Origin of the sequence: Streptomyces sp. NPDC048825 (assembly GCF_043198355.1) — a bacterium.
GTDB lineage: Bacteria > Actinomycetota > Actinomycetes > Streptomycetales > Streptomycetaceae > Streptomyces > Streptomyces xiangluensis.
In genome coordinates this window covers 115,014-170,143 of sequence record NZ_JBICUR010000002.1, presented here as the reverse complement: position 1 = coordinate 170,143, position 55,130 = coordinate 115,014, and the positions used below count along the sequence as shown (strand labels likewise).

The following is a 55,130-nucleotide window of genomic DNA, read 5'->3' as shown; positions in this document are numbered from 1 at the left end:
CTCTCCGGAGAGATTTGCCAGTTGACGTATCCGGGCGGGGTCCACCTCGGCGAGGGGCGTACGGACCAGGGTGTCGAGGTTCGACAGCTTGCGGGTCCACCAGAGCATGCGCCCGTTGCTCGATCCGCTGACCAGCAGTGAGCCGTCCAGGCTGACGGCCAGGGCTTCGACGATGCCCGTGTGGCCGTGGAGTTCCCCGGCCGGTGTGCCGGAGGGCAGGTGCCAGAGCCGTACGACGCTGTCCTGACCGGCACTTGCGAGCAGCTTGCCGTCCGGTGTCATGGCCAGCGCCCGGATGAGTTCCGTGTGCCCCCTGAGCACGCCCGCGGGCTTCCCCGAGGGCAGATGCCACAGCCTGACGGTGCCGTCGTAACCGCCGCTGGCCAGCAGCGAGCCGTCCGGGGTGACGGCCAGGGAGCCGACATGGTCGGTATGACCCTCGAGGGTGCGGACGTGAGCACCGTCCGGCAATTGCCACAGCCGCACATTCCCTTTCTGGCCCCCGCTGATGAGCAGCTTCCCGTCCGGAGTGATGGCCAGGCAGGGGATCCAGAGCGCGTCCGCGCGCAGGGTAGTGGTCGGGGTCAGCCGGCCCGAGTTCAGGCGCCACAGCTGTACGTTCGGGCCGTAGCCGCTGCTGGCCAGGAGGGTGGCGTCCGGGGAGAGGGCGAGGGCGAGGAGATTGCTGCCGAGCACCTTGTTGCGCTTGGCCATGGTGTGGGAGTACTCCCCGGCCGGATAGCCATAGGGCATTCTCCAGAGCCTGATACCTCCGCCCTGATCGCCCGTGACCAGCAGCTTTCCATCAGGAGTGGTCGCCATCGTCAGTACGCGGTTCGAGTCCGTCGCGAGCACGCCCAAGTGCGCTCCCGTGGGAACCTCCCACCGCTGTGAGTACCCCCTGCTCCCGCCGCTGACGACCAGTTTCCCGTCACGGGTCACGGTCAGGCACTGGATGTCGTGGGCCGTCTCGATGACCTGTGCCCGTCGCTTGCCGAACGGGCTCGTGACAGGGAGTTCCACGGCCCTGGCGCGCCTCGCCAGCCGCAGCAGTTCGGCGAAGCCGTCGCCGCCGCCGTCGGTCGGCTGCCAGACGCCCTCCACCATTGGGATGACCGGTGCCGCCCGCGACACCGGGGCGTCGAGCGCCAGCCGCCACAGCTCCTCCCACCGCTGGGCGCCCATCAGCGTCTGGACCGCCGCATCCCACTCGACCTCGGACAGCGGCCCGGTGCGGCGCGCGGCCCCTTCGGCGACCACCCGTACCCACTCCAGCCGCCCGCCGGCACGCGCCTTCTTGGCCAACTGGCGGCGCAGCGCCTCCCCGGCCCCGGCATGGACGCCCCGCAGCAGGCTCCCGTCGTAGTCGAGTTCGGCGTACCTGTCGAACTCCCCGGCCAGGAACAGCACCAGGGCATGCCGCCCGGGATCCGAGGGACTCCGGCCCGCCTTCGCGAGCAGTTCGGCGAGGCGGCTGTCGCCGGTCGAGACGAGGGCGTCCGCGACGGCGTCTATCGCGTCCGGCTCCGATACGGCCATCACGGCAGCGCGCGCGATCTCGGCCACGACCGGATCGTCGCCGTGCACGAACACTTCGGCGAGCACGGCCACGGCTGCGGCCGTACCGAGCGCGGCCAACTCCTCAGCCGCCTTCTTCCGTCGCCGCGCCCCGAACCATTTGGATCCATCCCTGACCCCGGCAGCCAGCCGTTCCATCCGCGGCTCACTCATACAGCCTCATGTGTCTCGCAGACCAACGTGTCCGGCGAGCATTGTGGTCCGATTCGGCCGGGAGGGGTCCCGAAGCGGCAGAACCTGTCTGCTCGTCAGGACCGTTGCCTGCGACGGCCCATACATCGGCCCGTTCGTCCCGTCACTTCACAGAACTCACACAACACAAGACCGCAACTTTAAGTTTCAAGTCATAAGCTCGCCAACAGTCGAGCGGCCGAAACGCGGCGGCATGCGTCGCGGCCCTCGTTACCCCCCACAAGGCACAGGAGATTCGGCGTGCGTGACCGCGACATAGTGGTGATCGGCGGCGGCTATGCGGGCGTCCGCCTGGCTAAACGGCTGGACGGGCAGGCGCGCGTCACGCTGGTGGACCGCAAAGAGGTCTTCTTCCACCGCGTCGCCTCGCTGCGCGCCGGCGTGGATCCGGAGTGGACGGGGGCGCCCTTCATTCCGTACGACCGGCTGCTCACCAACGGCCGCGTGGCCGTGGGCAAGGTGGTCCGCATCGACACCACCGAACGGCAGGTGGCGCTCGCCACCGGTGAACGGCTGCCGTACGACGTGGTGGTGATCGCCACCGGCGCCGACTACCCCGAACCGGCCCGTTTCACCGGCACCACCCCCGAAGAGGCGGCCAAGTCGTTCGCCGAACACCAGCAGAACATCGCCACCGCCGAGCATGCCCTCGTCGTCGGCGGCGGGCCCTCCGGCGTCGAACTCGCCGCCGAGATACGGCTGGCCCGGCCGGACGCCCGGGTCACGCTCGCCCACTCCGGTCCGGCGCTCCTCCACTCCACCGGCAGCGCGCGGGCCGGGCGCAAGGCGCGCACCTGGCTGGAGTCCCACGATGTGGAGGTACGGCTCGACTCCTTCATGTCCCCCGGCAACGACTTCGGCACCTACCGCGACGCCCGCGGCAACATCATCTACGCCGACCTCTCCTTCTGGACCACGGGCACCACCCCCAACACGCTCTGGCTGCGGCTGGCCGGGCACGGCGACTGGCTGAACGCGGCCGGACAGGTCAAGGTCGACAAGTCGCTCCGCGTCGAGGGGTGGAAGAACGTGTTCGCGGTCGGTGACGTGAACAACATCAGCGAGCTCAAGCTCACCCCCGCCGCGCTCGCCCAGGCGGACCTCGCCGCCCACAACATCCGTACGTACCTGCAGAGTTCGGGCAAGCACCGCAAGGAGCCCCGCTTCTACCGGCCGATCCACCGCACGCCGCTCATCGTGCCCTTCGGCCCGGCCGACGGGGTGACCATGCTGCCCGTACCGGGCGGCGAGACGGCGGTCCTCGGCGGCCGGACCAGCACCCTGGCCAAGGCGAAGAACCTCATGACTCCGTACATGCGACGGCAGTTGGGGTACACCGCGGCCTGAGCACCGCCCGCGTCGTCAGGGGGTGCACGCCGCCGCGATCGACACGCTGTTCTCGTACAGGTGGTGCCGGGTGATCCGTCCGCCCTCGACGGTGAGGCGCAGCGCGAAGGGGCCCGCGAAGGACTTGCCCGTCGCGCGGACGGTTCCCGAGAGGTGACCCATCAGGACGGCGTCGGTGCCGTCGACGAGGAGGGTGTCGACGGACGCGCGGGCGTCCTCGGGAACGGTGTGCTCGGTCACCTCCGTGAACTGGGCGGCGCATTCGGCGGCGGTGGAGCGGGGCTTGATCCAGGGGACCACGGGATTCTCGGCGAGCAGCCAGTCGACTTCGTCGGCGAAGAGCGCGGTGAGCCCCTCGGTGTCCCCGGCGAGGCGGAGGGCGAGGAACTTCTGGACGGTGGCTCGGGTGGCGTCAGCGGTGGTGGTGTGCGTGGTGGCAGTCGTCATGGGGCCCAGCCTGCCGGGGCGCCGACGGAGCGTCGATTACGCCGGAGGTAAGGGCGGACCGGGGCGGTGAGTTCGGCGAGTTGGACCACCAGATGGGCTCAAGAGCCAAGACGTACGCGGCCGACAAGCGGCAAGTGGTCGCTCCCGGTCGAGTCCAGGGCCGACACCTCGGTCACATCGACCCCCTTGCCGAGCACGTGGTCGATCCGCGCCACCGGCAGGGACGCCGGCCAGCTGAACGCGAACCCTGAGGCGGGAGCGGACAGTTGGGAGGTGAGCGGATCGAGCCCCCGGTCCTGCACGGTGCCGTTGAGGTCGCCCACGACCAGGAGCCGCTCGGCCGGGTCGTCCGCGATCCGTGCCCCGAGCAGCGCCGCGCTCTCGTCGCGGGCCGCCGACGCCAGGCCGGTCGCGCCGAGCCGGATCGACGGCAGATGGGCCACGTACACCGCGACCTCTCCCTCGGGCGCGGCGACCGTGGCCCGCAGTCCGCGCTGCCAGCTGTCCGGGAAGCCCGCGGGCCGGATGTCCACGGCTCGCACGTCCGAGAGGGGGTACGCGGACCAGAGCGCGACCGTGCCGTGGACCGCCCGGTGGGGGAGGGAGCCGCCCAGGACGTCCTCGTACGCGCCGCGCGCCGCGGGCGTCAGCTCCTGCACGGCCACGAGGTCGCCGCGCGCGCCGAGCAGCGCCCGTGCGGTGCCGGAGGGGTCGGAATTGTCGTCGGCCACGTTGTGCTGAACGACGGTCAGGCCGTGCGAGTCCGGCGACGAGCCGAACCACAGCCCGGCGAACAGCCAGAGCCAGGCGAGCGTGGGCACCAGACAGGCGAGCAGCCCCACCACCGACCGCTTCAGCAGCGCGAGGCAGCCCAGCAGGAGCACGGCCACACCCAGCCACGGAAGAAACGTCTCCAGGAGGCTCCCGAGACGCCCGACCCGGTTGGGCACGGCGGAGTGCAGGCCCAGCAGCCCGGCGACACCGACGGCACACACGACGAGCCCGTACTCCCACCGCCGCACGCTTCGTAGCTGTCCTCGTATGGCCCGCACCACTTGTGCGACCACATGCCCTCCTTGCCGCCAGACGTTTGAATTTGAACAACAGGTGTAGCCTCGCATGCATGGGGACCACGAACACGAAATGGCTCAACGCCGAGGAGATGCGTGCCTGGACGGCGTTCCTCGCCACCAACGCGCTGCTGTACCGACGCCTGGACCAGCAGCTCAAGGAGGACGCCGGACTGACGCATCTGCAGTACGAGATCCTCGTCCGGCTCAGCCTGTCGCCGGACCGCGAGATGCGCATGGCCGAACTGGCCGAGGCGCTCTACAACACCAAGAGCGGCCTGACCTACCAGATCACCCAGATGGAGAAGGCCGGCCTGGTGCGGCGCCGTTCCTGCCCCAACGACGCCCGCGCCGTCTTCGCCGTCCTCACCGACGCCGGACGGGCGAAGCTGGAGAGCGCGGCCCCCGGTCATGTAGCCGCCGTACGCGAACTGCTCATCGACGTCCTCACCCCCGAGCAGCTCACCGCCCTCGCGGACGGGCTGGGCGAAGCGAGCCGTCGTATGCACGACCGCCAGGCGGCAGACGCCGGTACGCGCTAGCCAGGCAGCCCGATGCTCGCTCTTGAGCAACTCAGAAGCAGGGCCGCAAACTCGCTTTGGCCTCAGGCGTCTTCGCCCGGCGCCTCGTCGCGCTGTTGCTGAGTCCGCCGTTTGGCGACACCGATCGCCACCCCGAATCCCAGACCGAGCGCGAGTCCGAGACCCACGTTGTCCGCGAGCATCCCGAGGGGGATGCCGAAGGCCATACCGAGGGACATCCACAGCCCGAGCGCGTTGTCGGCGGACGAGCCGCTGGGCTCGTCCGCTTCTCCCCGTTTCGTCATGTGAATCATTTTGCAGACGAGGTCAAGACCCCCCGCCGAGTCCGCAACGTGTGGACGCGTCAACGTGTGGACGCGTCGCCGCCACCGGTCGTCGCGCGCTACTGCGAGGCCGGGGACCGGCCCTCGCAGAGTGCCGTCTGGACGGCGGCCTTCATGTCGTCGCTCTGTGCGTCCGAAGCACCCGGGCCAAGATTCACCATGACCGTCACCTGCCTGCCGTCGGCCGTGGCTCCGGCCGCCGTCTCGTATCCGAGGAAGTCGCCGGTGTGCCCCCAGTAGAGGCCGCCGCAGGGCAGCGGCCTGCTCTCCAGGCCGAGGCCGTACGCCCGGCCGTCCGGGTTGCCGGTCGGGCGGGTCCGCATCAACTCCCGCTGTTGCGCGGGGCGCAGCAGCTTGCCGCGTACGAGTGCGTCCAGGAAGCGGTTGACGTCGCTGCCGCTGGAGATCATCTCGCCGGCCGCGCCCGCGACCGTGGGGTTGACCGCCGTGATGTCCCTGAGCGGCGCGTCCTCGCCCGGCCGGACGTACCCACGCGGGTGCGGTCCGGGGATTGCCGAGGCGTCACCCGGTACGTACGTCCCGTGCAGGCCGAGCGGCGCGATGATGCGCCGGCGGATCTCCTCGCCGTACGTGTGGCCGGTCACGCTCTCGATGATCATGCCGGCCAGCAGGTAGCCCGTGCTGGAGTAGCGCCAGCTGGTGCCCGGCTTGAAGTTCGGGGGATGGGCGAGCGCGATGTTCACGAGGTCACGGGTGTCATGGTGGGCCAGCGGGTCCTTGAGGATCTCCTGCGGAGGGAGGTGGTCCAGGATGTCGGGTACGCCGCTGGTGTGCTGGAGGAGCTGACGGACCGTGATCAGCCGCCCATCGTTGCCGTGTCCGCGGACAACGCCGGGCAGGTAGCGCTCCACCGGCGCGTCGAGGGCGACGCGATGCTCTCCCACCAGCTGGAGCATGACCGTCGCCACGAACGTTTTGGTCATGCTGCCGATCCGGAACCTGCTGTCACGCCGCACCGGAGCGTGGCTCTTCACGTCAGCGACACCGCTGGTCAGCACCGTGCTGCCGCGCCGGTCCCGCACTTCGACGAGCGCTCCGGGCCCGCCGTCGACCGTGGTCAGCCGGTGCAGGAGTTCGCGCAGGCGCGCGTGCTCGGCAGTGTTGGTGGATTTGGCGGCGGTCACCGTGGCGGCGGCGTTCTGCCGCGGTGCGTCGTCGTCCGTCGGTGCGCCCACCGCGACACCGACCGCCACGGCCAGTGTGAGTAAGCCACCCGTCGCGCGCTTGTGCTTGATCACGTGTGCTCCTCCTGGGACAGCCTGTGCCTTTGCCGTCCCATGATGTCCGCAGAGTGCGAGCCTGCGCGATGGGGTGACCATCCGGAGTGGAAGTGGGGTTAACCGTTCCTCGCGGGCCAGCAGCTAAGACCCCCGGCCGCGAACGCAAGAAAGAGCGACGAGGCGGTGAAAGGAAGGGCGGCGCGGCCCCAAGTTCCCTGCTCCCCTTGCCAGTTCACCGCGCCACGGTCGACAGGACATCGTGGCCCAGTCGCTGGATGACATCCGTGGCGAGCCGGTGCCGCACCAGTTTGCCGTCCCGGGTGGAGCGCACCAGGCCCGCGTCGCGCAAGGTCCGCAGGGCGCGGGAGACCTGTGGTTCGCTGGAGCCGAGCCGGGCGGCGAGCTCCGAGGTGGTGATGGGCTCGCCCAGCAGATGGCGGCACAGCTCCATCCTGGCGGGCGAGGTCAGCGCCATCAGGCGGTGGTGCAGATCCCGCAGGGTCAGCTGTCCGGCCGGGGTGGTGCCGCGCGCCGCGTACTGCACCACCACGCAGGAGGGGTGCTCGTTCTTGACGGTCAGGTGCGGCCACACCCGGGCGGACGGGACGAGGACGAGGGGGCGCGGGGCCACCTTCACTTCGTCGATCTGCAGCTTGTCCAGCCGGACCCGTTCCCCCGGCCCGACGCGGGCCGCGGTCGGCAGCAGCTCGGTGAGCACATCCGCGGGCGAGCGAAGCGAGATGGGGGTCCCCGGGGCGGAAGTCCCCCTGGGGGCACCCCCGGCCGGAGGCTGGGGGACTTCGGCCGGGGGTGCACCCAGGGGGAGGACCGCCAGCCGGCGGCGTACCTCTCGCGCGTGGTCCTCCAGGGCCGGCCGCAGGGTGCTCCAGTCCTCGGCGAAGAACGCGGTGTCGGCGGCCTGTAGCACCGCCAGCAGCCGGTCCCGCAGCTCCAGCGGTGCCGCCACCAGCTGTCGCGCCAGCTCGCCGCGGGCGTAGGAGCGGCGCAGGCAGCGGCGTACGAAGTCCTCCGCGGCGGCGGCGCCGGCGCGCAGCTCGCGGGCCGGTGGCACGGGCAGCGCGTTCGTGCCGAGGACTCCGGGCGCCACCAGCTCCAGGAAGTCCTCGGCGGGCAGCGCCGCGATCGCCGACAGCTCCTCGTCCAGGTTCGCCGCGATGGGCAACGTACGGGGAAAGAACAGGCGGCAGCGGTATCGGGCCCACAGCGGAGCGAACACGGACAACTCGTCGTGCAGCTCCGGTCCCGCCGCGGCGGCGCGGGCCGCCCAGCCGGCGGCCTCCGGGTGGTGCTCGGGTTCGGCGAGCACGTGCAGGCTCGCCATCAGTTCCGACAGCGCGGAGGGCCCGACCGCGAGGTCCGCGGGGCCGAGCCCTCCGAGGTCGAGGACGATGCTCACGCCGTCAGCGTACGGCGGGAGGTCACCGCACCGGCGCGCCTGGGCCGAGCGGGATGCCCAGCAGGTACCAGGCGAAGAACAGCAGCACCCAGACCACCAGCATGATCATGGCGAGGGGCAGGGTGAAGGAGACCAGGGTGCCGATGCCGGCCTTGCGGCGCAGCGTCTGGAGGTAGCCCACACAGAGCATGAACGAGGTGCTCATCGGGGTGATGGAGTTCGTGCAGGAGTCGGCGATGCGGTAGAGCGCCATGGTGGTGGCCGGGCTGGTGCCGAGCAGCATCAGCATCGGTACGAGTGCGGGGGCGACCAGGGCCCACAGGGCGGAGCCGGAGGTGATGAGGAGGTTCATCAGCGCGACCGCGACGATCAGCAGGGAGAACAGCGCCAGCGTGGGCGCGCCCAGCTCCCTGAGGAAGTCCGCACCTTCGACCGCGACGACCGTGGCGATGTTGGTCCACTTGAACAGGGCGAGGAACTGCGACACGGCGAAGAAGAGCACCAGCAGCGGTGCGATGGAGCGCACTCCGTCCGCCATGAACTCCGGTATCGCGCGGCTCCCGCTGATCCGCCCGGTGAGCCGTCCGTACACGGCGCCGATGAGCAGGAAGAAGACGGTGAGGAAGATGGCGATGGCGTTCATGAAGGTGGACTCGACGATCGCGCCGCCCTCGCCGCGGAGCGGTGACGAGGCGGGCAGCATCGCGAGCACGATCAGCGTGGCGTAGGCGAGCACGGCAACGCCGGTCAGCTTCAGGGCCCGCCGCTCGGTGCCGTCGTCGACCCCGGCGGCGACCACCTGCTGTGCCGCGGCGGCTTCGAGGTCCGCGTCGGGGATCAGGTGGTGCTCGCGCTTGGTGAGGATCTTGTCCACGACCAGGGCGATGGTGCCGGCCAGCACGAACGCCGAGACGGTGGTGAAGTACATGTTGTCCGTCGCGCGCACCACCACGTCCTTGTCGACGAGCTGCGCGGCCTCGGTGGCCACGGAGGCGAACAGCGCGTCACCGGGGGCGATCAGCGGGTTGGCGTCGCCCGCGGCGTTGATGGACACGAACGCGACGATCATGCCGAGCATGGGGGAGCGGCCCACGGCGCGGAAGGCCACCGCCCCGAGCGGGATGAGGACCACGTACGCGGAGTCGGACAGGAACTTCCCCAGTACGCCGCCCAGGGCCACGCCCAGGACGACCGTGCGCGGGGACAGGCCCGAGAGCATGCGGCGGGCCAGTGCTTCGAAGAGCCCCGAACGCTCGGCGACCGCGACCCCCAGCATCACCATCAGCACGGTGCCGAGCGGGCCGAAGGTGACGAAGGATTCCTCGGCGCCGGTGATCAGGTCCCGTACGGCGTCCGCCGACACGGCGCTGCGTACGCCGACCATGTCACCCGAGGAGGGGTCCTCGACCCGCAGCCCGGAGGCGTTCAGCGCCCAGCTGGCGAGGGCGACGCCTCCGCACAGGATCCAGAACAGCCAGAACGGATGCGGCAGTGCGTTTCCCGCGCGCTCGACCAGGTCGAGGACCCGGGAGCCACGGCCCCCCTCGTCGGGCTCGGTGGCCTGCACCTCCTCGGGGCGGGTGTCAGGTGTGCTCATGGCGGCCTCCTGTGAGGACTGGGAGAGAACGGGGGAGACGGGGGGTGGCGGGACGGGGAAACGAGGGCATGGCGTAGCCGCGCCGCGAGAGTTGCGAAACGGGACCCAGAGCCGCGCACGATCACGATCACGATCCGTCGCGATGGCGATGGCGATGGGACGCGGGGGTTCCCGGGTTGCGCTGACAGTAGGACCCGCATCCGGTCCCGTCACCGTCCGGCGGAACAGTTGACCTGATGACGTCAAGTGATCGCCATGATCCGGGATGTTGCTTAGCGTCACGGGAGTGACCTCGTACGACACCGACGCCTCCCACGCCCACCGCCCCGAACCCCTCCAGGGCGGTGCCCTGTGGCGCCGCGCCCTGCGCATCCCCATGCGGGACGGCATCCGTCTCGCCGCCGACCTGTACTCGGCCTCACCCGAGCCGGAGGCGACCGCGCTTCCCGTGCTCCTCGAGCGCACCCCGTACGGCCGGCGTGCCCAGCGCGGTTCGGACCAGGACCGCGGCGATGCGCCGGTCCCGCAGCCCGAGGACACCGCCCGGCATTTCACCGAGGCCCGCTACCACGTCGTACGGCAGGACTGCCGGGGCCGCGGCGACTCCGAGGGGACGTTCGTGAAGTACCTGGGCGAGGGCCCGGACGGGGCGGACACGATCGCCTGGCTCCGGAACCAGCCGTGGTGCGACGGCAGGGTCGTGATGACGGGGGTCTCCTACTCCGCCCACGTCCAGGCAGCCGCAGCCGCCGAGGGGGTGAAGGGGCTCGCCGCCATGGTTCAGGACTCGGGCGGTTTCTCCTCCGCGTACGACGCGGGGATGCGGATGGGCGGCGCCTTCGAGCTGAAGCAGGTGACCTGGGCGCTGCGGCATGCGCTGCAGAGCCCCGAGGCCGCGGCGGATCCGGTGCTGTCCGAGGCACTGTCGCGGGTGGATGTGGCGGGCTGGTTCGGTGCGATGCCGTGGCGGCCGGGCTGCACGCCGCTGCGGCATCTGTCGGCGTACGAGGACTACTTGCTGGAGCAGTGGCGGCAGGACACCTTCGGGGACTACTACCGCAACCCGGCGATCTACGGGCGAGGCTTCTACGAGCGCTTCCCGGACGCGCCGAGCATGCACATGGGCAGCTGGTACGACCCGTACGTGCGCTCCACCATCGAGAACTTCACCGCCCTGCGCGAGCTGAAGTCGGCACCCTCCTACCTGGTCATGGGCCCGTGGACGCACGGGCGTCGCTGCGACACGTACGCCGGAGACGTGGACTTCGGCCCGCGGGCGACGCTGGACGGCAACCTCGCCCCGTCGTACCTGGAGTTCCGCCGCCGCTGGTTCGACCGGGCGCTGGGCCGGCAGGACGAAGAGAACCACGAGGAGAAGCACGAGGAGAACCACGAGGGGAAACCGGAGAACGGACATCCGGAGAACCGTGACCTCCCCGCCGTCCAGTACTTTCTGATGGGCGGCGGCGACGGCCTGCGCGACGCGGCAGGGCGGATGCGGCACGGCGGCGCATGGCGCACCGACACCCGGTGGCCGCCGACGTCGACGGAGCCCGTCGCCCTGTACCTCACCCCCGGCGGCGCCCTCAGCACCGCCCCGCCCACCGCGACCGTCGCGTCGGTGACGTACGACTTCGATCCGCGCCGCCCGGTCCCCACCATGGGTGGCCAAGTCACCTCGGGGGAGCCGGTGATGACGGGCGGCGCCTACGACCAGAACGCACCGGACGCCCGGGTGTACGGGGCACGCGAGCCGTACCTGCCGCTGGACTCCCGTCCGGACGTGATCAGCCTGAGCACCCCGCCCCTGGAGCGGGACGTGGTGCTGGCCGGCCCCGTGTCGGCAAGGCTCCACATCTCGACCACGGCACCGGACACCGACTTCACCATCAAGCTGATCGACGTCCACCCGCCCAACGCCGACTTTCCGCACGGTTTCGCCATGAACCTCACCGACGGCATCGTCCGCTGCCGCTTCCACCGCTCCACCGAGAAGCCGGAGCTGCTCACTCCGGGCGAGGTGTACGAGATCGAGGTAACCGCCCCCGACACGGCGAACCGCTTCACCGCCGGCCACCGCATCCGCCTCGACATCTCCTCCAGCAACTTCCCCCGCTTCGACGTCAACACCAACACCGGTGAACCGGAGGCAGCGGCCCGCCGCACCGCCATAGCCACGAACACCGTGCACATGGACGCAGGGCACCCGTCCCACCTGCGAGTGTGGCTGGAGGGAGGGGCGGATGCGTTCGCGGCCGTCAGCGGGTGAGCAGCAACGCGTCGCCCACCGTCCGCTCGGTGCCGTCCGAGGGCGAGTTGATCAGCTTGCCGTTCACCACCGTGGTGACCGAACCACCGCCGTCAAGGGCCATGGCGCGCACCGCACCGAGCGACTTCATCAGCTCCGCCCCTTCGGTGAGCCCGAATCCGTCGCTGTAGCCGGGCTGGCGGCCGTCCGCGGCGACCAGGAGCACACGGCCCCACCGGTCGACGCCCAGGAGCATGCGCGGGTTGCGCTTGATGCCCCAGGTGTACGCGAAGGACGGGTCGCCGATCCGCTCGACGCCGTCGGCCCCGTAGTTCACCGCGACCTTTCCGTCGCGCACCAGCTCGGGGCCGCCGTTGACGATGTCGTCCTGCGGGCCAAGTGCGAGCTCGCGGCCATGCTCGTCCAGGATGCGCTGCCGCACTTTCAGTTCGCTGCCCGGCTTCGCGTGCGCACGCAGCCAGGAGGCTCCTTCGCCGACGCCGGCCAGGACGCTGCCGCCATCCGGCACGGCACCGCCGCGCGGACGCACCTCCCGCACCCGGCCGCTCACGTCGAGCACCACCTCGACGCCGTCACCGGCCGGGGTGCTCGCGCCCAGCTCGTCGGTGAATTCGACGATCTCGTCGGGATCGGTGCAGGTCACATCGTGCTGCGGCCGCTCGGTCGGGGAGTCGCCGCCGACGCCGCCGCAGTTGCGGACCAGGCCGGGCACGCGGTTGACGCCATCCACGATCGCGGACGCCCCGCCCGCGCGGACGCTGAGCTCCGTGCGGAGCTTCTTGAACTCCGGGCGCAGACCGTCGCCGCGCAGCACCGCCGCGATCCGGCCGTTGGTCGCCGCGCTCTGCAGCTCCCCGTCGTACGCGGCAATACCTGCCGAGGCGCCCGGTACGCCGTCCTTGCCCTCCATGACGAAGAAGCCCGCGTTGACGCCGAGCAGGGCGCCGTCGCCGACGGCCATGTCGCTCACCCTCTCCCGGCCGGCGACACCCGTGCCGTACGTGGCGTTCAGCGCACCGCCATAGCGCTTCGGGTCGATGATCGCCACCTTGACCTCGGCAAGACCGGTGCCGGGCACACCGTCCGCGCCGGTCCACTCGCTGACCGCGTCGAACCCCGCGGACGCGAGGGCCTGACGCTGTGCGTCGGCCTCGGCCCGGGTGGCGTACTCCCCCACCCGGACGCGCACACCGACCAGCCCCCTGCGGTCCGTACCCCGCGGCCACTCGACCCGCTCACTACGAGCGCTGAACCCGGCGTCCTGCAGCCGCTCCGCCAGTGCATCGGCGCCCTGCTCGGTGGCGAGGTGAGCGCCGTCGGCACGCACCGTGACCGTCCAGTGGTCCGCACCGGGACGGCCGGAGATCCTCCCCTGGTACAGATCGACTCCGGAGGCGAGGCGATCGTGCTGCCAGTCGGCGATCGGCCGAGGAACGGCGGTCGCCGAAGCGGCGGCCGCGGTGTTGTCGTACTGGTCGACGACAGCACCGGGGGCGACAAGTCCCGCCGCGGCGAGGGCAACCACCGACGCCTTCACGGCAACTCGGAACGAACGGCGGGCGAGGACCACAGGCACTCCTAGGTCGCGGACGAGCATCGCGTGCACAGCCGGCTTGCCCACACGACACGGTGTTCGGAACGCGCTTTCATGCGTGGCAAACGCAACTTCTGCGCAGCGAACGCGAGTTCTCGAGCGACGCTTGAAACCGCGACTGAAGACCAGAAGTCCGGCCAGTGAACTTGCCTCAGGCCATGGCCCTCGCCCGTGGACTCCCGGTTCTCCATGAGCAGTCTCAGTGGCCCGTGCGGTTCCCTGCCCACGCTGTGGGGGTTCGGCCCGACCACGGGCTTTCCCGTTCGAGTTGTCCAGCGAGGCGGAAGAGAGGGTTTTCGAGCCCGTAACCGGCAGCGAACGGCATACCGACCGGGAGCCCCGTCCCGGCGTCGGCCGTGACCGGCACGGACATGGCGGGCGTGCCCCCCACATTGAGTGCCATGGTGAACGGCGAGCGGTTGTTGAGGCGGTCGATCCAGCATAGGCCGTCCAGCGCCTCCGCGCCCTCCGCATGGGTGCCCAAGGGCATGGGCAGCTCCGGCAAGGTCGGGGTGAGCAATACGTCGTAAGCGTCGAAGTACCGTGCCGGGCTTCGGGCGACCCGGTTCCGGATCGCGAGCGCGGCGATGAGAGAGATTCGAGCAGGCGTACGGTACGAGAGTGTGCCGAGGCCGGGCTGCCCGACCCCGAGCAGGCCGCTGCCGAGATCGCCTTCGTACTCGAAGGCGCGCAGGTCAGCACGCAGAACGGAAGCATCGATCAGGCGGGGGACCGGCTGATGAGAATCGTCGAGGGGACCATTGATCAGCCCCTCGGCGCATCCCGGGCGACCAGTGGCTGACCGCCTCTACAGCCAGTCGTGTTCACGCGCGTAGCGCGCTGCTTCGTGCCGGGTCCGTGTCTGGGTCTTCTGCATGGCGTTCGAGAGGTAGTTGCGTACGGTGCCTTCCGCCAGGCGGAGGCGGGTGGCGATGTCGGCGACGGAGTACCCGTCGCCGGTCACTCGCAGGACGTCGATCTCCCGGTCGGTGAGCGGGCAGTCGTCGACGACGGCGAGCGCGGAGACGTCCGGGTCGATCCATCGCTTGCCCGCGTGCAGAGTGTTGATGACCGACGTGATGTGCGCGGGTTCTGCCGACTTGCTGACGAAACCCTGGACTCCGAGTTTCAGGGTTTTGCGGAGCACCCCCGGCCTGGCATGGCGGGTCAGCATGAGGATCACCTGGTCGGGCCGCACGCGGCGGATCTCCGCGACGGCGCCGAGTCCGTCCACACCGGGCATCTCCAGGTCGATGACGAGCACGTCGGGCCGGTGTCGCAGTGTGGCCTCTACGGCAGATTCGCCGTCCTGCGCTTCGGCGAGCACGGTGATCTCGCCTTCGAGAGTCAGCAGCGCCGCCAGCGCCTTACGGAGAAGAGCTTCGTCGTCGGCGAGCACCACGGTGGTCATCGGTCGTCCTCCCGCGCCGCGGAGGGCAGCGTCACTGAGCGAAGGTCCGGAAACGCCGCAGCCGTGAGGAAGCGTCCGTTCTCTTGCTCCACCGTCAGCTCGCCTCCGTTGTCGCCCACTCGTTCCTTGAGGGTGGCCAGTCCGCTGAGCCCTGGGAGGGGAGCCTCCCGAGCGCCGTCGTTGACGATGGAGATGCCCGACTCCGAGAGAGTGATCCGCACCCGCGTGGCTTGCGCATGGCGGAGGATGTTGGTCGTCGTCTCGCGGAGGACCTGGCCGAGCAGCCCGTTGACTCTCTCATCGACGTCAGCCTCACGGTTGACGCGCACGCGGATGCCCGCGGCTTCGAAGAGGTTCTTCGCGTTCTCCAGCTCCACGGACAGGTTGAGCCGCCGCTGTGCGTAGGCGAGTTCCTTGGTCTGGGTGATGGTGTCACCGACCAGGGCGTGCGCCTCCCGCAGTTCCTCCTCCGCCCGCCCGATGTCGCTGCGCACCAGCTCTCGGCCAGCATGACCTTCAGCTTCACCACATGCAGTGTGTGGCCCTGGATATCGTGCAGATCGCTGGCGAAACGTACGCGTTCCCGGACGACGGCCAGCTCCGCTTCGCGTTCCCGTGATTGCTCCAGCTCCTCGACGAGGTCGTAGAAGACCTGGCCGGCGAACATGCTGCCCGTCACCACCACCGTGACACCTGCCGGAATGAGGACATAGAGGATCAGGGCGCCGGGCCCATCTGCCGGTGACACCAACAGCCTGGCCGCGCCCACCACGGCGACGAAGGCGATCAGCCCGACAGCGGCCACGACGCGGTGGCGCGGCAGCTTCGGGGCGTACAGAGGGCCCACGATGGAGATGCCGTAGAACGCCGTATGACCGCCCACCACCAACACCCCGGTGATCCACACCACTCCGGTGATGATCAGGCACGGGAGTACGACCCGGGGAATGCCGTCCGCTGTCCACCGAATGGAAGCCACCAGCGCCGCGACCACGCCCAGGCTCAGGATGACGGCGTGCCACCACGTCCGGGCATCGACCGCCACCAGCAGAGTCCCTACGGAAACGGTCACCGTGACCATCGTGGTGACGTTCAGTCTGCGCAGCCGTTCCCGCGTTCCCGCACGGTGCTCGGACATCACGTGTTCCCCCCGCTTCGGCGTCACCGCTGGGTCTTCACGCTGAGCAGCGGGATCGCCAGAGCGCTGGGCACGGTGAGAGCCGCGGCCGTCCACATCAGCCACTGGTTGTTCTCGAGCCAGGACGCCATGTCGTCACGGTAGAGACCGACGTCGAGGTGGTGGAGGAGGTAAACCGCGCAGACCAGAAGGAAGACGGGCGTATTGGCCGCCAACAGAATGCGCAGGGGTCTGGTGTCCATGTGCGGCTCTCCGGGATCGAACAGCAGAGTCTGCCCCGCAGTATTCTTCCGGCTCCGTGCGGGGCAACAGTGACACTGCGTCATACGTTCGCCCCAAGGAATGTCATGGCGCAGTGATGACACCACGCCACTGCCGGACGAGCGTGACAACGGCTGAGATCGATGCATGACCTCGACACCAGTCATCGACGTTGAACGTCTCAACCTCAGCTATGGCGACTTCCACGCCGTGAAAGACCTGTCCTTCCAGGTGCAGAAGGGGGAGCTCTACGCGCTGCTCGGCACGAACGGGGCCGGTAAGACCTCGACCCTGGAGGTCATCGAAGGCCACCGCACGGCCACTTCGGGCACCGTGCGGGTCTTCGGGCAGAGCCCGCGCGACCGGCGCGCCGTGCGGCCCCGGATGGGGATCATGCTGCAGGAGAGCGGATTCTCCCCGGATCTGACAGTGAAGGAATCGGTCCGGCTGATCGGAAAACTCTCCCAGCGTGCGGACAGGGTCGAACGCGTGCTCGGCGTCGTCGACCTCACGCACAAGGCCGACACCCAGGTGTCCCAGCTCTCCGGCGGTGAGAAGCGACGTCTGGACTTCGCCACCGCCGTGTACGGGAACCCTGAGCTGATCTTCCTGGACGAGCCCACCACCGGCTTGGACATCCAGTCCCGGGACGCTCTGTGGGACGCCGTGGACAAACTGCGCGAAGACGGATCCACCATCGTGCTCACCACGCACTACCTGGAAGAGGCCCAGCAGCGCGCCGATCGCATCGGGCTCATGCACAAGGGCACCTTCCACCAGGAAGGGACCGTCTCCGAGCTGACGCAGACCCTGCCGGCCGCCATCCGCTTCTCCCTTCCGGCCCCCGCGCCGGCGCTACCGCTGCAGGCCACGCGCGCGAGTGACGGGACGTTCCTCTTCGAGACCTTCGGCCTGCAGAAGGACCTCTACATCCTGCTCGGCTGGGCGCACGCCAACGCGGTAGAGCTGCGGGAACTCCAAGCCGGACCGACTCGGCTCGATGACGTCTTCCGCTCCATCGGCAACGACTAGGACCTGTCCGGCGGATCAGGCCCTGGACCACTCCCTGAACTTCCCAGGAAAAGGACCTTCACCATGCTCCCGATCGCTCTTGGCGAGCTGATCCAGATCTTTCGGAACCGGCTGGTTCTGCTCACCAGTTTCATCATTCCCCTGGCGCCCTGCGCGTTCTTCATCTACCGGCACGAAGCCTTCGCAGACCTGGCCAGCCTGGGATACATCGCGGCGGTGGTCGTGGTCACCGTGGGTGCGTTCGGCCTCTACACGACCACGGTTACCACGCTGGCCTCGCGCCGTCAGAACCTCTTCCTCAAGCGGCTGCGCTCCACCCCGGCGAGCGACGCCGGCATCCTCTCCGGGCTGCTGTTCCCGGTCACCGTCCTCGCACTGGTCCAGGTGACCGCGATCCTCACCGTGCTGGCCGCGGTCGCCGGCGAGCCGACCAATGTTCCCCTCCTGGTGGCGGCGGTCCTCTCGACGGTGGTCATGATGCTCGGTCTGGGACTGGCCACGGCGGGACTGACGAACTCTCCCGAGCACGCCCAGGTGACCACATTGCCCGTCAGCCTCGGCACCATCGGCGTCGCCAGCTGGGTCGGGATCACCGGCACCGAGGAGCTCACCCTGCTCAAGCGGCTGCTCCCCGGCGGCTCGGCCACCGAACTCGTCCTCAACGCCTGGAACGGCGGCGTTCCCGTGGCGGACTCCCTGCCTCTGTTGCTGCCCACACTGAGCTGGGTCATCGTCGCCGTCGCACTGGCCTCCCGCCTCTTCCGCTGGGAACCGCGCCGCTGACCACTCTCCGGAGGAGGACCGCAGGGGCCGGCCGTCGCGATGCGCCGCCGAGTGATCACTTCCTCACTCGCCCTGCAGGAGAGGCACGCAACGCCGAACTCCTCGGCCCGATCCGGCAGCGATCCCGGTGGACTTGGCCGGGTACCGCATCGCCGACCCGGACAACGCGTACTGGACCTCTCGCGATCCGGCGAAGCAGGCCAAGGGCACCGACACCCCGCTGTTCTTCACCCAGGGCTTCATCGAGGACAACACCAAGCCCGAGGGGATGCAGGAGTTTCTCGCCAACCACAAGGGCCCCGAACGCGGGTGGGTCGGCCAGTGGGACCACGTGCGCGGCAACGACCGTACCGATGACGGGCGCCTGGCCATGGGGCGCGAGGGTTGGTTCAAGGAGACGCTCTCCTTCTACGACCAGTACCTGAAGGGCATCGAGCCGGAGGTCCGCTACCCGGCCTACGCCGTCGAGGACAACACCGGCGCCTGGCGCGGCGAGAAGACGTGGCCCGTCGTGGAGAGGTCCGCCACCCTTCAGCTCGGCGGCGGCTCGTACGCGGACGACGGCGGCACCTCCGCGATGCGGGCGCTGGACCCGTCCGGCAAGGCGACTCCGCCGAAGACCGCGAAGCCGTCCGGCAAGAGGGACGTGGAAAACGCCTCCAGCAGTGTGCCGGCCGCCCCGAAGGGACTGGCCGAGGCGCAGGTGAAGCGTCAGAAAGCCGGTGAGGTCACGTCCAGCTTTTGCAAGTGGTCCAAACCGGTCGATCAGACCACGCGTATCACCGGCACCCCCCGGATCTCCATGACCGCCCAGGGGGAGGGAAACGTGATGGTCAAGCTGTACGACGTGGCCAAGGACGGCACCGCCGTCATGTTCGACGAGCAGGTCTCCCGGCTGGACTCGGACCGGCTGGCCCTCGACCTCAAGTCGACCGACTGGACCCTGAAGGCCGGACACACCCTGGCCGTGGAGATCGGCTCCGTCCAGACCGGCGACTGGCTCGACACACCGTCCAAGCAGAAGGTCGAGGTCATGGATGCGCGGCTCGAGCTGGCCCTGGACGACCCGGCCGACGACGTCGCCACCGGCGGCGAGCGCTCGCCTTACCTGGACACGTATCTGAACCTGTACACGGTGCAACTGCCCGCCGGTCGCGCAGCGTTCACGGTGCCTCCAGCCCGCGACCACCGCTGATCCACTGCCGCTGATCCGCCACCGCTGCGCGGCGCCGGAGCGGTAGCCGGCCGCGTCGCCCCTGACAGAGGGCGACGGGGCCGGCCGTGCTTGAGCGGCAGGGCGAGCCGAGCGTCCTCTCCCGGGTCAGGCGTCGCCGCTGCCAGGTACGCGGCGATCGCGATGCGGTCGCCGGACCGCGCGTGCGCACTGGTCAGCGTGGCCTCGCACACTTCGCCGAACGCCTGCATGTCCTTCGGCCGCATCCGCTCCGGCAGAGCGATGCCCTTCCAGTCGCTGAGCTGGCGGACCTAGAAGTCGCGTTGCCTGCCGTCGATTCCGTCAACGGCGCCTCTCGGGCCCGGTGGCCCCACGTCATGCTGTCGACAGGGGGGAACAGCCATGCCGGGCCCGGAGGCCGGCGGTCCTCCTGCAGCCGGAGTTCCGGGACTGCTGACGCGGGAAAGCGGGGCGGGCCGGGCGGTGGCCCGCCGGTCCGGGGCGTCAGCCGTGGTCGCGTCCCGTCAAGGAGGCGAGCCCGTCCTCCAGGCCCTGACGGAACGCGGACCGCCGTTTCTCCGGTATGTCGTGCAGCAACCGGTCCTCCAGCTTCTGCACCGCCGGCGCACACGCCGCCAGCAGTTCCTGCCCCTCCCGCGTCAGCCGGGCCTCCATGATCCGCCGGTTCCCCGGGGCATGGGCGCGCTCGATCAGCCCGCGCTCCTCCAGCGCGCGCACGATCTCGTGCATCGTCTGGGGTCTGACGAAGGAGCGGCGGGCCAACTGGGCGGAGGAGAGCCCGCCTCGGTGCTGAAGCACGGTCAGGGCCGTGTACTGGAACGTCGTGAGCCCGTACGGCCGCAGGGCCTCGTCCATGAAGTGACGGATGGCCAGTTCGAGTTGCTTGACGAGATAGATCGTCAGCGGGCCCTTGTGGCCCTCGGGGTCCGGATCGGGATCCGCACCCGCACCCGCACCCCGAGCCGGAGCTGGACGCGGAGCCGGATCCCGATCGGCTGCCTCCGCCATCGTGCGCACCTCTTGCTCGGTCGTCGGGGAGGTCGGGCAGGCCGTCATCAAGGTCGGACGACCGGTGTCTTCACCCGATAGCCGACAGGTAGTAGTTCCAGGTCACGTCGGCGAGCCACGGTACCCCACAGCCCATGGGGCATCCACAGCGTCATCCCGATGGCGAGGGCACCGAGCCCGATCAGGTACCAGGTGCCTCCGTTGTCCCCGAACCAGTCCTGCACCAGGAAGAACACGATCGCTCCGATGATCGGTCCTTCGAAGGTGCCGAGGCCGCCGATGACCACCATGAAGATCATGTACGCGGACCAGTGGACCCCGAAGATGGAGTCCGGCTGCACCCGCAGGGTGCTCGCGAGGGTGAGTCCACCGGCCGCGGCACCGCCCACCGCCGCCAGGACGAAGACCAGCCGTTTCGCCGAGGTGACCCGTACCCCGACGGACGCCGCGCCCACCGGGTCGTCGCGGATCGCCTCCAGCGAAGCCCCCAGCCTGCTGCGCAGCAGCATGAACACGGCCAGCAGCAGCGCACTCATCAGCGCCAGGGCGAGCCAGTACACCTGGGCCTGCCGCACCGCCGGATCGGTGGCCGACAGATCGGTGAGCGAGCGGCCGGAACCGCCGCCCAGCGAAGGCGTGTTCACGACGACCAGCCGGAAGAACTCCGCGATCGCCCACATGCCGATGGCGAACTGCCCACCGGTGAGCCGGAACGCGAGCAGCGAGGTGGGTACGGCGACGGCACCCGCGAGCAGGGCTGCCAGGACGACCGCGAGAAAGGGGCTGACGCCCCGGTCGACGAAGAGGAAGACTCCGTACGCGCCGAGGCCGATGAAACCCTGCTGGCCGACGGAGACCAGACCGGCGTAGCCCGCCAGCGCGTTCCACATGGCCGCGACGATGACGAGGACGAACAGGGTCGTCAGCTTCGCGGTCGCCTCGGGCGTGAAGACGAAGGGCGCGAACCCCAGGGCGAGCAGCAGGGCGGCCAGTGCACCGGACGCCGTACGGGAGACGGGGGTCCACCGGTGGATGGTGGCGGTGCCGGTGGCGAGGGTCATCGGTGATGTGGTGGTCACCGGTGATGCGGCGGTCATGTGCGGCTCCTTCTCATGCCGAGCAGTCCCTGCGGACGGAAGGCCAGGACCGCGAGGAACACCGCGTGTCCGGCGATGATCGAGAAGCGCGGATCCACCTGCGCGCCGACCGTCTGGGCGACGCCGAGGACCATGCCTCCGACGAGCGTCCCCCACAGCGAACCGAGCCCTCCGATCACGACGACCTCGAAGGCGAACAGCAGCTGGGTCGGTCCCATGGACGGGCTGAACGACGACCGCATCGCGAAGAACGCTCCCGCCAGCGAGGCGGTGGCGACGGCGATGGCGGCGGCCCAGGCGTACACCCGGCGGCTGTCGATCCCGACCAGCTCGGCGGTGTCCGCGTCGGCGGCGGTGGCGCGGATCGCCCGGCCGATGCCCGTACGGGCGAGCAGCAGTTGCAGCCCGCCGAGCAGCGCGACCGCCACAGCCACGGTGAGCAGGCCGAGATACGGGATGCTCACCGACGACCCGAGCTGGAGACCGGCCGTGGACAACGAACCGACGTCCAGGGAGCGGGAGTCGGCGCTGAAGATCTCCAGCAGTACGTTCTGCAGCACGATGGCGAGACCGAAGGTGGCCAGCATCGACGACATCTCGCCGGTGCGCAGCGCCTTGCTCAGGATGCCCCGCTGCAACGCCACTCCGACCAGGCCCATCACGGGCAGGACCAGCAGTACCGCGAAGAACGGGCTGATGCCCACGGCGGCGGCCAGCACGGCGACGAGGAACGCGCCGAGGACCGCGAGGTCGCCGTGGCTCAGGTTGACGGTCCGCATGACGCCGAACATCAGGGAAAGGCCGCAGGCGAAGAGCGCGTAGACACCGCCGAGCATGACGCCCTGCACGATGGCGTTGATCCAGTTCATGCCGGCTCCTCCTGAACGGTTGCGGCCGTGGCGCGGTCTGGGGCCGCCGCCCGGCTGAGTCCGAAGTACGCCTCGACGACCTGTTCTCGGGTGACCTCGTCGGCGGGTTCGTCCAGGACGACGCGGCCTTCGAGCATGCACAGCACGCGCCGGGCCACCCCCAGGGCGCGGCCGAGGTCCTGCTCCACCAGCAGCACCGTCGTACCGCCGGAGAGGATCGTGCCGAGCGAGTCGTAGAGGGTGTCGATCACGATGGGCGCGAGGCCCAGCGAGACCTCGTCCAGCAGCAGCAGCCGGGGGTTGGTCATCAGCGCTCTGCCGATGGCCACGGCCTGCTGCTCGCCGCCCGACAGGTTGCCGGCGCGCCGCTTCAGCAGCCCGTCGAGCAGCGGGAAGGCGGCCACGACGGCTGCCAGATCCCACGGTCCGGGGCGGCGCACCCGGGAGGCGACCAGCAGGTTCTCCTCCACGGTGAGATCGGCGAAGAGCCGCCTCCCCTCCGGGACCAGTGCGATCCCGGCCGCGACACGGTCGTGGGCCCGCCGGTCCGTCACCTCCACACCGTCCAGGCGGATATGGCCCTCGGCCGGCCGGTGTGCTCCGGCGACGGCCCGCATCAGGGTGGACTTTCCGGCACCGTTGGCCCCGACCACGGCCACGACCTCGCTCTCGTCCACGGCGAAGGAGACGTCGCGGACGGCGCGCAGCAGACCGTGCCGTACTTCGAGATTCTCGACCGACAGCAGACTCATGCCGCGCTCCCGAGGTAGGCCTCGACGACCCGGGGATCGGACATGACGGCGTCCGGTTCGCCCTCGGCCAGGACCTGGCCCTGCGCGAGACAGACCAGCCGGTCGATCACCCGCAGAAGCGCGTGGATGACATGCTCGATCCAGACGATGGCGATGCCGTCGGCACGCAACTGCTGGATGGTGGCGATCAGTTCGTCCGTCTCGGCGTCGGTGAGGCCACCGGCGATCTCGTCCAGCAGCAGCACCTGCGGATCGGTCGCCAGCGCCCGCGCCATCTCCAGCCGCTTGCGCTCCAGCAGGGTGAGCGCGGCCGCGGGCCGGTTGGCCTGGCCGAGCATGCCGCAGCGCTCGAGTACGCCGAGTGCGTGCTGCTGCGCGGCCCGGCGCCGGTGCGAACCGCCCTGCACCGATGCGACCAGTACGTTCTCGTAGGCCGTCATGCCGGTGAAGGGGCGCGGCACCTGATGGGAGCGCCCGATGCCGCTGCGGCAGCGGCGGTCGACCTTCCAGCGGGTCACGTCCTGACCCTGGAAGGTGACGCTGCCCTCGGAGGGGGCCTGGGCCCCGGAGAGGATGTCGAGCAGGGTCGTCTTTCCGGCGCCGTTCGGACCGACGATGCCGAGGGCCTCGCCGGGGGCAAGGGTGATGTCGATGCCTTCGAGGACGACCAGGTTGCCGAAGCGTCGGTGAATGCCGTTCGCCGCGAGCACCGGCGGGGCCGGGGAGGCCACCGGGGCGGCCTCCCCTGTCCCCACGGTGTCGGTCACCGGCTCAGCGGAGGGGCTCAAGTTCGCCTCCGAGCGGGATGTCACGGAACGCACCGTTGTCGACGATGACCGGCTCGACGGCGAACTTGCTGCCCCCCGTGGCCTTACGCCACTGCGCCATGACCAGCGGCTCGGTGGACACGTTCTTCACGGGCCCGGACGTGAAGTCCAGCGGCCCGGCGACGGTGGTGAGCTTGGCCTTGCCGAGGGCGGCCGCCAGTTCCCCCCGGTCCTTGGGGTCGGAGGTCGCCTTCAGCGCGTGGACCGCGACCTCGAAGAGCGCCATGTTGGACCCGATGACCTGGTTCCACTGCTTGCCCGTCGACTTCTCGTAGTCGTCGGCCAGTTGCCGGGCGGTCTGGTCGGTGAGGGTGGAGGTGTACGGGAACTGGGGCGACCACCAGAAGCCGGCGCTGAGGCCGTGTCCGAGCGGCCCGAGCGCCTCGATCTGGGAGGGGAGGAGCCCGGTCTTGGCGATGCTCGCGATGCGCGGCCGGTAGCCCTGCTGCCGGGCCTGCTTCCAGAACGTGGCGAAGTCGGGCGGCAGCGGGAAGGTGTTGAAGATCTCCGCGTCCGCCTTCTTGAACGCCGCGATCTGCGCGGAGAAGTCGTTCGTCCCGTCCTCGTACGCCCCCGGGTCGACGATCCTGAACCCGCTCTTCTTCAGCTGCGGCCCGAGCCCCTGCCGGATCGCCTTGCCGTCGGGGTCATTGGGCCACATGACGCCGACCCGCTTGTTGGTCTCCACCCCGCCCTTGGTCCACAGGGAGACGTACGCGGCATGGATCTCCGCGACGCCGATGAAGAAGTGGTACGTGTACGTGAACGGCTTCTCGGGGGTGGCACCGCGGCCGAAGTACCAGGCCTCCCATGGCACGGCGGTCGACAGACACGGGATCTTGGCCGCCTCGCACGCGTCGGCGACGGGGTTGACCGTCTCCGGGGTGGAGGTGACGAGCATCAGATCGATCTTCTCGCTGTTGATCAGATCGGCCGCGACCTGCGCGGCGGTCTGCGGATTCGACTGACTGTCGCGGTCGATGATCTCGACCGAGTACTTCTTGCCGCCGATCTGCAACCCGTCCTTGAAGGTGGCGCGCAGCTTCTTCATCAGGAACGCGTTCGGCTCGCCGAAGCCCGCGGCCGGGCCCGTGCTGGGCGAGACGTAGCCGATCCGGAGCACCTTGTCGGTCTGCGCCGAGGACTCCTTGATGCCGCCGCAGGCGGTCAGCAGACCGCCTGCCGTGAACAGCCCGGCGGCTCCGGCCGTTCCCCGGATAATGGATCTTCGGGACAAATTGCCGTTCGCGGGTGTGCTCATGGGTGCGCTCATGAATGCCTCCGGGCACGTCGAGGGAGCGGAACTGAGGGTGGTGAAGCTGCTGGGAGAGCCGGAAGGGTGGCTGAAGCCGCTGGGGGAAGCCAAAGCCGGCAGCAGAAAGCGGTGGCGGGTTCCTTCGCGTCCCGGTAGGGCCAGGCAACGTGCTCGATATCAGGAACCCTGATGATGACCCTGATGATGCACACCGTGGCGCCGGATGACAAGGGCATTGCCGAGACGTATCGAACGCGCTCTTCGGGTGCCCCGCCAGGCGCCTCGGAGGGAGAGAAGTTGCCGCCACGGCCTTGACGAGGCCCGCTCGGCAGGCGTAATTCTTTCTCAGGTTTCCTGACATGCGAGCGGGGCGGACCGCGCTCGACGCACGCCTCGGCCCCTCAATCCCACGCCCACATGCCCGCACGCACAGTCACACCCACAGACGAAGCCGAGGCCGTAGCCTCACGGCTGCGACCGCGGCACCGCCGATTCCGCGCCCACGTCGGCGACCAGTACGCCGCCCTTGCCGCCGGGCAAGGGGAGAAGCGCGAGTCCTGGAGGGCCGAAACCACGGACGACCTCGCCGAGCGCGAGGAAGCTTCACGAGCCGAATTCCCCAGGGCCTTGGCGGGGTGGCGGTCCGGTCGAAGCGGTGGAACTCGGGGTACGCCCATCGGCGGAGTCGGTCGCGCCAGGTCGGCCTGTTGGGCCACTCCCACAGTCAATGCACGTGGTCAGCGAGCTGCGCCGGAGCGCCAGTAGGGGCCCTGTGACGGCGGCACGGCTGATGCGGACACCCCGGGCCGAATCTAGACTATGAAGGCATAGAAAGTCCCGATTCAGGGAGATGTGCACCGTGGCCAAGCGAGGGAACAAGCGACGCGGCCGTAAGAAGAAGAAGGCCAATCACGGCAAGCGCCCCAACGCCTGAGCCAACCGATCAGACGGCCGAGGGGCCCGTGTCTTCGCCGCCCGGCACGCGCTCCGGTGCCACGCCAAAGGCACCATGGTCTGTGCCGGGCAGTCCTCGGAGAAGGTGACGCTGATCCATCAGCCCTCCGACGACGAGAGCTTGTGGTGCGCCTGCACCCCATGACGCTGACACATCTCGATTGTTCAACTGTGCTCACTCGTATTACTCATTTTACTCATTCGGGGGCGCATCCTCTGCATGTTTCGGCGGTTATGCCCAGGATTGGCCTTGCGATGTACTCCCTCAAGAAGGTGAAAAGACCATGCCGACGTATGTCACGTTGCTGAACTGGACCGATCAAGGGATCCGGAACTACAAGGACACCGCGAAGCGTGCCGAGGCCTTCGCCTCGGGGGTACAGAAGATCGGGGCGAAGCTCCTGAACATCTACTGGACCGTCGGTCCGTACGACCTGGTGGCCGTTGTTGAAGCGCCCGACGACGAAACCGCCACCGCGGCGCTCCTGCAACTCGGCGGAATGGGCAACGTCCGTACCACGACCCTGCGGGCCTTCGGCCAAGAGGAGATGGATCGCATCATCGCCAAGGCCGCCGGCTGAGGCACGTCAGACCTGGTGACCAAGGGCCCCGGACCATGGGTCGGTCTCTGACACAACGGGACGCGACTCGACGTCGATGAAGGTCAAGGTGGGTCAGGAGATGGCCCGGAGCCGGCTGGGGGATCGGCCGCGGAGTTGGTCGACGGCTTGGGCCGTCCTTTCGTCCGCCGGGAGGAGGACGACCAGTTGCTGGGCGTCCGAGGAGAGTTCGAGCGTCTCGCGGAGCAGCCGAAGTTCGCATCCGGACGGGTGGTTGAGGTGGAGAGCTCCGCGTCGCGGAACCACGTGACGGTTCAGGCGGCGCGTGAAGTCGGGGCCGGCGGTGGGGGCGAGTTCTGCCGTGAACCACTCGGAGTTCTCGACGGACGGTGCGAGCCACAGGTCGAAGACCTGCTCGTCCGCGATGTCGTCCCAGTCCGCGAAGAACGTCCGGGCGCGAGGGTCGGTGAAGAGGTAGCGGGTGAGGTTCGGGGTGTCGGCGTCGAGCAGTCCGGTTCCGCTCGTCACCGACTCGTAGCCGCTGGTGTGGGCGAGGATGTCGCCCAGCCGGTTGGTCACCATGGCGATCCCCGGTTCAAGGAGGCGGAGTGTCTCCAGGACCGACGGACGGACATCGCGGCGGGGTGGTGCGGGCCGGGTGTGAGCGGAACATTCGCCGCCAGTGATCTTCGCGAGGTAGCGCAGGTGGTTGCGTTCCGAAGGGCCGAGGCTGAGCGCATCCGCAAGCGCGTTCACGACCGCCACCGACGGATTGCGGTCACGGCCCTGTTCTATGCGGGTCAGGTATTCGACGCTGATGCCGGACCGCGCGGCGAGATCCAGGCGCCGTAGACCCGGTGACCGACGGCGGCCGTGAACCGGCAGTCCCAGCGATTCCGGCTGGATGCTGTCGCGCTTTGCCCGGATGAAGTCCCCTAACGGCGTACCCATGTTGGGAGCGTACGGTGCTGCCCGCTGATCATGGACTGCTCAGACTGGCCCTGCGCGGGCCAGCCTGAACACGGTCTGGCTGGGGCCATGGTGCGGCCTGATCGTGATGGGCATGGAGAAGAACAAGTACAAGCTGGTGATCATCGTTGGAAGCGTCCGGGAAGGACGGTTCGGCCCGGTTGTGGCCTCGTGGGTCGCCGAACAGGCCGGCATTCAGGGTGGTTTCGATGTGGAAGTCGTCGATCTGGCCGAGATCGACATCCCGTTGTCGCTTCCTGCGACATCGCCGAAGTTCGCCGGGGATGGTTACCCTCGCCCGACCGGGATGGCGGCACTGACGTCGGCTCTGGAGGGCGCTGACGCGGTCATCGTGGTCACGCCGGAGTACAACCACAGCTACCCCGCGTCGTTGAAGGCGGCCATCGACTGGCACTTCACCCAGTGGACGGCCAAGCCCGTCGCCTTCGTAAGCTACGGCGGTGCAGCAGGTGGCCGACACGCGGTGCTGCACCTGGAGAACGTGCTGACCGAGTTGCACGCGGTGACGATTCGCGATGGTCTCGCCTTCCCGAACTACTTCACGGCGTGGCAGGACGGCCGTCCCCTCGACCCTGAGACCTCCGGGTACGCCAAGACGCTGCTCGACCAGCTGGCCTGGTGGGCGGGCGCGCTCCGGTCGGCACGCAACGCCGCTCCCTACCCGGCAGGAGCGTGACGACGATGGAGTATCTCCCGCTCGGGCGCTCCGATCTGTCGGTCAGCAGGATCGCGCTCGGCTGCATGGGGTTCGCTGATCCGGCGCGCGGAGTCAACCCCTGGGCCCTGGACGAGCAGTCTGCGGCACCAATTTTCCGGCGCGCCGTCGAGCTGGGCATCACCCTGTGGGACACCGCGAACGTCTACGGCGGCGGCACGTCGGAGGAGATTGTCGGCCGAGCCGTGCAGAAGTACACGCGGCGGGAGGATGTCGTCATCGCCACCAAGCTGGGGCTCCCGATGCACAACGGCCCCGGGGGCTCGGGTCTGTCACGCAAGGCGATCCTCAGTCAGGTCGACGCCTCCCTCACCCGCCTCGCCACGGACTACATCGATCTCTACCAGGTTCACCGGTTCGACCCAGGGACTCCGGTCGACGAGACGATGGAAGCCCTCCACGAGGTGGTGGCCGCCGGGAAGGTCCGGTACATCGGCGCCTCTTCGATGTGGGCGTGGCAGTTCGCCAAGATGCAGCATTCCGCGACGCATCACGGCCGCACAAGGTTTGTGTCGATGCAGAACCAGTACAACCTCGTGCAGCGCGAGGAGGAGCGGGAGATGTTTCCGTTGCTCGCCGACCAGGGCGTCTCCAGCCTGCCATGGTGCCCACTTGCCAAGGGGTATTTGGCCCGGCCATACGGACAGATGACCGGCCGCTCGGCGAGCGATCCCATCGGACAGCGGTTCTTCGGTGACGTCGATCGGCCCATCGTCGATGTCGTTCAGCGAATCGCGGCAAGGCGTGAGGTCCCCATGGCTCAAGTCGCTCTCGCATGGGTCCTCGGCAACCCCACCGTTGCCGCACCCGTCATCGGCGCGACCAGCCCGGCCCACCTGGACGACGCGGTGGCCGCCCTGGCCGTGCAACTCGACGAGACCGAGATCGATGACTTGGAGAGCCGATACAAGCCCCGTTCACCAACCGGGTTCTGAAGGCCGATTGCCGCTGCGTGGTGGTGCACCAGTGCACACCTTCGAATGCGCGGTAAACGCCAGGCTGATGCTCGCGGCCATCCTGGACATGGAGCACCACCCCTGATCCGGGGCCGTCCTGGGAGAGGCCGGCGCCGCCACGGCGGGGCAACACCGGCCGATGCGGCCGGGGCCGACCGCTTGGGGGTTGCGCCCCGGGCTGCGCCCCTCGCCACGCGATCTTGATAACCGTCGTCGCAGCGATGTGACGTGGGTTCAAATCCCACACCCACCGCAGGTTGAGGCAGCAAGGAGGCGCCCTGGCAGCGATGTTGCTCAGAGGCTCCTTCGCTCTACGTGGACCGCTGCAGTCCGTGATTCCCCGCTGCTCCCCGAGCGATCGGGCACGGCAGGGGCGCGGCGCGGAAGGGCAGAGTGGCTATGCTCGCTGCGAGACGGGAGATCGGAGCGAGGTTCGTCTCAACGGGCGCGGGAGGTTCCATGACATTGGATGAACAGTGGTACGTGCTCGTCGAGGCAAATTACGGCATTACCGACACAAAGTGGCGGCTAGAGGAAAAGCACCACGTTGTGGGCGACCGGTCGACAGCGCTGTCGCGGGCGGAGGAGATCTGCCGAACTTGGTGCACATGGTTCCTGAAGCCGGAGGAGTGCGTCCGGACCGTCTTTGAGACCTCCGATACGAGCTGGCTGGTGGAGCTGACCACAGAGCGGTGGACGGAGTCGGACGACCGGGCTCACACCCTCAAGGAACACTTCCGAGTCACGGTCGCGCGACTGGTCCATGCCAAGGAAACCCCGCCCGCCCATCCGCCTGAGAAGAAGGCCGGGGCCATACGTCGGGCCTTCGGCGGCGGAAGGTAACGGACTCCCAAGGTGCTCGTGTTCCCTGCCGGGCGTCGGCCGCTTGGTCGGCGGAACGACTTTGGCCGCGGGAGCTGTTTTGGGGCGAGTGATCACGGCCCGTAAGCCTCCGGCGAGTCGGGCAGTCTGTGGACCGGGATGTCAGAGGGCCCAGCTAGGAAATGTCCTAGCTGGGCCCTCTGAGCTGGTGCCCCCGGCAGGACTCGAACCTGCGACACCCGCTTTAGGAGGGCAACAGGATCTGTAGCCCATGGCTCCTACCTGCTTCTTTCGTCTTCAGGATGGCATCTGGAGTGCCTGAGTGGGCAGGTTTTGCCTGTGGTTCACGGCCAGGAGCATGGCTACCGCGCACCTGGCTTTGTACGAGCTCGTAGGACACGGTCTGATACCGCAACGGTCTTTGGCGTGCTGGTTGCCAGGCCATTCGCCGGCCTGGGCATGGATGGGGGTCTTGGTGATGTCAGGGCGTAACGGGGAGGCTAGCGAGGTGCCGCGAGTACGTCCCGGAGTACGTTCGCGAGCGTGACGCGGGCCAGCTCGTGTCTCAGGGTCTCCTCGATGCCGTCGTAGATGCTCTGCATTGCCGGCTGGATGCCGTGACCCACCACGCATCCCTGGTCCGGGGTGGTGCGGTGCATTGCGAACAGCGGGCCGGGTTCCACTGCCTCGTACACGTCGAGCAGGGTCATCGACTCCAGCTCGCGTGCCAGCGACCAGCCCGCGCCCACGCCCCGCCGGGACTCCACGAGCCCGGCCCTGCGCAGCTCGCCGAGCAGCCGTCTGATCACCACGGGGTTGGTGTTCGCGCTGGTCGCGATCTGCTCGGAGGTGGCGACCTCATGGCCCTGGCGCTGGTAGAGGCCGATCCAGGCCAGCGCGTGGGCGGCGATGGTCAGCCTGCTGTTGGCGCTCATGGGCTCCTCCTCTCGGTCGCAACGCTTCATGTTACGACAGCTCAGTCGTAACAGCGAAGGTTGCAACAGACTGTCGTAACAATTAACGTTGCGACTGCCGGGAAGGGTCAATCAACGAGGTGAGAAGAATGAGCAAGCCACTCACGGGCAAGGTCACCCTGGTCACCGGAGGGTCGCGCGGACTGGGAGCCGCGACCGTACGGCTGCTGGCCGAGCAGGGCGCCGACGTCGCCTTCACCTACGTCAGCTCCGAGAAGCAGGCGCAGGCCGTCGTCGACGAGGTGCACGGCAAGGGAGCCAAGGCCGTCGCCTTCCAGTCCGACCAGGCGGACACGAGCCGGGCGCCGGCGCTGATCGACGACGTGGTCGCGCACTTCGGCGGCCTGGACATCCTCGTCAACAACGCGGCGATCTCGGTGGAGCAGGGCCGCACGGTGGACGACCCGGACGCCGACACCGCCGCACTGGACCGGATGCACGCCACCAACTACCTCGGCGTGATCGCCGTCATCCGGGCCGCCTCCCGAGTGCTGCGCACGGGCGGCCGCATCATCACGGTGAGTTCCGGACTGGGCTCCCGGGTCGGCGTCCCGGGCGTTGCCGACTACTCGGCGACCAAGTCAGGCATCGAGAGGTACACCATGGGGGTCGCACGGGACCTCGGGCCCCGCGACATCACAGCCAACGTCGTGGAAGCCGGACTGATGGACAGCGGCATGCAACCGCCGGACCCCGACACCCTCAAGGCCCTGCTCAGCTCGCTGTCCCTGCAACGCATGGGGCACCCCGACGAAATCGCCGCGGCGATCGCCTTCCTGGCGAGCCCCGCCGCGTCGTACGTCACGGGCGCGGTGCTGGACGCCCACGGCGGCTACAACGCCTGAACCCGAACTCCTGCCGCGCGCCCCGAAGGACATTGCGCCTTCGGGGCGCGCACCGCCGACGACCCGCGTGTGCGTGGACACGCCTCAAGAAGCCCGGATCGTGATCGTGTTACGAGCTCTCAAGGGTGACTATTCGTGATCGGCGGCCGGGATCCGGCGAAGGAAGCAGCCAAATCGTCAGCGATTTTCGCTGACATCGCTGACGGTTTCGGAGGTGAGCGCCTCCAGTAGCGATGCCGCGTTACTCAGCGTGCACGCTGCGGGGGCGGGGCGACCGGCTGAATCCGGGTGCCTGACGGTGGCAGGGCCAGACGACTTGTCGGAGGTCGGCCCGTGTCCCGTCTTAAATGATCTGGTTCTGAGTCGGGCCGTTGACCTGCGGCGACCAGTTCAGTTGAGACGTGGGGGTGCCGGAAATCTTGGGTGATGTGGTCCTGGGCGGGTGCATGTCGGCTGCTATCTCAGTTGATCTGGTCCGGGTCTTGCTGGCGCCTTCGGTAGCGTGAAGGGAAGGCCACATGAGAAGAACGAAGATCAGAGACAGCACCAGCTGAGACGCACCAGACTCACGGATGTTGGTCACGGCCGAACAACAAGGAGACGACGCTCTCCCCGGTAGGCCAGTAGTCGGGCGAAGCGTTCTTGACTCGATCCTCGTAGAGTTCTTCGGCCCGGCGCATGTTGGCTTCGTCGAGCTTGCCGCGCCTCGCGAGGGCCGCCGCCATGCTTAAGGCCGCAGGAGCGGTCAGCGGGGACTCGTAGACCTCCAGGAATGCCTGCGCCTCCTCCTCGGCGTTCCTCCCAGCCCGCCACTGGGCGTCGATCTCGATCCGTTTTCGCCGCTCGTCAGCCGCCATCTGCCGCCGCTCGCGAGGCGTTATCTGTCGCCACCGGTCAGCCTCCATCCGCCGCCGGTCAGCCGCAGCGCGTTGCCGCTCCCGCCGCTGTGCGAAGTACGCTTGGCCCTCGGGGCTGTCGCGCCACTCAGGGCCTCCCTTCTCCACGACCAGCATCAACTCGTAGTCCGTAGAGAACTTCGCACGGAGCCACAGCCACGCCCACCGACACCACCGTATGAACCCCATGCTCCTCCCGCCCCTCAGTGATCTCAGCATGGCGACGGGCATGGCGAGTGTCCATGGCATCAATCCGCTCGATGTTCGTTGGTAAGGGACATCCAGATCACCTGAGACCGCAAGCGAATCGGGCCAAATCACCTGAGACGAGGACCAGATCCTTGGAGGCGGGACAGCTCGCCCCATGCGTGCGGGGCCCGACTCGGGCGTCCCGTCTCACCGAAGATTGACCGGTCTCACCGAACCTTGACCGGTGCCGCTCCCCATCTCGTCAGAGCGATGCAGAGCAGTGGCCGTGTGCCCAAGCACGCTCCTCGATGTAGCGCGTCAGCGCCCACGTGCTTGCCACCCACAGGTGGATCCGTGCGGCCCCGGCCTCGTCCGGGCTGTCGACGGCGGCCCGGTTGGCGTAATGGACCGGGTCCGTACTCGTCGTGGTGGTGACGACGTCACCCCAGGTGCCGCCGAGGGTGATCATGGCACCTCGCAACGCACCGGCAGAGTCGTCGGCGTCCAGTCTCATCGGCCCGAGCACCGCATCTGCGCCGTCGTCGCTGACCTGGATGCGACAGTCCGGCTCGCCGATGCCCGTCCGGATCTGCCGGGCGAGCCGCTCGGCCACCCCGTGTACGGGTGGTTCCGCTTCGATCTTCACCGAAAGCATCAGCCCGTTCAGGTCCTGCAGCAGATCGACGAGCTCTGCGGCCTCCTCGGTCGTCAGGCCCCCTCGCCCACCGGATCTGCATCGTTGCTCTCCATGAGGAAGCACTCTGAGTGACCCGCCGTACGGTCGTCAACAGAGTGAGATGAACGCCCACGACATCGGTCAAGGTTCAGTGAGATCGGCCGATCTTCCGTGAGACGGGACATCGGGCCCCAGCTTGCCGGGGTTCCCCATGGGGAACCCCCTTCGTCCTCACCTTCTGTTTGATCACCTACAGGTAAAGCAGGTACTCAGCGCGGATTGTCGGCGCCAGGCGGGTTCCTCGGGATCCGGTCCGACTCCTTCATGCTCAGCCGGTCGTCGTCCTCCATCGGCAGATGCCCGACGCGGCTCCGGAGAGCCGCCCGGAAATGAGTCGCCACGCGAAGAGTCCAAGGCGTTGCGACAGCCGTACGGGGCCCGGATGTGGCGGACGTTCACCGGTCGGCCGACGTCGCCTTCGACTGGCGCGCCGGAACGGTCGCCGGCCCGGCCCTCTGAACGGGGATGTCGGGGGTCAGGCGTCGGATGCGTCCGGCGTTGGGCGCTCGTCAGGCTGCTGGTCGGCGCCGGGGTCCGTCGGAGGGGGCAGCGGAGGGCGGCTGACAGGTACCTGCGTGAGTCGGGTGTGCCGGGGATCGACATGCAGGCGGGCTGCATTGATGAAGTGCAGCCGGGCGGTTTCCATGCGGTCCCTGGCCTGTCGCCACACCTCCTCACCGGGTGCGGTCTGCTGGATGAACTGGTCGCGGTGGTCCCAGAACACCTCGTCCATGGTTGCTGCGGCCGCGACGACAGCCGGGCTGCCGACCAGCCAGATCGTTCCCAGAGCCACATTCCACGGCACCCAGTCCACCGGATCGCCGTCACGCCACGCCCGGCGCAGGGCGAGCTGGATGCGGGTGGACTCAGCCACGATTGCGGCGCAGGCTTCGATCTGTTTGTCCCGGGACCAGTGCATGCGCTCGGCTCGACTGGTGAGCAGGGAGCCGGCCAGGACACCGATCAGCGCGGCTGCCACACCTCCGACAGTGGTCACGGTCGTTGCCCAGTCCACAGACTTCCGTCCCCCCTTCGCGGCTGTCGCTGTGGTGCTGTCTCTGCCCGGCAACGCCCCATTGGTATGCACCCAGCCCAGTGCAAGAAGGGCGTTTCGGCCATACCTGTCTCGTCGGCCTGGAACACGACGACAGCGGCAGCAGCAGCGTCTGGGGCTGCGTCGTCTACATCAGCGGCGGCGGGAACGAGCGCCTGATCCCCGGCCGCCCCCTCTTGTGATCACTCGGCTATGACGGGCATGTGCTCAGGTGCTGGGTGTCTTCTCCCGGCCAGCGACATCGAGTTGTTCAGGGGGCCGCGTTCCCGCCTGGCGGGAATTCGAGAAGGAAGATTTCCGTCCTGCGGGTATTTCGACGCTCTCCGCCGTTCCGACCTTGCAGGCTCAGCCAGCCTCAGGGGATCAAGGAACGACGGAGGTGGACTTGAGGCCCAAACGAGGGTGGACTGCGGTCCTTGCGCGTCTCGAGGACTTGGAGTGCAAGGTCGCGGATCTGACGGCAAGAGTGGCCGCTCTGGAGGAAGAAGAGCCGCCAGGCTCGAAGGAGTGCCCGGCGCGGCGGCCGCAAGGGGGCCGCGGATGGCGTGGCTGACGCGGATCATCGCGGACGCGCAGGTGGAGTACCGGCTGCGGCAGCAGGCCGGCTGTGCCGTGGTCGAGTCGTCCGCCGAGGAGACCGTCGTCATCGACGACGGCGAGGACGCGGCCGTCGATTACCGGCTGAGGCCGGAGGGCGGCGCCCCCCTGGTCTGGATGGGCTCCGGGCTGAGGGCGGTCGGCCTGGCCGACGGCCAGGCCCTGGACGAGGCCGTCTTAGGAGCGAGGTGGGGCCGTGTGCTGGCTGACCTGCGAGATCCTTGCGACAGCTGGTGGCGGCCTGAGTAGCCGTCAGCCGCCCCAATTCCCCGTGGTTCCCCGCTCCTTCTGGCACGGCTGTGGCACGTGACCTCTTCGTCCCGAAGCAACTTCGGTATGGGTTCTGCCTTGGGAGGGCGCGCCCTTCACCTGCGCTGATGGTCCGCAGACGTCCGAACTCGTCCGCCGTTGTTCGTCGGCGTTGTCACGCAGTTAGACACGCACCCGGGGCCCTGCCATGGCTGCGCCCCGGCAAGCTGTCATCAAGTCCACTCGAACTGGCATGAACAGGATCACGAGACACTAGCCAACGCCCACCCCGGCGGAACGAATACGGCGAGACCTCCACCAACCCCAGACCGTGTGGCCCACCAGAGCGATCGCAACGGCAACAGCCGTGAACCGAACGGTGGTCCAGGTACCCAGAACAACCTGACTCGGTCCACGCGACTCCGTCTCCAGACGCATGGAAGTCTCATAAAAAGCCACCAGGGGAACAAGCAGCCGGAAGAACAGGCCGCCGATGCCCGGCACCTGTGCGAGGTTCCCCAGGAGCCCAAGGGGTGCTCCGAAGAAGAATGCCAGCACACCCCAGAGGGCAATTCCAGATGATCCCGCACCTGAGGAATCCAGTCCGCCCAGGGAGGCCAGGTTTCCCTTAGTCAGGTAGTAGGTCACGACACCGATAGCCAGCCCCAGAGGCGCGAGAACAACCGATTCGATTTTGGACCGGCGGAAATAACCCACCAGAAACGCGTAACAGGCCCACGGCCACCCACCGGTGAAAACGGCGCCCACGGCCGCACCTGGACGGCCGCCCCAATGCTCAACGGTAGGCCCTATCAGGCCAAGCAACAAGCCAAGCCCGAGTGGCACCGCAAACGACGCGGCCCGAGCACCCCATAAGTCCACTCTCTCTCCCCTTCCGGCCCTAATGCGGCATTACTCCGGGCCCGTGTGCGCCCGGAGTAATGCCCCACCCGAGGGAGATCAACCCTCATCACGGCGGACACATTTATGCATTACTGTAAAATGCATGGCAGGTCCATGCCGCACCTTGTGTTGAGCTGGCGTAGGAGGTCTCCCCCTTCGCCACCCAGCCACTTGAATGGTCGACGTTCCGGACCCTGACCGTTGACTTGTGCTTCACATCCGCGATGTAGTTCGAGTAGCATCTCTTTCCAGCTGACACCAGATCGTACCCATAGCACCACTTGCCATGAGTCACATTCTGGCAGGTATTCGCTTTCAGCTGAACGGCCGAATCTTTGATTTCTAGCTTTACCACGCCCCACTCGGAGGGGTTACCCAGCTCCGCTGGCGGATTGACGCCGTCACCCCTCTTGTGGATGACGGGCTGCCCAGGTATGAGGCCGTCGCTGGCCTCAACTGCGGAATTGCCGGTACCGGTTCCGCTCTGAGCGTCGTAGGCCGCCGCCGGGGCGACTAAGCTGGAAACCGCAAGCGCGGCGCCCGACACGGCGAACAGTATTGACTTTCCAAGCTTTTTCACGTTACTCCTTCTCCGCTCCCCGCTATCGGGGGTTCGGAGAGATCTTCTACGAGGGCGCTATGGCGGTCAAGACTTGGCCGATTTACGGCCCCGGCACGGCCTGAAACCGTTGTCCGGGCGGTGGTATTCACGGGTGGGGCCATAACGCGCGGCCACGGCACGCGTCTTGTCGGGGCCCATAACACCCCCGCCGTCCTGGCCACCGTCCGCGACCTGATCCGTGATGCTCTCAAGCTGGCCGGGCACGTCAACATCGCCTCCGCCCGACGCGCCCACACCGACCGACACCCAGCACAACAGCTGGCACCGTCGTCGCTGGCGAACTCGGTGCAGTCTCTGCCGCTCTTGCTGGATATGTGAGTAGAACATTCGTGAAGTCGCAGGAAACTGCTGCCGAGCATCTGCGCGCTTATTTCGATCAGCCGCTTGAGTTCTCCCGCTATCTGGCTGCTGAACGACTGATTGCTGACGCACGTCTCGAAACAGAGCAGCGGGCGGAAATCCAAATTTCACAACCTGGACAAGGCAGGTAGCTCCTGTCAGCCTCAGCCCACCACTCTCCTCAGCTCCCATCCCGTCTGCCCGGCTCTGCCTGGGTCGACGGCAGACGGGATGGGAGCTCCCCGCGCACGCCACCAATCGGCCGGCACTCGCGAACGGCGCCCCTGCCATCTCGGAGCCTGAGAGCCCCCGCCGGAGGCATGCTTTGAGCGTTGCCGCGCTCCGTGGTTCTCGACTCATGGTCACCGGCCTGAACCACATGTGGGCGCGCGTCGGCGCAGCCCGCGCGGAGCGGGCCGAAGGCAGGAGCGGCGCGCGGAGCGGAGCGCAGCCGGGGCTTGAACCCGTAAAGAAGACGCTGGACTTCCTCGCCGCTTCCCGCAAGGACCCGCTCTACGCGGCCTTCGTCCTAGCCATCGTGATGGGGCTGCGTCGGGGCGAGATCATCGGTCTGCGGTGGACTGACGTCGACCTGGAGCAGCGCGTCCTCTACGTCCGCCAGCAAACCCAGCGGCGGCGGGGCGTTCTCTATGACGACGACCTGAAGGGGCGTCGCCGTCGGGCTGTGCCTCTTCCAGCCATGTGCATCGCCCCTCTGCGGTGGCACCGGATGCGGCAGGCGGCCGCGAAGGAACGGGCGGGGGAGAGGTGGCAAGAGAGCGGCTACGTCTTCGCGACGCGCACCGGTCGCCAGGTCGAGCCGCGCAACGTCTACCGCTCCTTCACTCGGGTTGCCGAGTCCGCCGGCCTTCGCGTGATCCGGCTGCACGACGCGCGGCACGGCTGTGCCACCATCCTCACCGCTGCCGGGGTCGCGCCTCGCGTCGTGATGGAGATCCTGGGCCACAGCCAGATCAGCATCACGATGGACGTGTACACGCACGTCGTGCAGGACACCCAGCGGGAGGCCATCAGGCACATGGACCGGCTGCTCAAGAGGCGCCCCGGTCGTCAGTGACCGTGCTCGTTGATGTCAGATGTGGATGTCAAAGGCCACCTACGGAGATTCGTAGGTGGCCTTTTGCCTGGTGCCCCCGGCAGGATTCGAACCTGCGACACCCGCTTTAGGAGAGCGGTGCTCTATCCCCTGAGCTACGAAGGCGGGGGCTTGTAGAAAACCTTGGAGAAAATCCAGGAAGTGGATCTTCGGCAGGAAACACAAGCCCGCTGGTCAGACACGGTACGACGCCTTGCGCACTGTCACGTGAGCAGACAACGCGACGTACCAACGACTGACCAGGGATAGCGTAGCGGATGCGCGCCGACGAGGGTCCTCTGTATAGGAGCAGCAGAGCGGGACGGCAAGTGAGGGTGCTTCTGACCTGCCACTTCTGTGGTTTCAGCGAACGATTAGTGGACGCTGAGGGGCAGGAGTCGAGGCGGTTGGACCGTTCCGCTCCCTGCGTCGGCTTGTGGGGCTACTTGGCGCTGTCTCGCGGCGCCTGGCATGACAAGGCCGCCCCTTGTTCTCCGGCGGTAGGGGTCTTTTTTGCGATGCACGCAGGCCCGGAGCTCGCGGTTCTCGGAGTTCCCTGCCTACCTGAGCCTCGTGCCACGCGCCCGCCGGCCGTGGTGCAGACCGCGTACCGGCTAGGTTCCGTGACCCGGAGCTAAGGGGTGACCGGGTCCCCGACAGCGCCCCCGGTGGCGGTGCGGATGGCGTGCGCGACGCGTTCGGGGGCGTCGGCGAATTCCCGGGGCTCGGTGCCCGCGAGGAGGGCGGCGCCGATGTCCTCGTTGATGACCCGTAGAGCAGCCGAGGCTGCTGCGGAGTGCAGGCGTACCTGGAGGTCGTCGGCCGGGAGCTGGAGTCGCACCGCGACGATCCCGGCCATTTCGCGCTCCACCTGGTCGCAGGCCATCAGCCAGGCAGTGCGAATGGTCGGCTCCTTGTCGGCCAGCCGGATCATTTTCATCGCGAGCGCCTGGTCGGCCAGCTCGATTTCGTCGGCTTCGCGGCCGAATCTCTTGCTCTCCGCGGCGAAATGCTCTTCGAGGGAAAGATCCGCAGGCCAGCTGCGCAGCATGGACATCTCCCACTCCACGCCTCGCATCACGATGGGCTCGGCACAGGCCTCCTTGCTGCGGAAGTGGCGCCAGATGGTGCGAGTCGACAGGCCCACGGCCTCGGCGATCTGGTCGCCGCCGGTCCTGTCCACGCCCTGCTCCCAGAAAAGGCGGGCCGCTTCCCGTGAGATCTCCAGTCGCAGGCGATGGCGCCGTTGGTCACTCATCCCGCTGCGCTTGGTCGATGCCACGCCGGCCATGTCCGCTCCCTGCTCACGTCAGCACATCGAGTGTCACAACGACAGTAAGTGACTCTTGGCCGCCAGCTCGGTGGCAGCGTGTGCGATCACATGCGAGTACTGGTCGTGGCATGAGCGTCCGTGCCGGCGAGGATGGCGACGAACACGCCGACCACCAGACCGGACGCCGTCTGAAGCACCTGCCGAGGAGGCATCGTCGCCGAGGGTGCGTCTTCGGGCCGGCAAGGCGTCCTTGGGATTCATTGCGCTTTCCAAACTCAGATCAGAGACGGGTCCACGGAGAACTGGGTGGGGGGCCGGTACGTGCACCGGCGGCCGAACGCACCGGCATGCGGCCTGTCCGGCACGCGGACGGTGGTTGATCGGGGGATACGCAGGTCAGGAGCGCCCGGCGTGCCGCAGGCCGACAGCCTTCAGCCTCTTGTCCGAACACCGGGCGGCCCAGGCGACCACCAGGAGACCCAGAGCCAGGAGCGGGTAGCCCATGGCGAGCTTGGCGAAGCCGAGCGAGCCGACCTCGTCGGCCTCGTAGAGGTACCGCTGGACGACGAACCTGGCGCCGAAGATGAAGGCCAGGACCAGGGTGGCGACGTCGTAGTACAACCGGGAGTGCCTGTCCGCGCGCCAGATGCTGCCCTTGCCAGTGGCCGAGTTCCAGAGCACACCGGCCAGGGGCCACCGGGCCAGTACGGAGGCGAGGAAGAGGACGGCACCGGCCAGGCTTCCCCAGATGCCGATGAGGAAGTAGTCCTTGGCGGATCCGGTGTACCAGGAGATGCCGGCAGCGATCGCGACGCCGAACAGTCCGCCGAGCGCCGGCTGGATCGACTCCTTGCGCGTCAGCCGCTCTGCGGCGATGCCCACCGCGAGGGCGACGGAGGCGATGATCGCCACCTTGAGCCCGCGAACGTTGTTGGCGACGACGAACGCCACGACGGGCAGCGCCGAGTACACGAGCCCCTTGGTGCCTCCGGCCCGGTCGAGGGCCGACGCCTGCTTCCGATCGTCTGTCGTCCGCTTCGCCTGCATGTCGGTCGCCGTCTCTGGGAAGGTTGTGGTCTTCATGGTGATCAGCTCTTCCGGGTTCGTCTGGGGACGAGCCACGACCCCGTTGCGTCACTTAGTGACAGGTTGGCATTAAGTGATGTGAACAGCTACCCCTGCACGTGTGATCTGGCTCATAGGCGAAATGCCGGCGCGGGTGACGGACATGGAGCGCCAAGCTCAGCGGTTGATGCCGTCATTTAGTGACAAAGGGTTCATCGCACCGCCCGTCGGCGCGAGTGTGTCCCCCTCACCGGACGGGAGTGCCCGCGGAAGCGGAGTGCAGAGCATCGACCGCGGCGGCGAAGACGTCGGGGGTGACTAGGTGGCGGAGCCGCAAACTCCAGTGCGAACCAGGCCGACTCAGGACGCCGGTACCCGTGTGAACCGCCCCGCCACCCGCAAGTCCGCCTCGATCGCGTCCACCGTCGCGCGCAGCTCCGGCAGTGCCTCCTCGACGCACTGCTGCGGAGTGCGTCGCGAGCTGTGCATGGCGACGTTCACCGCTGCCACCACCGTGCCCGTGCGGTCGCGGACCGGGACCGCGATGGAGCGCAGGCCCTCCTCCAGTTCCTCGTCGACCAGGGCGTAGCCGTCCTTTCGTACGCGGTCCAGGACGGCCGCCAGTGAGGAAGGGTCCGTGATCGTGCGCGGGGTCAGCGCGGGCACGGTGGGTGTGGGGCGTTCGGCGGGGGGCAGGTCCGCGAGCATGACGCGGCCCAGTGAGGTCGCGTACGCGGGCAGGCGCGTGCCGATCGTGATGTTGGCGCTCATGATGCGGCTGGTGGCGACGCGCGCCGTGTACTGGATCTCGTCGCCTGCCAGGACCGCCAGGGACGCCGAGTCGTGGAGGCGGCCCGCCAGTTCGGCCAGGTGCGGTGCCGCGATCTGCGGGAGCGTCGTGCGGGACAGCGGTGGAAAGCCGAGGCCCAGGACGCGGGGCGTCAGCGCGAAGGTCCGCCCGCGCGAGGTGACGTACCCCAGGTGCTCGAGGGTGATCAGCGCCCGGCGGGCCGTCGCGCGCGCGAGCCCGGTGGCCCGCGCGACCTCCGTGAGTGTCAGCTCGGCCCGCCCCTCGCCGAACGACGTCAGCACGGTCAGCCCGCGCGCCAGCGACTCGACGAACTCCCGGCCCAGCTCCTGCTTCGACGCCCCCGTCCAGACCGCGAGTCCCGACGGAGCGGCCGGAGGCACTGCAGGGGCCTCCCGCAGACCGGCGCGCAGATCCCCTTCCATGGCGCGCACGGTCTCCCGCAACCGGGGCAGCAACGTCTCCCGCAGCGAGTCCGCCGTGTGCCGGCTGGTGTGACTCACCACGCTCACCACACACGCGATACGCCCACTGCCGTGATCGCGTACGGGCATGGAGAGGGCGACCAGACCCGGCTCGATCAGCTGGTCGTCCAGCGCCCACCCACGCTCGCCCGTCTCCCGTGTCCGCTCCTCGAACTCCTTGTCCGCGGTGGGACGTTCAGCGGGCGGCAACGCCGGGAAGCCCCGGTCCTCGGGATCCGCCGCCCGCCGCTCGCGCCACCGCGCCCAGTGCTCCTCGTCCCACTCCGTGGCGAACAGCGGCCCCGGCGCGGTGCGTTCGGCGGGCAGCAGATCGCCGATACGGAAGCTCAGCGACATCGCCCGCCGTCGGGTCGCCTGGTGGATAAAACGGATCCCGTCCCGGTCGGCGACCGCCAGCGAGACCGACTCGTCCAGCTCGTCCGCGAGCGCGTCGGCCCGCGCGTCGAGCAGCCGGGGCAGCCGCAGCGCGGACAGATACGCGTTGCCCAGCTCCATCAGGCGCGGCGCGAGCATGGCGTCCCGCCGGTCGAGGCGTACGTACCCCATGCGCTCCAGCGTTGCCGCGATCCGGTCGACAGTGGACCTGGCAAGGCCCGTCGTCCGCTCCAGGCCGCTGAGACTCGACGTCCCGCCCGCCTCGGTGAGCCGGCGCAGCACGGCGATCCCGCGCATCAGCGGGGCGACGGCTTCCGCGGGCGCGGGCGCGCCGACATCGGGGCCGCCGGGCGCCGGCGTGAGGTCTGTCGATGGCATGGGCTCTCGGGTTCTCGGCTTTCCGTGACGGTGTCCGGAACACCGTAACCACCGCCCAGCACCGACGAGCCCCGCAGGAGCCACCCGAGTCCGAACCGGAGCCGCACCACGTCACCGGCGCCCGGCGCCCGGCGCACACCCGTCACCGGCGCGTGACGTACACCCGCTGATTCCCGTCCCCGTCGGTTTCCCCGACACGGATCCGGATCCCCGCCCCCGCGTCCTTGAACTGCCGCCCCGGCCCGAACGCCGCATCCGACAACTCCGCGTGTACGTTCGGGCTGCGCGTGCACCCCCCGCTGTCCTTGGTGGAGTCGACGACGTTGATGGGGCCGTGCCCGGTGTCGACGTCCGCGTCCACCTTGTAGACGAGTGCGCCCGACTTGCAGACGTCCTCGTCATTGCCTCCGGGGGCGCGCAGCTCGACCGCGTACCCCCTCTTCGCGTCGATCGGTACGAAGACCAGCTTGCGGCCGCCGCGTTCGGGCAGCGGGGTCAGGACGTGCTCGGTAGTTCCGGGTGCGGTCACGCAGGCGACCTGGTCGTCGTCGAGCCAGCCGAGCTTCCACTTGTGCCAGGCCAGCAGATCGTTACCGACGCCCCAGTCCTCGCTCATGATGTCCCAGTGCCCGACCGCCCCGCCCCCGTCCTGGGTGTAGAGGTCGGGCAGGCCGAAGACATGGCCGTTCTCGTGGGGGAGTACGCGATAGCCGGTCTTGTCGTACGAGCCGGAGCCGTCGTCCTGGCGGCTGTAGATGAAGGACGCGTTGGCGACGGGCGCGCCGTCGGCGACCGGCGCCTCCGCGTTGCCCGCGAAGGTCACCGACAGGACGGTGTCCAGGGCGGAGGGGCCCGCGTTCGGGGTGACCAGGACATTCAGCAGGTCGTACGCCTTGAAGTCCACCTTCGGATCGGCCACGGACACGAGGTCCTCGACCAGCTTCCGGTACGCGGGATCGAAGGGGGCGCCGCGTTCTATCCCGTACGCCTTGAAGGGCTTGGGCATCCGCAGCCAGTCGCGGACGGGGGCCGCGGGGCGGTAGTCGAGACGGCCGTACGAACTGGTGCGGAACCAGCGGGTGGTCTGCGGGAAGAACTCGCGGTAGCGGTCGAGCGCGCTGCCCCTGCCGGGCGCGTCGGAGAAGTCGACCATGAGGTTCAGGGCCCGGACGGTGCCGGTGGAGCGGGCGTAGCCGGGTGGGGTCGGTATGCCTTCCGACAGCTGTACGTCCACCGCGCCGCTGATCATGCAGGGGCCGAGCGCCGCCGGGCGAGCCGTCGCGACCGGTCCCGCCGCCGTCGCCGAACCGGGCGGCAGCCGGCCGCTGTCCGCCGAGGTGCTGACCACCAGCGTCAGCAGGGTCACCGAGGCGAGGGCGGCGGCACGGCGGCGCGTACGTATCCGACGGCTGGAGGGCTGCATGCAGGGGGCCTTTCGCTCCAGGCAGCCTGCTGTCTCCGGCTGCACCCTGTTCGATCACCCTGTTCCGCCTGCCGATCGGGCGCGCGCTGGAGGAGACCGAACGTGGGTTTCATCCAGGAGAGGCTGTGACTCGGATCACAGGAAATCTCCTCAGGCGGGAAATATCCGGGGAGCGTCTCCCCGTTTAGACCTGTGTCCGCGCGAAACGGGGAGTCCCTCCCCGGATCGCGATACATCAGCACTCAGGAGTACGCCGTGCAGACCGCAACCCCCGTGCAGCGCAGGGCACCACGGCCGCGCGCCGACGCCCTGCGCAACCGGGAGCGGATCGTCACCGCCGCCCGGGAGATGTTCGTCGAGTTCGGCCCCGACGTGCCGCTCGACGAGATCGCCCGCCGGGCCGGCGTCGGCAATGCCACGGTGTACCGGAACTTCCCGGACCGCGACGCACTGGTGCGGGAGGTCGTCTGTTCGGTCATGGACCGTACGTCGGAGGCTGCCGAGCGCGAGCTCGCCGAGACCGGCGACGCGTTCGAGGCACTGTCGCGCTTCGTGCACGCCGCCGCCGACGAGCGGATCACCGCGCTCTGCCCGATGGTCTCCAGCACCTTTGACCGGCACCACCCGGATCTGGAAGCCGCGCGCCAGCGCATCGAAGACCTGACCGAGCGATTGATGGAGCGCGCCTGCGTGGCCGGGCAGCTCCGCCCCGACGTGGGCGTCGGCGACATCATGATCGCCGTGGCCCAGCTCAGCAGGCCCCCGGCCGGTACCGGATGCCTGAGCCACGACCGGTTCGTCCACCGACACCTGCAGCTGTTCCTGGACGGTCTGCGGGCGCCGGCCCGCTCCGAACTGCCGGGCACGGCCGCGACCATGGAGGACCTGCGACGAGCCTGACTGATTAGTCCCGACCGATTAGTCCCGACCGATTAGGCCCGACCGATTAGTTCGGCGCCCCAAGCCAGTCACTAGAGCACCAAGCTTCCGGCCGCCACCGGCAAAGACGTCGACGGGGACGTCACCGCCGGGGGAGCCGTCCCTTTCCGACATCTTTTTCCGTCACGAAGTCCCGAAGTGGGTACCCCCATGTCTGAAACAGACCAGGCCACCGCCTCCAAGGCGCCGGCTTCCGATCCCAACCGCTGGAAAGCGCTCGTCTTCATCGCGCTCGCCCAGCTGATGGTCGTGCTCGACGCGACCATCGTGAACATCGCCCTGCCTTCCGCCCAGCAGGACCTGGGGATATCGGACGGCAACCGGCAGTGGGTCGTCACGGCCTACGCCCTCGCGTTCGGCGGTCTCCTCCTCTTCGGCGGCCGTATCGCCGACTTGTGGGGCCGTAAGCGGGCCTTCGTCGTCGGCCTGATCGGGTTCGCCGCGGCCTCCGCGCTCGGCGGTGCGGCCACCAACGAGGCGATGATGTTCGGCGCCCGCGCCCTCCAGGGCGTGTTCGGCGCACTACTCGCGCCCGCCGCGCTCTCCCTGCTCGCCGTGATGTTCACGGACGCCAAGGAGCGCGCCAAGGCCTTCGGCATCTACGGTGCGATCGCCGGTGGCGGCGGCGCCGTCGGCTTCATCCTCGGCGGTGTCCTGACCGAGTACATGGACTGGCGCTGGACGTTCTTCGTCAACATCCCGTTCGCGATCATCGCGGCGCTCGGCGCGTACTTCGTGATCCGTGAGCCGGAGGGCGGCCGCAACCGCAACCCGCTCGACATCCCGGGTGTCCTGCTGTCCACCCTCGGCCTGGTCGCGCTGGTCTACGGCTTCACCCGCGCCGAGTCCGACGGCTGGGGCGACTCCGTGACCGTCGGCATGTTCGTCGCCTCCGCGGTCCTGCTGCTCGCGTTCGTCGTCACCGAGGCCAAGGTCAAGGCCCCGCTGCTGCCGCTGCGTGTCATCACCGACCGCAACCGCGGCGGGGTGTACCTCTCGCTCGGTATCGCGATCATCGCGATGTTCGGCACGTTCCTCTTCCTGACCTACTACCTGCAGATCGTGAAGGGCTACTCGCCGATCAGCACCGGCTTCGCCTTCATGCCGATGATCGTGGGCATGATGGTCGGCTCGACCCAGATCGGCACGCGTCTGATGACCCGCGTTCCCGCGCGGCTGCTGATGGGCCCCGGCTTCCTGGTCGCGGCGGTCGGCATGCTCCTGATGACGCAGCTGGAGATCGGCTCGTCGTACGCCTCGATCATCCTGCCGGCGATGCTCCTGCTCGGTCTCGGTATGGGTACGGCGTTCATGCCGGCCATGTCCCTGGCCACCCTGGGCGTCGAGCCCCGGGACGCCGGTGTCGCCTCCGCGATGGTCAACACCTCGCAGCAGGTGGGCGGTGCGATCGGTACGGCCCTGCTGAACACGATCGCCGCGTCGGCCACGACCTCCTACATCGCGGACAACATCGGCTCCGCGACCTCCCGCTCCCAGCAGCAGCTGGTCCAGCTTCAGGGCCAGGTGCACGGCTACACCAACGCGATCTGGTTCGCCGTCGGGATGCTGGTGCTCGCCGCGGCGATCGTCGTCACCCTCGTCAACGCCGGCAAGCCCGACATGTCGGCGACGGCCGCCGGCACGGGCGACGAAGCCGAGGACGAGCTGCCGGTCCCGGTGATCGCACACTGACGGGACGCCACGGGGTCACCCACTGACCCTCGTACGTACGCAGTGGTGGGGACGACTTCGTACGTACGAATCCGGGATCTGCCCCGGCTCCATGAGCGGTGGAGCCGGGGCAGATTCATGCCCTGAACGAGCGAGCCTCTTAACGAAGCCAGGGCAAATCCGCGCCCGCGTCCTCCGGCTCCAGCCCCTCGGCGATGATCTGCAGGGCCTCGCCGAGGGCCTTCTGCTGGTCCGGGGAAAGCCGGTCGAAGACGGCATGGCGGACGGCGTTGACGTGACCGGGCGCGGCCTGCTTCAGGACCGAGAGGCCCTGGTCCGTAATGATCGCGAACTGTCCGCGCTTGTCCGAGGGGCAGTCCTCGCGCCGCACCCAGCCGTTCTTCTCCAGCCGGGCGACGGCATGGGAGAGCCGGGACCGCGTGATCTTCATCTTCATCGCGAGTTCGGTCATCCGCAGCCGCTTGTGCGGTGCCTCACTGAGGCACGCGAGCAGAACGTAGTAGATGTGCGGCATCTTCGCGTCGCGCTGGAGCTGACGGTCGAGATGATCCTCAAGGAGTGCGGTGGCGTGCACATACGCACGCCAGACGCGCTGTTCCTCATCGCTGAGCCAGCGCGGCTCTTCAATGTGTGCCGTGTCCATGTACCTACTGTAGAGGACGCCTTCTTGAATTTTAAACGAATGAGAGCTATTGTCCTTTTCAGATAAGTTGAGGATTAAAGTACAAGGTCAAGTGTCAAGGTCACTGGAAGGGAGTCGCCGCCATGTCTGCCGCCACCGAGGAGCGTTCCGTCCCCCAGCGCATGCCCGCGCTCTACCTCTCGCACGGAGCCCCGCCGCTGGCCGACGACCCCATCTGGCCCGGCGAACTGGCCGGTTGGTCAGCCGGCCTGCCGCGCCCCAAGGCGATCCTCATGGTCTCCGCCCACTGGGAGGAGGCCCCGCTGGCCCTCGGCGCGGTCGAGACCATCCCGCTCGTCTACGACTTCTGGGGCTTCCCCGAGCACTACTACCGGGTCCGTTACGAGGCTCCCGGCGCTCCCGAGCTCGCCGAGTCCGTACGCAAGCTGCTGCGCGCCCCCGGCACCCCCGTACAGGACATCCCCGACCGCGGCCTCGACCACGGCGCGTACGTCCCGCTCGTCGAGATGTTCCCGGCCGCCGACATCCCCGTGCTCCAGATCTCGATGCCCACGCTCGACCCGGTCCGTCTGATGGACATCGGCCGCAAGCTGGCACCTCTGCGCGACGAGGGCGTCCTGATCGTCGGCTCCGGCTTCTTCACGCACAACCTCGCGGCCCTGCGGCACACGGGCGGAGTCCCTTCCTGGTCGAGCGAGTTCGACGACTGGGGGCGCAGGGCCCTGGAGGCCGGTGACATCGACGGACTGCTCGACTTCGAGCACAAGTCCCCGGCGGGCCGCCTCGCCCACCCCCGCACCGAGCACTTCGCCCCTCTCTTCGTGACCATGGGTGCGGCGGACGCGGTGGGCGAACTGAAGGACCAGAAGTCCGTCATCGAGGGCTTCTGGGTGGGCATGGCCAAGCGGTCGGTGCAGTTCGGCTGAGGGGTGTTCCCGGTACGGGAAGCGCCACTAGAGTTCCTTCTCGTACCAGGCCACGTCCCAGTACCGTCCGAACTTCCGCCCGACCTCGCGATACGTGCCGACGTGCCGGAAGCCGAAGCGCTCGTGGAGTCGTACGGACACCTCGTTCGGCTGGGTGATGCCCGCGTACGCCCGGTGCAGGTCCTCCAAGGCCAGATCCTCGAACAGGGACTTGTACAGCAGCGTGCCGATGCCGCGTCCGCCCGCGTCGGGGGCGAGGTAGATGGTGACCTCCACGGAGGTGCCGTAGGCGGGCTTCATTCTGTAAAGGCTGGATGTGGCGTAACCCAGAATCAGCTGTGAGTCCACCTCTACGGCAACCTTCAAGCGGTGCGGACCGTCTTCAGGGTGGGAGAGCAGCCAAGGGCGGCGCTCTTCCGGAGTGAAGACCGCGGTATCGAATGTGATGGGCGTCTCGCGTACGTAGTGGTTGTAGAGGTCGGTGAGAGCGACGAGGTCACCCTCGACTCCTGGCCTGACCAGCACCTCTGTACGTTCCGACGACATCTGGCCTCCCTTTGTGGCGGCACAGGGTACTGCAAGATCAGAAAAATTGAGGGGCGGGTTGGGAATTCTGTCCGGATTCCAGTCGTTGTTTCCATCGGAAGCAGGGCACCCGGAAGGGTGGCCGAACCCCCATAGACGACCCGCAAGCCCACCACGCAAGGGAGCACGCATGGCAACCCGTGCCGTCGCCCGTCACAAGTCCGCCACTGGCGAGACCGACGCGGTACGCAGCGTTCGCGCGGGCGAGATCGCCGACCGTGACCTGGTCGGCATGTACCTCGACGAGATAGCGCGTACACCGCTGCTCGACGCCGCCAAGGAGGTCGAGCTGTCCCAGACCATCGAGGCGGGTGTGTTCGCCCAGCAGATCCTCGACGGCGAGGTGACCGACGCCAAGGTCGACGCCTCCCGCGAGGAGCTGGAGGCGCTGGTGGCCGACAGCGAGCGGGCCAAGGACATCTTCATCCGCTCCAACCTTCGCCTGGTCGTCGCGGTCGCCCGCCGCTATCCCCGTAGTGGCCTTCCGCTCCTCGACCTGATCCAGGAGGGGAACGCGGGCCTGGTGCGCGCGGTCGAGAAGTTCGACTACCGCAAGGGCTTCAAGTTCTCGACGTACGCGACCTGGTGGATCCGTCAGGCCATCACACGCTCGATCGCCGACCAGTCGCGGACCATCCGGCTCCCCGTCCACCTGGTGGAGGAGCTGGGCCGGATCCGCCGAGTGCAGCGCGAGTTCAACCGCGAGCACGGCCGGGAGCCGGAGCCCGCGGAGATCGCCGCGGAGCTGGGCTCGAACCCGGAGCGCGTCATAGACGTGCTGGACTGGGCCCGCGACCCGGTCTCGCTGAACATGTCGGTGGACGACGAGGGCGAGACGCAGTTCGGCGACCTGCTCGAGGACACCTCGGCGGTCTCACCCGAGCAGTCCGTGCTCACACTGCTGCGCAGCGAGGAGCTCGACGACCTCATCGGGCGGCTCGACCAGCGCACGGCCTCGATCATCAAGATGCGGTACGGCATCGAGGACGGCCGAGAGCGCACGCTGACCGAGGTCGGCAAGGAGCACGGCCTCACCCGCGAGCGCATCCGCCAGATCGAGAAGCACGCGCTGCTGGAGCTCAAGAAGCTGGCCCGCCAGACCGGGTTCGACGCAGCGGCGTAACGCGCAGGGGCCGCCGCTCGATGGGTCGCACACAAGAACGTTCGCGCCCGCATCAACCGCCCGAGCCCGGGCACAAGCCCCCAGGGCTCCCAGGACCAAGTCCCGACGCTATCCCCCCCGGCGCCGGGACTTCCCCAGAGCCGAGCCTCCGGCGCCTCTCCCCCTGGCGCCGGGGCTCGGCTCCACCTTTTCGCCCTGCCGGCGGCCGGTTGGAGCTGCGGGTTCGTTGTGGCTGGTCGCTCCCGCACCCTCGGCTTCGCTCGAGCGGGGGAACTCCCATGAGCGGGGGGACCCCCATCGCGGCGGAGCCGCAAATTGATACAGCCCCGCGCCCCTGAAGGGGCGCTGTCCTGGCCGGACTTCACCACTTCCCCTCAGCCGGCAGGGGCCGTTGCGACCACCCTCGTGACACAATGTGTCCACAGGGTCACCCCGGGGTTCAGGTCCGGGGTGGCCCTTCGTCGGCCGCCCGGCTGAGGCGACCCCCCAAGTCCCGTACGCACTGGACCAGTTCCGCCGGTTCATGCACCGTGAACTCGCAGTCCACCATCGCAAGCCGCACCGCCATCCACTCCACCTGGTCGCCGACGGCGGCCCGGAGCCGGCAGCTCTGGTCGTCAAGAGGCTCGGGAGTGCCGAGCCACTTGGGCAGGCGGGCCGCGATGACCTCCGCGGGAGCCGCGAACGTCACTTCGAACTCATACGTCTCCTGCCGCCGGTACATCGACTGCCGCAGATACTCGGCCGCGCTCCCCGTCGGCAGCTCGCGAGGCGCGAATCGCGCGCCGGTCGCGAAGGGCTCGCTGACCCGGTCGACGCGGAACGTACGCCAGTCCTCGCGGTCGAGGTCGTACGCGACGAGATACCAGCGGCGGCCGGTCGACACCAGACGGTACGGCTCGGTCAGGCGCTTCGAGGGCGTGCCGTCCCCCGAACGGTAAGCGAACCGCAGCCGCTCATGACCCGCGACCGTCGAGGCCATCACGGTCAGCGTCTCGGGCGCGATGCTCGCCCCGTCCCCGCTGGTCAGGGGAGTGGTGGCGGCCTGAAGCGTGGAAACCCGGTGGCGCAACCGGCTCGGCAGGACCTGCTCCAGCTTGGCGAGCGCCCGCACGGAGGCCTCGTCGACGCCCTCGAGGGCGTGCCCGGCACCGGCCCGTAGCCCGACCGCGATCGCCACCGCCTCCTCGTCGTCGAGCACGAGCGGCGGCATGGCCTTGCCGGCGACCAGCCGGTACCCGCCATCCGCCCCCATCGTCGCCTGCACGGGATACCCCAGCTCCCGCAGCCGGTCCACATCCCGCCGTACGGTCCGCCGTGAGACCCCGAGCCGGTCGGCGAGCTCGCCGCCGGGCCATTCACGCGGGGTCTGGAGCAGGGAGAGGAGCGTGAGGAGCCTGGCCGGGGTGTCGGTGGTCATGCGTTGTCTCCCTCTCAGCGTTTCCGTTTTTGGCTTCTTCGAGCATGCCCGACCACTAGGACCGAATCTGACCTAGTAGACCCCTAACTTCGAAGCATGACCTCTACCGAGACCCCTCTCAACAGCGCGGCCGCCACGGCCGACCGGCGACGATGGATCGCCCTCGCCATCGTGATGACCGCGGCCTTCATGGATCTGGTCGACGTCACGATCGTCAACATCGCGATCCCGTCCATCCAGCGGGACGCCGGCGCGTCGTTCGGCCAGATCCAGTGGATCACGGCCGGATATGCGCTTGCCTTCGCCGCGGGTCTGATCACCGGCGGGCGGCTCGGCGACATCCACGGCCGTAAGCGCCTTTTCCTCATCGGCATCGGCGGATTCACGCTCGCATCGGCCCTTTGCGGGTTCGCCGTGAACCCCGAGATGCTGGTCGCCTCCCGCATCCTCCAGGGCGGTATGGCCGCGCTGATGGTGCCGCAGGTGCTGTCGATCGTGCACGCCACCTTCCCGGCGCACGAACGCGGCAAGGTGTTCGGCCTGTTCGGTGCGGTCGTCGGGCTCGGGGCGGTGTCCGGTCCGCTGCTGGGCGCGCTGCTCACCGAGTGGAACTTGTTCGGCCTCGAATGGCGGCCGATCTTCCTCATCAACCTGCCGGTGGGCATCGCGGGCCTGATCCTCGGCCGCCGCTACATCACGGAGTCCAAGGCTCCGCGCGCCCTCAAGCTGGACCTCGTCGGCGTCGCCCTCGTCACCCTCGGTCTGTTGATGCTGCTCTACCCGCTGACCCGCGGCCGTGAGCTGGGCTGGCCGATGTGGGGTTACGTCTCGATGGGCGGCGCGCTCGTTGTGTTCGCGGCGCTGGTGGCGTACGAGCGGAGGAAGACCGCGCGGGACGGTTCGCCGCTGGTCGAACTCTCCCTCTTCAAGGTCAAGAGCTTCGCGGCGGGCATCGCGGTGCAGACGGTCTTCGGGATCGCGCTCGGCATCTTCTTCCTGGTGTGGACGTTCTACATGCAGATCGGCCTCGGTTGGGGCGAGCTGCGTGCCGGCCTGACGGGCGTCCCCTTCTCGATCGCGGTGTCGATGGCGGCCGGGCTCTCGGTGCAGAAGCTGACGCCGCGGTTCGGCCGGAAGGTGCTCCAGGCGGGCGCGCTGCTCATGGCCCTCGGTGTCCTGATCTACATCTGGGAGTCCGAGCGGTACGGCCTGTCCATCGCGCCCTGGCAGATGGCGCTCCCGCTGGTGGTCATGGGCGTCGGCATGGGCCTGATCGTGGCCCCGCTGACGGACGCGATCCTCTCCGAGGTGCCCCGCGAGCACTCTGGCTCGGCGTCCGGCCTCATCAGCACGGTCCAGCAGATGGGCAACGCGCTCGGGCTCGGCCTGGTCTCCGTGGTCTTCTTCGGCACGATGTCCGACCACCTGCCGCGGGCCGAGGTGGGCGCGGCCTTTGTCGATGCCTTCCAGAACGCGCTGATCTGGGTCGCGGCTGTGATGGCGGCCATCTTCCTGCTGATGTTCGCCCTGCCGAAGCGGCCGGCCCAGCATGTGGAGGGCGGCGAGCCGACGCCCACAGCCGCCGCGGACAAGGAGCCCGAACTCGTGGGCTGACGCTGCCAGTTCATTCCGACGCGGTCCGTCCACAGGCCCGGTCCCCCTTGGGGCCGGGCCTGACGGCTGTCCCGCGCCCTGCCCTACTCGTGCCCCCTACTCATGCCCCTGCCTTTTTTGGTCCCTTCCGATGGATGTCCGTTCGTGCCCACTTTTACGTCCCGCCCCGTTTACATGGTTGAAATCCGGGCGTACTCTGCGAGTGAAACCACACGTTCGGGCATGGACGGAGGCGAACGGACATGTACGCACCGGAGCGACAGCAGGAGATTCTCCGGCTGGCGCGTGACGGTGGCCGCGTGGACGTGGTGTCGTTGGCCGAGGAGTTCCAGGTCACGGCCGAGACGATCCGGCGGGACCTGAAGGCGCTGGACCGCGCGGGACTCGTACGCCGGGTGCACGGCGGTGCCATTCCGGCCGGCCGGCTCGACTTCGAGCCCGATCTGGCCGAGCGGGAGACCACCGCGGCCGACGAGAAGGACCGCATCGCGCAGGCCGCGCTCGCCGAACTGCCCAGCAACGGCACGATGATTCTCGACGCCGGCACGACGATCGCCCGGCTCGCCGGGGCTCTCCCACTGGAGGCGATGCTCACCGTCGTGACGCACAGCCTCCCCATCGCGGCCCGCCTCGCCGACCACCCGGGCATGCAGCTTCACCTCGTCGGGGGCCGCGTACGGCACCGTACGCGCGCCGCTGTCGACGCCTGGGCGCTGCGGGCGTACGGAGAGATCCGTGCCGATGTCGTCTTCCTCGCCACGAACGGCTTCTCCCTCGAGTACGGACTGACCACGCCCGATCTCGCCGAGGCCGCCGTGAAGCGCGCGGCCATCGCCGCCGCACGCCGCGTAGTGCTGCTCGCCGATTCCGCCAAGCACGGCCAGCAACACTTCGCGCGCTTCGGCGCCCTCGACGATGTGGACGTTCTGATCACCGACAGCGGGCTGAGCCCTGAAGACGCCACCGCCCTCAAGCGCGGCGGCACGGAAGTGGTGCGTGCATGATCCTCACGGTCACCCCCAATCCCTCGCTCGACCGGACCTACGAGATACCCTCGCTCGACCGCGGCGAGGTCATCCGGGCCACCGGCGAACGCATGGACCCGGGCGGCAAGGGCGTCAACGTCTCGCGGGCGGTCACCGCCGCCGGCCGCCGCACCGTCGCCGTACTGCCGCTCGGTGGCGCCCCGGGCTCCCTCGTCGCCGACTTGCTCCACGCGCAGGGCATCGAGGTCGCGCCGGTCCCGGTTGCCGGGGCGACGCGCTCCAACATCGCGCTCGCGGAGGCCGACGGTGTACTCACGAAGATCAACGCGCCCGGACCCGAACTCACTGCTGCCGAAGAGGAGTTGCTCCTGGAGACGGTGCGGACCCAGTCCCGCGACGCCTCCTGGATCGCATGCTGCGGCAGCCTGCCGCGCGGCCTCGTACCGTCCTGGTACGCCGCACTGGTCGCCCGAGCGCACGCCGCCGGCACCCGCATCGCGCTGGACACCTCCGGCCCGGCCCTGCTCGCGGCCCTGCGCGAGCGACCCGACGTCGTCAAGCCGAACGCCGAGGAACTGTCGGAAGCGGTGGGCCGCCCCCTCGCCACGATCGGCGACGCGGTCAAGGCCGCCGAGGATCTGCGGGAACGGGGC

Annotated in this window: 53 protein-coding genes, 1 tRNA gene and 6 pseudogenes (2 of these 60 cut by a window edge); 25 read left to right on the top strand and 35 right to left on the bottom strand. The window is 68.7% G+C overall.

Going from position 1 to position 55,130, the window contains the following annotated elements; genetic code table 11:
- Positions 1-1,731 carry the 5' portion of a WD40 repeat domain-containing protein gene (locus ACGFNK_RS06125; RefSeq protein ID WP_393412440.1) on the bottom strand. It extends 213 nt beyond the left edge of the window, so the window shows 1,731 of its 1,944 coding nt (coding positions 1-1,731); the start codon lies at positions 1,729-1,731; its stop codon lies off the left edge, out of view.
- 279 nt (positions 1,732-2,010) lie between these two features.
- Between ACGFNK_RS06125 and ACGFNK_RS06120 the strand changes: the two genes are divergently transcribed.
- On the top strand, positions 2,011-3,117 hold the full coding sequence (locus ACGFNK_RS06120) for an NAD(P)/FAD-dependent oxidoreductase (RefSeq protein WP_393412438.1): 1,107 nt from the start codon (positions 2,011-2,013) through the stop codon (positions 3,115-3,117).
- 15 nt (positions 3,118-3,132) lie between these two features.
- Here the strand turns inward: ACGFNK_RS06120 and ACGFNK_RS06115 are convergent, their stop codons facing one another.
- Complete coding sequence (locus tag ACGFNK_RS06115) at positions 3,133-3,564, bottom strand: nuclear transport factor 2 family protein (RefSeq protein WP_393412436.1); 432 nt, start codon at positions 3,562-3,564, stop codon at positions 3,133-3,135.
- Positions 3,565-3,662: 98 nt separating this feature from the next.
- Positions 3,663-4,631 carry an endonuclease/exonuclease/phosphatase family protein gene (locus ACGFNK_RS06110; protein WP_393412434.1) on the bottom strand — a complete coding sequence of 323 codons (969 nt, stop codon included), beginning with the start codon at positions 4,629-4,631 and terminating at the stop codon, positions 3,663-3,665.
- Positions 4,632-4,687: 56 nt separating this feature from the next.
- Between ACGFNK_RS06110 and ACGFNK_RS06105 the strand changes: the two genes are divergently transcribed.
- A complete protein-coding gene (locus ACGFNK_RS06105; protein ID WP_393412432.1) occupies positions 4,688-5,176 on the top strand; it encodes a MarR family winged helix-turn-helix transcriptional regulator in 489 nt (162 codons plus the stop codon).
- 62 nt (positions 5,177-5,238) lie between these two features.
- Here ACGFNK_RS06105 and ACGFNK_RS06100 read toward each other — a convergent pair whose 3' ends face one another.
- The 4 genes from ACGFNK_RS06100 to ACGFNK_RS06085 all read right to left on the bottom strand — a co-directional run bounded on the left by ACGFNK_RS06100 (position 5,239) and on the right by ACGFNK_RS06085 (position 9,754).
- Positions 5,239-5,460, bottom strand: coding sequence for a hypothetical protein (locus ACGFNK_RS06100; RefSeq protein ID WP_393412430.1), 222 nt, complete (start codon positions 5,458-5,460; stop codon positions 5,239-5,241).
- A gap of 98 nt (positions 5,461-5,558) precedes the next feature.
- The gene (locus tag ACGFNK_RS06095; protein WP_393412428.1) at positions 5,559-6,758 is read right to left on the bottom strand and encodes a serine hydrolase domain-containing protein; all 1,200 of its coding nucleotides are present in this window, start codon (positions 6,756-6,758) and stop codon (positions 5,559-5,561) included.
- 214 nt (positions 6,759-6,972) lie between these two features.
- Positions 6,973-8,157 carry a DUF5937 family protein gene (locus ACGFNK_RS06090; protein WP_393412426.1) on the bottom strand — a complete coding sequence of 395 codons (1,185 nt, stop codon included), beginning with the start codon at positions 8,155-8,157 and terminating at the stop codon, positions 6,973-6,975.
- Positions 8,158-8,179: 22 nt separating this feature from the next.
- Positions 8,180-9,754 carry an AbgT family transporter gene (locus ACGFNK_RS06085; protein WP_393412424.1) on the bottom strand — a complete coding sequence of 525 codons (1,575 nt, stop codon included), beginning with the start codon at positions 9,752-9,754 and terminating at the stop codon, positions 8,180-8,182.
- 286 nt (positions 9,755-10,040) lie between these two features.
- On the opposite strand from ACGFNK_RS06085, the gene ACGFNK_RS06080 reads away from it, so the two are divergent.
- Positions 10,041-12,023, top strand: a complete 1,983-nt coding sequence (locus ACGFNK_RS06080) for a CocE/NonD family hydrolase (protein ID WP_393412422.1) — start codon at positions 10,041-10,043, stop codon at positions 12,021-12,023.
- Here the strand turns inward: ACGFNK_RS06080 and ACGFNK_RS06075 are convergent.
- Positions 12,013-13,644 (bottom strand): phosphodiester glycosidase family protein, encoded by a 1,632-nt coding sequence (locus ACGFNK_RS06075; RefSeq protein WP_393412420.1) that lies wholly within the window; start codon positions 13,642-13,644, stop codon positions 12,013-12,015. The genes ACGFNK_RS06080 and ACGFNK_RS06075 overlap by 11 nt on opposite strands.
- Before the next feature lie 172 nt (positions 13,645-13,816).
- A pseudogene (locus tag ACGFNK_RS06070) lies at positions 13,817-14,206 on the bottom strand (amidase family protein); the annotation flags it as partial.
- 12 nt (positions 14,207-14,218) lie between these two features.
- Between ACGFNK_RS06070 and ACGFNK_RS06065 the strand changes: the two are divergent.
- A pseudogene (locus ACGFNK_RS06065) lies at positions 14,219-14,419 on the top strand (TetR family transcriptional regulator); the annotation flags it as partial.
- 6 nt (positions 14,420-14,425) lie between these two features.
- Here the strand turns inward: ACGFNK_RS06065 and ACGFNK_RS06060 are convergent.
- The 3 genes from ACGFNK_RS06060 to ACGFNK_RS06050 form a co-directional block, all read right to left on the bottom strand.
- A complete protein-coding gene (locus ACGFNK_RS06060) occupies positions 14,426-15,028 on the bottom strand; it encodes a response regulator (RefSeq protein WP_393412418.1) in 603 nt (200 codons plus the stop codon).
- Positions 15,025-15,522 (bottom strand): sensor histidine kinase, encoded by a 498-nt coding sequence (locus tag ACGFNK_RS06055; RefSeq protein ID WP_393412416.1) that lies wholly within the window; start codon positions 15,520-15,522, stop codon positions 15,025-15,027. Before ACGFNK_RS06055 ends, ACGFNK_RS06060 begins: the two co-directional genes overlap by 4 nt.
- 667 nt (positions 15,523-16,189) lie before the next feature.
- Entirely contained in the window at positions 16,190-16,408 is a 219-nt protein-coding gene (locus ACGFNK_RS06050; protein ID WP_393412414.1) for a hypothetical protein, read from the bottom strand.
- A gap of 166 nt (positions 16,409-16,574) precedes the next feature.
- Here ACGFNK_RS06050 and ACGFNK_RS06045 point away from each other — a divergent pair, with 166 nt between their 5' ends.
- The 3 genes and pseudogenes from ACGFNK_RS06045 to ACGFNK_RS06035 form a co-directional block, all read left to right on the top strand.
- Complete coding sequence (locus tag ACGFNK_RS06045; protein WP_393412412.1) at positions 16,575-17,459, top strand: ABC transporter ATP-binding protein; 885 nt, start codon at positions 16,575-16,577, stop codon at positions 17,457-17,459.
- 63 nt (positions 17,460-17,522) lie between these two features.
- Positions 17,523-18,242 (top strand): ABC transporter permease, encoded by a 720-nt coding sequence (locus ACGFNK_RS06040; protein ID WP_393412410.1) that lies wholly within the window; start codon positions 17,523-17,525, stop codon positions 18,240-18,242.
- 133 nt (positions 18,243-18,375) lie between these two features.
- A pseudogene (locus ACGFNK_RS06035) lies at positions 18,376-19,437 on the top strand (CocE/NonD family hydrolase); the annotation flags it as partial.
- A 143-nt stretch (positions 19,438-19,580) separates the two neighbouring features.
- Here the strand turns inward: ACGFNK_RS06035 and ACGFNK_RS06030 are convergent.
- The 7 genes and pseudogenes from ACGFNK_RS06030 to ACGFNK_RS06000 form a co-directional block, all read right to left on the bottom strand.
- Positions 19,581-19,760, bottom strand: a pseudogene (locus ACGFNK_RS06030) (DUF2252 family protein); the annotation flags it as partial.
- A 160-nt stretch (positions 19,761-19,920) separates the two neighbouring features.
- The gene (locus tag ACGFNK_RS06025) at positions 19,921-20,445 is read right to left on the bottom strand and encodes a MarR family winged helix-turn-helix transcriptional regulator (protein WP_393412408.1); all 525 of its coding nucleotides are present in this window, start codon (positions 20,443-20,445) and stop codon (positions 19,921-19,923) included.
- Positions 20,446-20,492: 47 nt separating this feature from the next.
- Positions 20,493-21,542, bottom strand: a complete 1,050-nt coding sequence (locus ACGFNK_RS06020) for a branched-chain amino acid ABC transporter permease (RefSeq protein ID WP_393412406.1) — start codon at positions 21,540-21,542, stop codon at positions 20,493-20,495.
- Positions 21,539-22,411, bottom strand: a complete 873-nt coding sequence (locus ACGFNK_RS06015) for a branched-chain amino acid ABC transporter permease (protein ID WP_393412404.1) — start codon at positions 22,409-22,411, stop codon at positions 21,539-21,541. The genes ACGFNK_RS06020 and ACGFNK_RS06015 overlap by 4 nt, the downstream gene beginning before the upstream one ends.
- Positions 22,408-23,163: an ABC transporter ATP-binding protein gene (locus ACGFNK_RS06010; protein ID WP_393412402.1), complete on the bottom strand. Its 756-nt coding sequence runs from the start codon at positions 23,161-23,163 to the stop codon at positions 22,408-22,410. Before ACGFNK_RS06010 ends, ACGFNK_RS06015 begins: the two co-directional genes overlap by 4 nt.
- Positions 23,160-23,930, bottom strand: a complete 771-nt coding sequence (locus tag ACGFNK_RS06005; protein ID WP_393412400.1) for an ABC transporter ATP-binding protein — start codon at positions 23,928-23,930, stop codon at positions 23,160-23,162. The genes ACGFNK_RS06010 and ACGFNK_RS06005 overlap by 4 nt, the downstream gene beginning before the upstream one ends.
- A gap of 4 nt (positions 23,931-23,934) precedes the next feature.
- Complete coding sequence (locus ACGFNK_RS06000) at positions 23,935-25,251, bottom strand: ABC transporter substrate-binding protein (protein ID WP_393412398.1); 1,317 nt, start codon at positions 25,249-25,251, stop codon at positions 23,935-23,937.
- A gap of 844 nt (positions 25,252-26,095) precedes the next feature.
- Between ACGFNK_RS06000 and ACGFNK_RS05995 the strand changes: the two genes are divergently transcribed.
- Complete coding sequence (locus tag ACGFNK_RS05995) at positions 26,096-26,179, top strand: 50S ribosomal protein bL37 (protein WP_372496954.1); 84 nt, start codon at positions 26,096-26,098, stop codon at positions 26,177-26,179.
- A 304-nt stretch (positions 26,180-26,483) separates the two neighbouring features.
- Positions 26,484-26,780 carry a GYD domain-containing protein gene (locus ACGFNK_RS05990; protein WP_393412396.1) on the top strand — a complete coding sequence of 99 codons (297 nt, stop codon included), beginning with the start codon at positions 26,484-26,486 and terminating at the stop codon, positions 26,778-26,780.
- Between the two features lie 93 nt (positions 26,781-26,873).
- On the opposite strand, the gene ACGFNK_RS05985 is transcribed toward ACGFNK_RS05990, so the two are convergent.
- A complete protein-coding gene (locus ACGFNK_RS05985) occupies positions 26,874-27,710 on the bottom strand; it encodes a helix-turn-helix domain-containing protein (RefSeq protein WP_393412394.1) in 837 nt (278 codons plus the stop codon).
- Between the two features lie 112 nt (positions 27,711-27,822).
- Between ACGFNK_RS05985 and ACGFNK_RS05980 the strand changes: the two genes are divergently transcribed.
- The 3 genes from ACGFNK_RS05980 to ACGFNK_RS05970 all read left to right on the top strand — a co-directional run bounded on the left by ACGFNK_RS05980 (position 27,823) and on the right by ACGFNK_RS05970 (position 30,263).
- Complete coding sequence (locus ACGFNK_RS05980; protein ID WP_393412392.1) at positions 27,823-28,425, top strand: NADPH-dependent FMN reductase; 603 nt, start codon at positions 27,823-27,825, stop codon at positions 28,423-28,425.
- A gap of 5 nt (positions 28,426-28,430) precedes the next feature.
- A complete protein-coding gene (locus tag ACGFNK_RS05975) occupies positions 28,431-29,399 on the top strand; it encodes an aldo/keto reductase (protein ID WP_393412390.1) in 969 nt (322 codons plus the stop codon).
- Between the two features lie 480 nt (positions 29,400-29,879).
- Positions 29,880-30,263, top strand: coding sequence for a hypothetical protein (locus ACGFNK_RS05970; protein WP_393412388.1), 384 nt, complete (start codon positions 29,880-29,882; stop codon positions 30,261-30,263).
- A gap of 479 nt (positions 30,264-30,742) precedes the next feature.
- Here ACGFNK_RS05970 and ACGFNK_RS05965 read toward each other — a convergent pair whose 3' ends face one another.
- Complete coding sequence (locus ACGFNK_RS05965) at positions 30,743-31,177, bottom strand: Rrf2 family transcriptional regulator (protein ID WP_393412386.1); 435 nt, start codon at positions 31,175-31,177, stop codon at positions 30,743-30,745.
- Positions 31,178-31,305: 128 nt separating this feature from the next.
- On the opposite strand from ACGFNK_RS05965, the gene ACGFNK_RS05960 reads away from it, so the two are divergent.
- Positions 31,306-32,061 (top strand): SDR family NAD(P)-dependent oxidoreductase, encoded by a 756-nt coding sequence (locus ACGFNK_RS05960; protein ID WP_393412384.1) that lies wholly within the window; start codon positions 31,306-31,308, stop codon positions 32,059-32,061.
- A 566-nt stretch (positions 32,062-32,627) separates the two neighbouring features.
- Here ACGFNK_RS05960 and ACGFNK_RS05955 read toward each other — a convergent pair.
- From ACGFNK_RS05955 to ACGFNK_RS05940, 4 genes are all read right to left on the bottom strand, one after another.
- The gene (locus ACGFNK_RS05955) at positions 32,628-33,188 is read right to left on the bottom strand and encodes a hypothetical protein (RefSeq protein WP_393412382.1); all 561 of its coding nucleotides are present in this window, start codon (positions 33,186-33,188) and stop codon (positions 32,628-32,630) included.
- A 220-nt stretch (positions 33,189-33,408) separates the two neighbouring features.
- On the bottom strand, positions 33,409-33,792 hold the full coding sequence (locus ACGFNK_RS05950; RefSeq protein WP_393412380.1) for a hypothetical protein: 384 nt from the start codon (positions 33,790-33,792) through the stop codon (positions 33,409-33,411).
- A 299-nt stretch (positions 33,793-34,091) separates the two neighbouring features.
- Positions 34,092-34,223: a hypothetical protein gene (locus tag ACGFNK_RS05945; protein WP_393412378.1), complete on the bottom strand. Its 132-nt coding sequence runs from the start codon at positions 34,221-34,223 to the stop codon at positions 34,092-34,094.
- A 134-nt stretch (positions 34,224-34,357) separates the two neighbouring features.
- The gene (locus ACGFNK_RS05940; protein WP_393412376.1) at positions 34,358-34,879 is read right to left on the bottom strand and encodes a hypothetical protein; all 522 of its coding nucleotides are present in this window, start codon (positions 34,877-34,879) and stop codon (positions 34,358-34,360) included.
- 98 nt (positions 34,880-34,977) lie between these two features.
- Between ACGFNK_RS05940 and ACGFNK_RS05935 the strand changes: the two genes are divergently transcribed.
- Together ACGFNK_RS05935 and ACGFNK_RS05930 are read left to right on the top strand one after the other, a co-directional pair.
- Positions 34,978-35,118, top strand: a complete 141-nt coding sequence (locus ACGFNK_RS05935) for a hypothetical protein (protein ID WP_393412374.1) — start codon at positions 34,978-34,980, stop codon at positions 35,116-35,118.
- Between the two features lie 358 nt (positions 35,119-35,476).
- The gene (locus tag ACGFNK_RS05930; RefSeq protein WP_393412372.1) at positions 35,477-35,782 is read left to right on the top strand and encodes a hypothetical protein; all 306 of its coding nucleotides are present in this window, start codon (positions 35,477-35,479) and stop codon (positions 35,780-35,782) included.
- A gap of 273 nt (positions 35,783-36,055) precedes the next feature.
- Here ACGFNK_RS05930 and ACGFNK_RS05925 read toward each other — a convergent pair whose 3' ends face one another.
- Both ACGFNK_RS05925 and ACGFNK_RS05920 read right to left on the bottom strand, forming a co-directional pair.
- Complete coding sequence (locus tag ACGFNK_RS05925; protein WP_393412370.1) at positions 36,056-36,550, bottom strand: hypothetical protein; 495 nt, start codon at positions 36,548-36,550, stop codon at positions 36,056-36,058.
- Positions 36,551-36,767: 217 nt separating this feature from the next.
- Complete coding sequence (locus ACGFNK_RS05920; protein ID WP_393412368.1) at positions 36,768-37,265, bottom strand: lactococcin 972 family bacteriocin; 498 nt, start codon at positions 37,263-37,265, stop codon at positions 36,768-36,770.
- A 168-nt stretch (positions 37,266-37,433) separates the two neighbouring features.
- Here ACGFNK_RS05920 and ACGFNK_RS05915 point away from each other — a divergent pair.
- From ACGFNK_RS05915 to ACGFNK_RS05905, 3 genes and pseudogenes are all read left to right on the top strand, one after another.
- Positions 37,434-37,625 (top strand): annotated as a pseudogene (locus ACGFNK_RS05915) (hypothetical protein); the annotation flags it as partial.
- 11 nt (positions 37,626-37,636) lie between these two features.
- The gene (locus ACGFNK_RS05910) at positions 37,637-37,798 is read left to right on the top strand and encodes a hypothetical protein (RefSeq protein ID WP_352371973.1); all 162 of its coding nucleotides are present in this window, start codon (positions 37,637-37,639) and stop codon (positions 37,796-37,798) included.
- Positions 37,799-38,118: 320 nt separating this feature from the next.
- Positions 38,119-38,724, top strand: a pseudogene (locus ACGFNK_RS05905) (tyrosine-type recombinase/integrase); the annotation flags it as partial.
- Between the two features lie 68 nt (positions 38,725-38,792).
- Here ACGFNK_RS05905 and ACGFNK_RS05900 read toward each other — a convergent pair.
- The 5 genes from ACGFNK_RS05900 to ACGFNK_RS05880 all read right to left on the bottom strand — a co-directional run bounded on the left by ACGFNK_RS05900 (position 38,793) and on the right by ACGFNK_RS05880 (position 44,549).
- Positions 38,793-38,868, bottom strand: a tRNA-Arg gene (locus tag ACGFNK_RS05900).
- 508 nt (positions 38,869-39,376) lie between these two features.
- The gene (locus ACGFNK_RS05895) at positions 39,377-40,033 is read right to left on the bottom strand and encodes a TetR/AcrR family transcriptional regulator (RefSeq protein WP_393412366.1); all 657 of its coding nucleotides are present in this window, start codon (positions 40,031-40,033) and stop codon (positions 39,377-39,379) included.
- A 378-nt stretch (positions 40,034-40,411) separates the two neighbouring features.
- Complete coding sequence (locus ACGFNK_RS05890) at positions 40,412-41,098, bottom strand: DUF3159 domain-containing protein (protein WP_393412364.1); 687 nt, start codon at positions 41,096-41,098, stop codon at positions 40,412-40,414.
- A gap of 342 nt (positions 41,099-41,440) precedes the next feature.
- Positions 41,441-43,126 (bottom strand): IclR family transcriptional regulator C-terminal domain-containing protein, encoded by a 1,686-nt coding sequence (locus ACGFNK_RS05885; protein ID WP_393412362.1) that lies wholly within the window; start codon positions 43,124-43,126, stop codon positions 41,441-41,443.
- Between the two features lie 142 nt (positions 43,127-43,268).
- Positions 43,269-44,549: a M6 family metalloprotease domain-containing protein gene (locus tag ACGFNK_RS05880; protein WP_393412360.1), complete on the bottom strand. Its 1,281-nt coding sequence runs from the start codon at positions 44,547-44,549 to the stop codon at positions 43,269-43,271.
- Positions 44,550-44,804: 255 nt separating this feature from the next.
- Here ACGFNK_RS05880 and ACGFNK_RS05875 point away from each other — a divergent pair, with 255 nt between their 5' ends.
- Positions 44,805-45,449 (top strand): TetR/AcrR family transcriptional regulator, encoded by a 645-nt coding sequence (locus ACGFNK_RS05875; protein ID WP_393412358.1) that lies wholly within the window; start codon positions 44,805-44,807, stop codon positions 45,447-45,449.
- A gap of 189 nt (positions 45,450-45,638) precedes the next feature.
- Positions 45,639-47,180 (top strand): MFS transporter, encoded by a 1,542-nt coding sequence (locus ACGFNK_RS05870; protein WP_386354171.1) that lies wholly within the window; start codon positions 45,639-45,641, stop codon positions 47,178-47,180.
- 139 nt (positions 47,181-47,319) lie between these two features.
- On the opposite strand, the gene ACGFNK_RS05865 is transcribed toward ACGFNK_RS05870, so the two are convergent.
- On the bottom strand, positions 47,320-47,823 hold the full coding sequence (locus tag ACGFNK_RS05865; RefSeq protein WP_393412356.1) for a MarR family winged helix-turn-helix transcriptional regulator: 504 nt from the start codon (positions 47,821-47,823) through the stop codon (positions 47,320-47,322).
- A 122-nt stretch (positions 47,824-47,945) separates the two neighbouring features.
- Between ACGFNK_RS05865 and ACGFNK_RS05860 the strand changes: the two genes are divergently transcribed.
- Entirely contained in the window at positions 47,946-48,749 is an 804-nt protein-coding gene (locus tag ACGFNK_RS05860; RefSeq protein ID WP_393412354.1) for a dioxygenase, read from the top strand.
- 27 nt (positions 48,750-48,776) lie between these two features.
- On the opposite strand, the gene ACGFNK_RS05855 is transcribed toward ACGFNK_RS05860, so the two are convergent.
- Positions 48,777-49,295 (bottom strand): GNAT family N-acetyltransferase, encoded by a 519-nt coding sequence (locus tag ACGFNK_RS05855; RefSeq protein WP_393412352.1) that lies wholly within the window; start codon positions 49,293-49,295, stop codon positions 48,777-48,779.
- Between the two features lie 169 nt (positions 49,296-49,464).
- Between ACGFNK_RS05855 and ACGFNK_RS05850 the strand changes: the two genes are divergently transcribed.
- Entirely contained in the window at positions 49,465-50,457 is a 993-nt protein-coding gene (locus tag ACGFNK_RS05850) for a sigma-70 family RNA polymerase sigma factor (protein WP_344394821.1), read from the top strand.
- 439 nt (positions 50,458-50,896) lie between these two features.
- Here ACGFNK_RS05850 and ACGFNK_RS05845 read toward each other — a convergent pair whose 3' ends face one another.
- Complete coding sequence (locus ACGFNK_RS05845; protein ID WP_393412350.1) at positions 50,897-51,877, bottom strand: helix-turn-helix transcriptional regulator; 981 nt, start codon at positions 51,875-51,877, stop codon at positions 50,897-50,899.
- Between the two features lie 96 nt (positions 51,878-51,973).
- Here ACGFNK_RS05845 and ACGFNK_RS05840 point away from each other — a divergent pair, with 96 nt between their 5' ends.
- The 3 genes from ACGFNK_RS05840 to pfkB form a co-directional block, all read left to right on the top strand.
- The gene (locus ACGFNK_RS05840) at positions 51,974-53,491 is read left to right on the top strand and encodes an MFS transporter (protein ID WP_393412348.1); all 1,518 of its coding nucleotides are present in this window, start codon (positions 51,974-51,976) and stop codon (positions 53,489-53,491) included.
- A 242-nt stretch (positions 53,492-53,733) separates the two neighbouring features.
- A complete protein-coding gene (locus ACGFNK_RS05835) occupies positions 53,734-54,495 on the top strand; it encodes a DeoR/GlpR family DNA-binding transcription regulator (RefSeq protein ID WP_393412346.1) in 762 nt (253 codons plus the stop codon).
- Positions 54,492-55,130, top strand: partial view of a 1-phosphofructokinase gene (pfkB, locus tag ACGFNK_RS05830; RefSeq protein ID WP_393412344.1) — the 5' portion only. It continues 309 nt past the right edge of the window; the window shows 639 of its 948 coding nt (coding positions 1-639); the start codon lies at positions 54,492-54,494; the stop codon falls past the right edge of the window. Before ACGFNK_RS05835 ends, pfkB begins: the two co-directional genes overlap by 4 nt.

Bases quoted from the DNA above. Each gene is read 5' to 3' on its own strand.
- ACGFNK_RS06115 (WP_393412436.1), bottom strand. From the start codon at position 3,564: ATGACGACTGCCACCACGCACACCACCACCGCTGACGCCACCCGAGCC.
- ACGFNK_RS06105 (WP_393412432.1), top strand. From the start codon at position 4,688: ATGGGGACCACGAACACGAAATGGCTCAACGCCGAGGAGATGCGTGCC.
- ACGFNK_RS06100 (WP_393412430.1), bottom strand. From the start codon at position 5,460: ATGACGAAACGGGGAGAAGCGGACGAGCCCAGCGGCTCGTCCGCCGAC.
- ACGFNK_RS06085 (WP_393412424.1), bottom strand. From the start codon at position 9,754: ATGAGCACACCTGACACCCGCCCCGAGGAGGTGCAGGCCACCGAGCCC.
- ACGFNK_RS06060 (WP_393412418.1), bottom strand. From the start codon at position 15,028: ATGACCACCGTGGTGCTCGCCGACGACGAAGCTCTTCTCCGTAAGGCG.
- ACGFNK_RS06050 (WP_393412414.1), bottom strand. From the start codon at position 16,408: ATGGACACCAGACCCCTGCGCATTCTGTTGGCGGCCAATACGCCCGTC.
- ACGFNK_RS06045 (WP_393412412.1), top strand. From the start codon at position 16,575: ATGACCTCGACACCAGTCATCGACGTTGAACGTCTCAACCTCAGCTAT.
- ACGFNK_RS06040 (WP_393412410.1), top strand. From the start codon at position 17,523: ATGCTCCCGATCGCTCTTGGCGAGCTGATCCAGATCTTTCGGAACCGG.
- ACGFNK_RS06025 (WP_393412408.1), bottom strand. From the start codon at position 20,445: ATGGCGGAGGCAGCCGATCGGGATCCGGCTCCGCGTCCAGCTCCGGCT.
- ACGFNK_RS06020 (WP_393412406.1), bottom strand. From the start codon at position 21,542: ATGACCGCCGCATCACCGGTGACCACCACATCACCGATGACCCTCGCC.
- ACGFNK_RS06015 (WP_393412404.1), bottom strand. From the start codon at position 22,411: ATGAACTGGATCAACGCCATCGTGCAGGGCGTCATGCTCGGCGGTGTC.
- ACGFNK_RS06010 (WP_393412402.1), bottom strand. From the start codon at position 23,163: ATGAGTCTGCTGTCGGTCGAGAATCTCGAAGTACGGCACGGTCTGCTG.
- ACGFNK_RS06000 (WP_393412398.1), bottom strand. From the start codon at position 25,251: ATGAGCACACCCGCGAACGGCAATTTGTCCCGAAGATCCATTATCCGG.
- ACGFNK_RS05995 (WP_372496954.1), top strand. From the start codon at position 26,096: ATGTGCACCGTGGCCAAGCGAGGGAACAAGCGACGCGGCCGTAAGAAG.
- ACGFNK_RS05990 (WP_393412396.1), top strand. From the start codon at position 26,484: ATGCCGACGTATGTCACGTTGCTGAACTGGACCGATCAAGGGATCCGG.
- ACGFNK_RS05985 (WP_393412394.1), bottom strand. From the start codon at position 27,710: ATGGGTACGCCGTTAGGGGACTTCATCCGGGCAAAGCGCGACAGCATC.
- ACGFNK_RS05980 (WP_393412392.1), top strand. From the start codon at position 27,823: ATGGAGAAGAACAAGTACAAGCTGGTGATCATCGTTGGAAGCGTCCGG.
- ACGFNK_RS05975 (WP_393412390.1), top strand. From the start codon at position 28,431: ATGGAGTATCTCCCGCTCGGGCGCTCCGATCTGTCGGTCAGCAGGATC.
- ACGFNK_RS05970 (WP_393412388.1), top strand. From the start codon at position 29,880: ATGACATTGGATGAACAGTGGTACGTGCTCGTCGAGGCAAATTACGGC.
- ACGFNK_RS05965 (WP_393412386.1), bottom strand. From the start codon at position 31,177: ATGAGCGCCAACAGCAGGCTGACCATCGCCGCCCACGCGCTGGCCTGG.
- ACGFNK_RS05960 (WP_393412384.1), top strand. From the start codon at position 31,306: ATGAGCAAGCCACTCACGGGCAAGGTCACCCTGGTCACCGGAGGGTCG.
- ACGFNK_RS05955 (WP_393412382.1), bottom strand. From the start codon at position 33,188: ATGCCCGTCGCCATGCTGAGATCACTGAGGGGCGGGAGGAGCATGGGG.
- ACGFNK_RS05930 (WP_393412372.1), top strand. From the start codon at position 35,477: ATGGCGTGGCTGACGCGGATCATCGCGGACGCGCAGGTGGAGTACCGG.
- ACGFNK_RS05895 (WP_393412366.1), bottom strand. From the start codon at position 40,033: ATGGCCGGCGTGGCATCGACCAAGCGCAGCGGGATGAGTGACCAACGG.
- ACGFNK_RS05890 (WP_393412364.1), bottom strand. From the start codon at position 41,098: ATGAAGACCACAACCTTCCCAGAGACGGCGACCGACATGCAGGCGAAG.
- ACGFNK_RS05885 (WP_393412362.1), bottom strand. From the start codon at position 43,126: ATGCCATCGACAGACCTCACGCCGGCGCCCGGCGGCCCCGATGTCGGC.
- ACGFNK_RS05880 (WP_393412360.1), bottom strand. From the start codon at position 44,549: ATGCAGCCCTCCAGCCGTCGGATACGTACGCGCCGCCGTGCCGCCGCC.
- ACGFNK_RS05870 (WP_386354171.1), top strand. From the start codon at position 45,639: ATGTCTGAAACAGACCAGGCCACCGCCTCCAAGGCGCCGGCTTCCGAT.
- ACGFNK_RS05865 (WP_393412356.1), bottom strand. From the start codon at position 47,823: ATGGACACGGCACACATTGAAGAGCCGCGCTGGCTCAGCGATGAGGAA.
- ACGFNK_RS05860 (WP_393412354.1), top strand. From the start codon at position 47,946: ATGTCTGCCGCCACCGAGGAGCGTTCCGTCCCCCAGCGCATGCCCGCG.
- ACGFNK_RS05855 (WP_393412352.1), bottom strand. From the start codon at position 49,295: ATGTCGTCGGAACGTACAGAGGTGCTGGTCAGGCCAGGAGTCGAGGGT.
- ACGFNK_RS05850 (WP_344394821.1), top strand. From the start codon at position 49,465: ATGGCAACCCGTGCCGTCGCCCGTCACAAGTCCGCCACTGGCGAGACC.
- ACGFNK_RS05845 (WP_393412350.1), bottom strand. From the start codon at position 51,877: ATGACCACCGACACCCCGGCCAGGCTCCTCACGCTCCTCTCCCTGCTC.
- ACGFNK_RS05840 (WP_393412348.1), top strand. From the start codon at position 51,974: ATGACCTCTACCGAGACCCCTCTCAACAGCGCGGCCGCCACGGCCGAC.
- ACGFNK_RS05835 (WP_393412346.1), top strand. From the start codon at position 53,734: ATGTACGCACCGGAGCGACAGCAGGAGATTCTCCGGCTGGCGCGTGAC.